General features: G+C 71.9%; 52 protein-coding genes (1 of these 52 only partly in view). 23 read left to right on the forward strand and 29 right to left on the reverse strand.

The genetic code is table 11. The features are described from left to right. From OO62_RS01495 to OO62_RS01520, 6 genes are all read right to left on the reverse strand, one after another. On the reverse strand, positions 1 to 1,606 hold a 1,606-nt coding region (locus OO62_RS01495), incomplete at its 3' end, for a condensation domain-containing protein (protein WP_248782271.1). Between the two features lie 55 nt (positions 1,607 to 1,661). After that, on the reverse strand, positions 1,662 to 1,862 hold the full coding sequence (locus OO62_RS01500; RefSeq protein WP_033265294.1) for an MbtH family protein: 201 nt from the start codon (positions 1,860 to 1,862) through the stop codon (positions 1,662 to 1,664). Between the two features lie 80 nt (positions 1,863 to 1,942). Then, on the reverse strand, positions 1,943 to 2,731 hold the full coding sequence (locus tag OO62_RS01505) for a thioesterase II family protein (RefSeq protein ID WP_051732506.1): 789 nt from the start codon (positions 2,729 to 2,731) through the stop codon (positions 1,943 to 1,945). A 111-nt stretch (positions 2,732 to 2,842) separates the two neighbouring features. After that, positions 2,843 to 4,678, reverse strand: a complete 1,836-nt coding sequence (locus tag OO62_RS01510) for a non-ribosomal peptide synthetase (protein WP_033265295.1) — start codon at positions 4,676 to 4,678, stop codon at positions 2,843 to 2,845. Next, positions 4,675 to 5,688 carry a TauD/TfdA family dioxygenase gene (locus tag OO62_RS01515; RefSeq protein WP_033265296.1) on the reverse strand — a complete coding sequence of 338 codons (1,014 nt, stop codon included), beginning with the start codon at positions 5,686 to 5,688 and terminating at the stop codon, positions 4,675 to 4,677. The genes OO62_RS01510 and OO62_RS01515 overlap by 4 nt, the downstream gene beginning before the upstream one ends. Positions 5,689 to 6,029: 341 nt before the next feature. Then, on the reverse strand, positions 6,030 to 7,370 hold the full coding sequence (locus tag OO62_RS01520; RefSeq protein ID WP_228332593.1) for an MFS transporter: 1,341 nt from the start codon (positions 7,368 to 7,370) through the stop codon (positions 6,030 to 6,032). A 132-nt stretch (positions 7,371 to 7,502) separates the two neighbouring features. On the opposite strand from OO62_RS01520, the gene OO62_RS01525 reads away from it, so the two are divergent. Beyond that, the gene (locus tag OO62_RS01525; RefSeq protein WP_033265297.1) at positions 7,503 to 8,540 is read left to right on the forward strand and encodes a helix-turn-helix domain-containing protein; all 1,038 of its coding nucleotides are present in this window, start codon (positions 7,503 to 7,505) and stop codon (positions 8,538 to 8,540) included. A 31-nt stretch (positions 8,541 to 8,571) separates the two neighbouring features. Here the strand turns inward: OO62_RS01525 and OO62_RS01530 are convergent, their stop codons facing one another. Together OO62_RS01530 and OO62_RS01535 are read right to left on the reverse strand one after the other, a co-directional pair. Then, complete coding sequence (locus OO62_RS01530) at positions 8,572 to 9,993, reverse strand: condensation domain-containing protein (RefSeq protein WP_346009363.1); 1,422 nt, start codon at positions 9,991 to 9,993, stop codon at positions 8,572 to 8,574. A gap of 83 nt (positions 9,994 to 10,076) precedes the next feature. Beyond that, positions 10,077 to 10,583 (reverse strand): DinB family protein, encoded by a 507-nt coding sequence (locus OO62_RS01535; RefSeq protein ID WP_033265299.1) that lies wholly within the window; start codon positions 10,581 to 10,583, stop codon positions 10,077 to 10,079. 556 nt (positions 10,584 to 11,139) lie between these two features. Here OO62_RS01535 and melC1 point away from each other — a divergent pair. From melC1 to OO62_RS41635, 3 genes are read left to right on the forward strand one after another with little or no spacing between them, the layout of a single operon-like run. Then, positions 11,140 to 11,616 carry an apotyrosinase chaperone MelC1 gene (gene melC1, locus OO62_RS01540; RefSeq protein ID WP_033265300.1) on the forward strand — a complete coding sequence of 159 codons (477 nt, stop codon included), beginning with the start codon at positions 11,140 to 11,142 and terminating at the stop codon, positions 11,614 to 11,616. Between the two features lie 40 nt (positions 11,617 to 11,656). Further along, complete coding sequence (gene melC2, locus OO62_RS01545) at positions 11,657 to 12,475, forward strand: tyrosinase MelC2 (RefSeq protein WP_033265301.1); 819 nt, start codon at positions 11,657 to 11,659, stop codon at positions 12,473 to 12,475. A gap of 48 nt (positions 12,476 to 12,523) precedes the next feature. Continuing rightward, positions 12,524 to 12,796, forward strand: a complete 273-nt coding sequence (locus OO62_RS41635; protein ID WP_033265302.1) for an MmyB family transcriptional regulator — start codon at positions 12,524 to 12,526, stop codon at positions 12,794 to 12,796. Here OO62_RS41635 and OO62_RS01555 read toward each other — a convergent pair. From OO62_RS01555 to OO62_RS01565, 3 genes are read right to left on the reverse strand one after another with little or no spacing between them, the layout of a single operon-like run. After that, the gene (locus tag OO62_RS01555; RefSeq protein ID WP_033265303.1) at positions 12,793 to 13,248 is read right to left on the reverse strand and encodes a hypothetical protein; all 456 of its coding nucleotides are present in this window, start codon (positions 13,246 to 13,248) and stop codon (positions 12,793 to 12,795) included. The two genes, OO62_RS41635 and OO62_RS01555, sit on opposite strands and share 4 nt — an antisense overlap. A 23-nt stretch (positions 13,249 to 13,271) precedes the next feature. Continuing rightward, positions 13,272 to 14,510: a cytochrome P450 gene (locus tag OO62_RS01560; protein WP_078616977.1), complete on the reverse strand. Its 1,239-nt coding sequence runs from the start codon at positions 14,508 to 14,510 to the stop codon at positions 13,272 to 13,274. After that, positions 14,507 to 15,253: a TetR/AcrR family transcriptional regulator gene (locus OO62_RS01565; RefSeq protein WP_051732508.1), complete on the reverse strand. Its 747-nt coding sequence runs from the start codon at positions 15,251 to 15,253 to the stop codon at positions 14,507 to 14,509. Before OO62_RS01565 ends, OO62_RS01560 begins: the two co-directional genes overlap by 4 nt. Positions 15,254 to 15,449: 196 nt before the next feature. Here OO62_RS01565 and OO62_RS01570 point away from each other — a divergent pair, with 196 nt between their 5' ends. Further along, a complete protein-coding gene (locus OO62_RS01570; RefSeq protein WP_033265517.1) occupies positions 15,450 to 15,908 on the forward strand; it encodes a MarR family winged helix-turn-helix transcriptional regulator in 459 nt (152 codons plus the stop codon). A gap of 28 nt (positions 15,909 to 15,936) precedes the next feature. On the opposite strand, the gene OO62_RS37370 is transcribed toward OO62_RS01570, so the two are convergent. Further along, the gene (locus OO62_RS37370) at positions 15,937 to 16,839 is read right to left on the reverse strand and encodes an IPT/TIG domain-containing protein (RefSeq protein ID WP_063738962.1); all 903 of its coding nucleotides are present in this window, start codon (positions 16,837 to 16,839) and stop codon (positions 15,937 to 15,939) included. A 644-nt stretch (positions 16,840 to 17,483) separates the two neighbouring features. Between OO62_RS37370 and OO62_RS41640 the strand changes: the two genes are divergently transcribed. Then, on the forward strand, positions 17,484 to 17,861 hold the full coding sequence (locus OO62_RS41640; protein WP_051732510.1) for a chaplin: 378 nt from the start codon (positions 17,484 to 17,486) through the stop codon (positions 17,859 to 17,861). A gap of 148 nt (positions 17,862 to 18,009) precedes the next feature. On the opposite strand, the gene OO62_RS01590 is transcribed toward OO62_RS41640, so the two are convergent. Together OO62_RS01590 and OO62_RS01595 are read right to left on the reverse strand one after the other, a co-directional pair. After that, positions 18,010 to 20,907 carry a M48 family metalloprotease gene (locus OO62_RS01590; RefSeq protein WP_033265304.1) on the reverse strand — a complete coding sequence of 966 codons (2,898 nt, stop codon included), beginning with the start codon at positions 20,905 to 20,907 and terminating at the stop codon, positions 18,010 to 18,012. Between the two features lie 139 nt (positions 20,908 to 21,046). Continuing rightward, entirely contained in the window at positions 21,047 to 21,922 is an 876-nt protein-coding gene (locus tag OO62_RS01595; protein WP_033265305.1) for a SigB/SigF/SigG family RNA polymerase sigma factor, read from the reverse strand. A gap of 235 nt (positions 21,923 to 22,157) precedes the next feature. Here OO62_RS01595 and OO62_RS01600 point away from each other — a divergent pair, with 235 nt between their 5' ends. Both OO62_RS01600 and OO62_RS01605 read left to right on the forward strand, forming a co-directional pair. Beyond that, positions 22,158 to 22,721, forward strand: a complete 564-nt coding sequence (locus tag OO62_RS01600; RefSeq protein WP_033265306.1) for a hypothetical protein — start codon at positions 22,158 to 22,160, stop codon at positions 22,719 to 22,721. A 37-nt stretch (positions 22,722 to 22,758) separates the two neighbouring features. Next, positions 22,759 to 23,280, forward strand: a complete 522-nt coding sequence (locus OO62_RS01605; protein ID WP_033265307.1) for a hypothetical protein — start codon at positions 22,759 to 22,761, stop codon at positions 23,278 to 23,280. A 143-nt stretch (positions 23,281 to 23,423) separates the two neighbouring features. On the opposite strand, the gene OO62_RS01610 is transcribed toward OO62_RS01605, so the two are convergent. Continuing rightward, positions 23,424 to 23,819 carry a cupin domain-containing protein gene (locus OO62_RS01610; RefSeq protein WP_033265308.1) on the reverse strand — a complete coding sequence of 132 codons (396 nt, stop codon included), beginning with the start codon at positions 23,817 to 23,819 and terminating at the stop codon, positions 23,424 to 23,426. Between the two features lie 52 nt (positions 23,820 to 23,871). Here OO62_RS01610 and OO62_RS01615 point away from each other — a divergent pair, with 52 nt between their 5' ends. Both OO62_RS01615 and OO62_RS01620 read left to right on the forward strand, forming a co-directional pair. Then, entirely contained in the window at positions 23,872 to 24,864 is a 993-nt protein-coding gene (locus OO62_RS01615; RefSeq protein ID WP_033265309.1) for a helix-turn-helix domain-containing protein, read from the forward strand. Positions 24,865 to 24,974: 110 nt separating this feature from the next. Then, positions 24,975 to 25,724: an SOS response-associated peptidase gene (locus OO62_RS01620; RefSeq protein WP_033265310.1), complete on the forward strand. Its 750-nt coding sequence runs from the start codon at positions 24,975 to 24,977 to the stop codon at positions 25,722 to 25,724. Positions 25,725 to 25,760: 36 nt separating this feature from the next. On the opposite strand, the gene OO62_RS01625 is transcribed toward OO62_RS01620, so the two are convergent. The 3 genes from OO62_RS01625 to rpmB all read right to left on the reverse strand — a co-directional run bounded on the left by OO62_RS01625 (position 25,761) and on the right by rpmB (position 27,166). Beyond that, the gene (locus OO62_RS01625; RefSeq protein ID WP_033265311.1) at positions 25,761 to 26,342 is read right to left on the reverse strand and encodes a hemerythrin domain-containing protein; all 582 of its coding nucleotides are present in this window, start codon (positions 26,340 to 26,342) and stop codon (positions 25,761 to 25,763) included. Positions 26,343 to 26,624: 282 nt separating this feature from the next. Beyond that, positions 26,625 to 26,930 carry a 30S ribosomal protein S14 gene (rpsN, locus tag OO62_RS01630; protein ID WP_033265312.1) on the reverse strand — a complete coding sequence of 102 codons (306 nt, stop codon included), beginning with the start codon at positions 26,928 to 26,930 and terminating at the stop codon, positions 26,625 to 26,627. Continuing rightward, positions 26,930 to 27,166: a 50S ribosomal protein L28 gene (rpmB, locus tag OO62_RS01635; RefSeq protein ID WP_033265313.1), complete on the reverse strand. Its 237-nt coding sequence runs from the start codon at positions 27,164 to 27,166 to the stop codon at positions 26,930 to 26,932. The genes rpsN and rpmB overlap by 1 nt, the downstream gene beginning before the upstream one ends. Positions 27,167 to 27,231: 65 nt before the next feature. Here rpmB and OO62_RS01640 point away from each other — a divergent pair, with 65 nt between their 5' ends. Together OO62_RS01640 and rpsR are read left to right on the forward strand one after the other, a co-directional pair. Continuing rightward, on the forward strand, positions 27,232 to 28,419 hold the full coding sequence (locus OO62_RS01640) for a CobW family GTP-binding protein (RefSeq protein WP_051732512.1): 1,188 nt from the start codon (positions 27,232 to 27,234) through the stop codon (positions 28,417 to 28,419). A gap of 53 nt (positions 28,420 to 28,472) precedes the next feature. Further along, the gene (gene rpsR, locus OO62_RS01645) at positions 28,473 to 28,709 is read left to right on the forward strand and encodes a 30S ribosomal protein S18 (protein WP_033265314.1); all 237 of its coding nucleotides are present in this window, start codon (positions 28,473 to 28,475) and stop codon (positions 28,707 to 28,709) included. Positions 28,710 to 28,804: 95 nt separating this feature from the next. On the opposite strand, the gene OO62_RS01650 is transcribed toward rpsR, so the two are convergent. Further along, positions 28,805 to 31,279 carry a SpoIIE family protein phosphatase gene (locus OO62_RS01650; protein WP_051732514.1) on the reverse strand — a complete coding sequence of 825 codons (2,475 nt, stop codon included), beginning with the start codon at positions 31,277 to 31,279 and terminating at the stop codon, positions 28,805 to 28,807. A gap of 74 nt (positions 31,280 to 31,353) precedes the next feature. Further along, positions 31,354 to 32,337, reverse strand: a complete 984-nt coding sequence (locus tag OO62_RS01655; protein WP_228332591.1) for an NADP-dependent oxidoreductase — start codon at positions 32,335 to 32,337, stop codon at positions 31,354 to 31,356. Positions 32,338 to 32,516: 179 nt separating this feature from the next. Between OO62_RS01655 and OO62_RS01660 the strand changes: the two genes are divergently transcribed. From OO62_RS01660 to OO62_RS01675, 4 genes are all read left to right on the forward strand, one after another. Next, positions 32,517 to 32,891, forward strand: coding sequence for a winged helix-turn-helix transcriptional regulator (locus OO62_RS01660; protein WP_033265315.1), 375 nt, complete (start codon positions 32,517 to 32,519; stop codon positions 32,889 to 32,891). 490 nt (positions 32,892 to 33,381) lie between these two features. After that, positions 33,382 to 34,860, forward strand: coding sequence for a Dyp-type peroxidase (locus OO62_RS01665; RefSeq protein ID WP_199838919.1), 1,479 nt, complete (start codon positions 33,382 to 33,384; stop codon positions 34,858 to 34,860). 5 nt (positions 34,861 to 34,865) lie between these two features. After that, positions 34,866 to 36,992 carry a flavin monoamine oxidase family protein gene (locus OO62_RS01670; protein ID WP_033265317.1) on the forward strand — a complete coding sequence of 709 codons (2,127 nt, stop codon included), beginning with the start codon at positions 34,866 to 34,868 and terminating at the stop codon, positions 36,990 to 36,992. Further along, complete coding sequence (locus OO62_RS01675; protein WP_033265318.1) at positions 36,989 to 38,869, forward strand: alpha-keto acid decarboxylase family protein; 1,881 nt, start codon at positions 36,989 to 36,991, stop codon at positions 38,867 to 38,869. The genes OO62_RS01670 and OO62_RS01675 overlap by 4 nt, the downstream gene beginning before the upstream one ends. Positions 38,870 to 38,951: 82 nt before the next feature. Here OO62_RS01675 and OO62_RS01680 read toward each other — a convergent pair whose 3' ends face one another. Both OO62_RS01680 and OO62_RS01685 read right to left on the reverse strand, forming a co-directional pair. Then, positions 38,952 to 40,673, reverse strand: coding sequence for an acyl-CoA dehydrogenase family protein (locus tag OO62_RS01680; protein WP_033265319.1), 1,722 nt, complete (start codon positions 40,671 to 40,673; stop codon positions 38,952 to 38,954). A 79-nt stretch (positions 40,674 to 40,752) separates the two neighbouring features. After that, a complete protein-coding gene (locus OO62_RS01685; RefSeq protein WP_033265320.1) occupies positions 40,753 to 41,310 on the reverse strand; it encodes a PadR family transcriptional regulator in 558 nt (185 codons plus the stop codon). Positions 41,311 to 41,639: 329 nt separating this feature from the next. Here OO62_RS01685 and OO62_RS01690 point away from each other — a divergent pair, with 329 nt between their 5' ends. Then, complete coding sequence (locus OO62_RS01690) at positions 41,640 to 42,068, forward strand: DUF779 domain-containing protein (RefSeq protein WP_051732516.1); 429 nt, start codon at positions 41,640 to 41,642, stop codon at positions 42,066 to 42,068. 169 nt (positions 42,069 to 42,237) lie between these two features. On the opposite strand, the gene OO62_RS01695 is transcribed toward OO62_RS01690, so the two are convergent. The 3 genes from OO62_RS01695 to OO62_RS01705 form a co-directional block, all read right to left on the reverse strand. Continuing rightward, the gene (locus OO62_RS01695) at positions 42,238 to 43,185 is read right to left on the reverse strand and encodes a hypothetical protein (RefSeq protein WP_033265321.1); all 948 of its coding nucleotides are present in this window, start codon (positions 43,183 to 43,185) and stop codon (positions 42,238 to 42,240) included. 180 nt (positions 43,186 to 43,365) lie between these two features. Beyond that, on the reverse strand, positions 43,366 to 43,884 hold the full coding sequence (locus OO62_RS01700) for a lytic polysaccharide monooxygenase auxiliary activity family 9 protein (protein ID WP_033265322.1): 519 nt from the start codon (positions 43,882 to 43,884) through the stop codon (positions 43,366 to 43,368). A 147-nt stretch (positions 43,885 to 44,031) separates the two neighbouring features. Continuing rightward, positions 44,032 to 45,057, reverse strand: a complete 1,026-nt coding sequence (locus OO62_RS01705; RefSeq protein ID WP_033265323.1) for a LacI family DNA-binding transcriptional regulator — start codon at positions 45,055 to 45,057, stop codon at positions 44,032 to 44,034. A 239-nt stretch (positions 45,058 to 45,296) separates the two neighbouring features. Between OO62_RS01705 and uriH the strand changes: the two genes are divergently transcribed. Then, the gene (gene uriH, locus OO62_RS01710; protein WP_033265324.1) at positions 45,297 to 46,244 is read left to right on the forward strand and encodes a uridine-preferring nucleoside hydrolase UriH; all 948 of its coding nucleotides are present in this window, start codon (positions 45,297 to 45,299) and stop codon (positions 46,242 to 46,244) included. Beyond that, positions 46,241 to 47,734: a uridine transporter UriT gene (gene uriT, locus OO62_RS01715; RefSeq protein ID WP_033265325.1), complete on the forward strand. Its 1,494-nt coding sequence runs from the start codon at positions 46,241 to 46,243 to the stop codon at positions 47,732 to 47,734. The genes uriH and uriT overlap by 4 nt, the downstream gene beginning before the upstream one ends. A gap of 97 nt (positions 47,735 to 47,831) precedes the next feature. Here uriT and OO62_RS41250 read toward each other — a convergent pair whose 3' ends face one another. Continuing rightward, positions 47,832 to 47,960, reverse strand: a complete 129-nt coding sequence (locus tag OO62_RS41250; protein WP_266105141.1) for an LPFR motif small protein — start codon at positions 47,958 to 47,960, stop codon at positions 47,832 to 47,834. 50 nt (positions 47,961 to 48,010) lie between these two features. Beyond that, a complete protein-coding gene (locus OO62_RS01720; RefSeq protein ID WP_033265326.1) occupies positions 48,011 to 49,150 on the reverse strand; it encodes a baeRF2 domain-containing protein in 1,140 nt (379 codons plus the stop codon). 260 nt (positions 49,151 to 49,410) lie between these two features. Here OO62_RS01720 and OO62_RS01725 point away from each other — a divergent pair, with 260 nt between their 5' ends. After that, positions 49,411 to 49,821, forward strand: coding sequence for a DUF2795 domain-containing protein (locus OO62_RS01725; protein ID WP_033265327.1), 411 nt, complete (start codon positions 49,411 to 49,413; stop codon positions 49,819 to 49,821). 120 nt (positions 49,822 to 49,941) lie between these two features. Then, complete coding sequence (locus tag OO62_RS01730; protein WP_033265328.1) at positions 49,942 to 50,421, forward strand: DUF5709 domain-containing protein; 480 nt, start codon at positions 49,942 to 49,944, stop codon at positions 50,419 to 50,421. Positions 50,422 to 50,487: 66 nt separating this feature from the next. On the opposite strand, the gene OO62_RS01735 is transcribed toward OO62_RS01730, so the two are convergent. Then, a complete protein-coding gene (locus OO62_RS01735) occupies positions 50,488 to 51,033 on the reverse strand; it encodes a cysteine hydrolase family protein (RefSeq protein ID WP_033265329.1) in 546 nt (181 codons plus the stop codon). Positions 51,034 to 51,198: 165 nt separating this feature from the next. After that, complete coding sequence (locus tag OO62_RS01740) at positions 51,199 to 51,825, reverse strand: DNA polymerase ligase N-terminal domain-containing protein (RefSeq protein ID WP_033265330.1); 627 nt, start codon at positions 51,823 to 51,825, stop codon at positions 51,199 to 51,201. A gap of 195 nt (positions 51,826 to 52,020) precedes the next feature. On the opposite strand from OO62_RS01740, the gene fdh reads away from it, so the two are divergent. Beyond that, a complete protein-coding gene (gene fdh / locus OO62_RS01745) occupies positions 52,021 to 55,290 on the forward strand; it encodes a formate dehydrogenase (protein ID WP_033265525.1) in 3,270 nt (1,089 codons plus the stop codon). After that, a protein-coding gene (locus OO62_RS01750) for a 4Fe-4S dicluster domain-containing protein (protein ID WP_033265331.1) crosses the window boundary here: on the forward strand, positions 55,287 to 55,896 show its 5' portion. It continues 302 nt past the right edge of the window; the window shows 610 of its 912 coding nt (coding positions 1-610); the start codon lies at positions 55,287 to 55,289; its stop codon lies beyond the right edge, outside the window. Before fdh ends, OO62_RS01750 begins: the two co-directional genes overlap by 4 nt.

Raw genomic sequence — 55,896 nt, forward strand, 5'->3', positions numbered from 1 at the left:
TCCGACTGATCAACCGCGTCGCCTTGAGCGAATGCCCACCCAGAGCGAAGAAGTTGTCGTCCACCCCGACACTGGGCACCTCCAGCACCTGGGCGAACAGGCCGCACAGCAACTCCTCCCGCACCGAACGTGGCCCACGACCCACACCGCCCTCGGCCCCGGAAGCGTCCACAGCGGAACGACGCTCCGCCCTGCGCCGCAGTTCGCTGCGCCGCTCTTCGCTACGCCGCAGCAACGCCCGCTCCTGCTCCGCAGACTCGAAGACCGCCACCCCCTCCACACCGGTATCCGGTTCCGCAGTCACCGCCGCCACCACCCGCACGAACAGCCGGTGCAACACCTCGGCCGTATCGGCATTGAAGAGATCGGTGGCGTACTGGAGCATCCCCGAGATCCCTGCCGGGTTCTCGTGGGCGTCCCGCCGCTCGGAGAAGCTCCAGCCCAGATCGAACTTGGAGGGCGCGGCGTCGAGCGGCTGCGCGGTGATGAGGGTGTCGGGGAGGTCCAGGCCGGCCAGAGCGTTGTTCTGGAGGACGAGCATGGTCTGGAACAGGGGGTGCCGGGCGGTGGTCCGGTCGGGGTTCAGTTCCTCCACGATCCGGTCGAACGGCAGGTCCTCGTGCGCAAAGGCCGCCAGGTCCGCCTCCCGCACCCGCTGAAGCAGTTCGGCGAACGTCGGGTTGCCCGAGGTATCGGTACGCAGCACCAACGTATTGACGAAGAAGCCCACCAAGTCATCGAGAGCCTGATCCGACCGGCCGGCCGTGGCAGTTCCCAGCGGCACATCGGTTCCGGCACCGAGCCGCGACAACAACACTCCCAACGCCGCCTGCAGCGCCATGAACGTCGTCACTCCCTGCCCGCGGACCAACGACTCCAGCCGGTGATGGAGATCGGCAGGAATGTCGAAGTGCAGGAGGCCGCCCTCGTGGGTGGGGTGGTCGGGGCGCGGCCGGTCGGTGGGCAGCGCCAGCTCCTGCGGCAGGTCGGAGAGGGTACGGGCCCAAAATGCCGTCTGCTCCTCCGCCACCTCCGCCAGCACCTCACGCTGCCAGAGGGTGTAGTCGGCGTACTGCACCGGCAAAGCCGCCCACCGGGGGACGCCTCCCGCCAGCCGTGCCCCGTAAGCGATCGAGAGATCCCGCAGCAGCGGGGCCTCGGACCATCCGTCGCTCGTGATGTGATGCAGCGTCAGCAACAGCACATGCTGATCGGCGGCGGTGGAGAACAGCGTCACCCTCAGCGGCAGCTCGGTCGACAACGCGAAGGGCCGGAAGGCTTCCTCGTGGAACCGCCGGGTGACCTCCTCGGCGGCGCACTGCACGACGGTGAGGTCCACCACGGCCTGAGCCGGGGGCAGGATCCGCTGGAAGGGCTCTCCCTCGACGGCGGGGTAGACCGTCCGCAGCGACTCATGGCGCGCCACCACATCATTGACCGCCAGCCGCAGCGCCGCCACATCCACCGCACCCCGCACACGGAACGCGAACGGCGCGTTGGCGGCCTTGAGCGAATGGCCGCCCAGGGCGAAGAAGTTGTCGTCCGGGCCCACGCTCGGTACCCCGAGCACCTGCGCGAACAGGCCGCACAGCAGCTCCTCCTGCACCGACCGCGGATTCTGCGACTGACTCATGACGCTCCCTTGAAGATCCGGACTGGATTCAGTGGCCGAGGGCCGGCTTCGGTGTCAGGTCGGTCCAGTGCGCGTCGACGTAGTCGAGGCACGCCTGGTAGCCGGTCGCACCGTGCGCCACGGTCCAGCCCATGGGGGGTGCCAGGCGCGCCGGCCACAGGGAGTGCTGGTGGGCGTCGTTGGTCAGGACCAGGTAGGTGCCGTCGGCGTCTTCGAAGGGGTTCGTCACCGCGTGGGTGTCCTTTCAGGCGGAGCGGGGTGTGGGAGGGAGGGGGCGGAGCCCGGTGGCTCGGGTGGGGCGGGGCGTGCTCAGGCGGAGGCGCCGGTCGGTGTGGTGGTGAGTGCGGGGATGTGGAGCGGCAGCCGGCGCCAGATCTCGGGGGTGTAGAAGTGCCCCCCGGGCAGGGTGTCGTGGCGGTAGGAGCCGAGCGCGACCCGGCGCCACTGGTTTCCGGCGTCCTGCTCGATGACGTCGTCGTCGGTCGCCGAGAGCATCTGCACCGGGACGCTCACGCTGGCTCCCGGCGTGTAGCGGAAGGTGTCGCGGACCTGGATGTCCGCCCGCATGAGTTCCACCGCCATCTCCTGGAGATCGGGGTCCTCCAGGACGTGCGCCGGCATCAGGCCGTTGGTACGCATCCAGTCCAGCAGCGAGGTGTCCGTGTCCTGGCGGGCGGGGAACATGTCGCGGGGCGTGAGGCCGCGGTCGGGCGCGTTGCACGAGGAGACGACCAGCGTCTCGGGCAGCGGTCCGCCGTCGCGCTCGATACGGGCCGCCACGTCGAACGCCATCCAGCCACCCATGCTGTGGCCGAAGAGGACGTACGGTCCCTGGACGGCGGAGAGCACGGCGGCGGTGGTGTCGGCCGCGAGTTCGTCCCAGTCCGTCGCGCAGGGCTCCAGGAACCGTCCCTCGCGGCCGGGGTAGCAGACGGCGGAGAGGGCCACGTCCGCCGGGAGGCAGTCGCCCCAGACGTGGTACGGCCCGGTACCGCCGCCGCAGAACCCCAGGCAGATGAGCGTGCGCGAGGTCTGCTCGGTCCGCTCCTTGATCTGGATGACAGTGGTGTCCTGTCTACCGTGGATGTGTCCGGCCATGATGGCTCGCTTCCTCTTCCTCTCGTGCGAATGGGGGGCCGGGGCGGTGCCGCCCCGGCGGCTGCGGCGGTGACCGGCCGGCCCGTGCCCCGCTGGGCTCGGGGGCGGCGGTCAGCCTGCGGCGCGCAGCGTCTCGACGTGCCGGGCGAGGTCCCGGAGCTGCGGGTGCCGGTAGACCTCGCGGGTCGACATGGCGATCCCGAACTGCTTCTTGAGCCGGGCAACGACGCGCAGCGCGATCAGCGAGTGGCCGCCCATGGCGAAGAAATCGTCGTCGGCGCGGACGCGCTCACGGCCGAGCACCTCGGACCACACGGCCGCGATCAGCGTCTCGACCTCGCCCTCGGGTGCGTGCTCGCGGTCCGCGGCCGCCTCCGCGTCCGCGGCCGGGTTCTCCTCGGGGGCGGGCAGGGCGGCGAGGTCCACCTTCCCGTTGACCGTCAGCGGCAGGGCTTCGAGGCGGGTGTACACCGTCGGAAGCATGAACTGCGGCAGCTGCGTGGCCAGTTGATCGCGCAGCGCCTCAGCGGTCGGGGGCCCGTCCACCGGGTCCGCCGACGCCACGAAGTAGGCGACGAGTTGTTCGCCGGAGACCGCGCTGTGATGCAGCGTGACCGCGGCGGCGGAGACGGCCGGGTGGCGGGTCAGCGCGGCCTCGATCTCGCCGAGTTCGACGCGGTAGCCCCGGATCTTTATCTGCCGGTCGATGCGCCCCAGGTACTCCATGGCCCCGTCCGCGCGGCGGCGCACCTTGTCGCCGGTGCGGTACATCCGGGTGCCGTCGGCGGCGAAGGGGTCGGCGACGAAGCGCGTCGCGGTCAGCGCGGGCCGGTTGACGTACCCCAGGGCCACCTGGGCGCCGGCGAGGTAGAGCTCTCCCTCCACGCCGTCGGCCACCGGGCGCAGGTCGACGTCCAGGACGTGGGCCTGGACACCCGGCAGCGCGGGGCCGAGGTGCGGGGTGTCGCCGTCGATCCAGGTGGCGGCGGTGTCCACGGTGCACTCGGTGGGGCCGTACAGGTTCAGCGCTTCGAGCCTGCCGGCGGTGCGTTCGGCCGCCAGCTCCCGCCAGGTGCCCTCGGGGACCGGTTCGCCGCCCATGAACAGGCGCAGGGCGCGTCCCTCGGTGGCGCGGGCGAGCAGTTCGTCGCGGAGCAGGGGCCAGTGCGAAGGGGTCAGGTCGAGGTCCTGCACGCCGTACGTGTCCAGGGCCGCGGTCAGCCGGGCCGGGTCGGTGCGCTCGTCCTCGTCGAGCACGACGAGGGTGTCGCCGCGGCACACCCGGGCCCACTGCTGGACCGATGCGTCGAAGGAGACGCTGGCGTTCCAGGCCACGACGCGCGGCTCCGGGGCGTACATACCCGCCTCCTCCAGCGCCGCCACGAGGGCGGCCACGCCGCCGCGGGTGGTCTCGACGCCCTTGGGGGTGCCGGTGGAACCCGAGGTGTAGATCACGTAGGCCGGTGCGTGGGCGGCGACCGGGAAGGGCGGGTCCGGGCGCCGGTCCACCGCTGCGCCGGGCCGGCCGACGGTGAGGAGGCGCACGCCCGACGGCCACTCCCCTGCGACGGCCGTGGTCACCAGCACCCGGGCCCCGGCGTCGCGCACCATCGCGTGCCGCCGCTCGCCGGGGTACGCGGGATCGATCGGCACGTACGCGGCACCCGCCCGCCAGACCGCCAGCAGCGCGACCACGAGGTCCGCGCCCCGGGGGAGGCTGACCGCTACCCGGTCGCCGGGCAGGACGCCGGAACCCGTCAGCATGTCCGCCAAGTCGGCTGTCGCCGCGTCGAGTTGCGCAAAGCTGAGGCTGTCGTCCCGGTCGCGGACGGCGATCCGGTCCGGGCCGGCCGCGACGGCCTGCAGGAGGCGGGACATGAGGTCGACGGGCCGGCCGGGGGCGGCGGTCGCGTCGAGGCCGTGCGGGCCTTCCAGTACGCCGGTCACGCGGCCTGCTCCTCTCGGGCGGCGGCGGCCACGGTGGGCCGGCATTCCTCCAGTGCGACCGGGTCGCCCATGGCGACGACGATGCGCCGGTCACCGCGGAAGGGGTCGCGGCCGTGGGTGGACAGGATGTTGTCGACGAGCAGGATGTCGCCCGGCTGCCAGTTCCGTCGCAGCGTCGCGGCCTCGTAGGCGGCGTTGATCGTCTCGATGTCCTCGCGGGTCAGGGGTTTGCCGTCGCCGAGGGCGGTCTCGAACGGCAGCCCGCCCACGCCGAATTCGTCCTGCAGCGTCTCCCGGACCTCCTCGTCCAGCGACCACGCGTTCCAGAAGGCCATGTGGTTGAACCAGACGCCCTCCCCCGTCTCGGGGTGGTGGATGATGCCGGGGCGCAGCTGCCGGGTGCGGAGCGCGCCGGAGTCGCTCCATTCACAGGAGAGGAGGTTGTCCTCGCAGTATTTTTCGACGTCCTCGCGGTGCTCGGTGGCGAACGCGGTGCGCCAGTCCAGAGAGATGTGCTCCGAGTAGTTGCGGGTCAGCAGCCAGCCCGCGGTGCGCATCCGCTCGACCAGGTCGGCGGGGAGCAGGCGCAGCACCTCACGGCAGTCGGCGACCGGCGTCGCGCCGCCCTCCTCGGGGGCGGTCAGGCAGCCGAACAGCAGCAGACCGGGGAAGGTCAGGGTGTAACTGTTCTCGTTGTGCATGCGGATCGCCTGGTTGGGCGGCAGGTCGGTGGAGGAGTACACCTCGTTGCCGTAGCTGCTGCGCGGGGTGGCCTTCTCGCGGTAGGGCGTGCGCTGCGGGACGAGGACGTCCCGTACCTTGGCGAAGTCGTCGACGTCACGGACGGGCAGGCCGCGGAGGTACAGCGCGCCGTGCCGGTGCAGCGCCACGCGGAGCTCGGAGTGGACCGAGGCGAGCCAGGCACACGCCTCGGTGGCGTCCGCGAACTGCGGGGTCTGCGTGGTGGCGGGCTTTCCGGTCTCGATGGTCCAGAAAAGGGAATCACTCATCGTGATGCGCGTCCTGTCGTGTCGATTCTTACTGATTTCCTGGTACGCCGATCGCTCCGGTGGGTCATCCCCATCCGGTGTCGTGCTCGTCGGTCAGTTCGCTGGGCACGGCCGGGGAGAAGGGGCGTAAATGCATGGGGGGTTTCTCCTACTTCCTCGGGAGGGACCTTTTCCGACCGCCTCACGGGGCGTCGGTCACCGGATTCGGTCGCAGGTCGACGCCCTTCACGCTGTCATCGGAGCAGGCCGTTCACCAGGGCGACCGAGGGCTGATATTCACGCCTGTCGCATAGACGAGAGGGAGCAAAAGGTGCATACGAGGCAGCGGTGCGGTGCCTGCCTCAGGCCGTCGCGCCCGCCCGCGTCGGCAGGTCACGGCGGTTCCTGATGGGCGAACAGAGCAGGATCAGCGCGCTCAGCGGGATGCCCGCGATCATCAGCCACAGCGTCGGGCGCACCCCGAGCCAGGTCCCCAGCGCCCCGGCGAGCAGCGCCCCCAGCGGCAGGGTGCCGCAGTTGAGGAACGACGAGCACGCGGAGACCCGGCCGAGCACGTCGGCCGGGCAATAGCCCTGCTGGAAGCCCGCCTTGATGACATTGCCGGCCACCACCCCGACCGAGACCGAGGCGTAGCCGACGACGAAGAGGGCCAGCCCGGCGGTGCCCCGGGTGGTGAGCGCCATCAGCGGGGCGAGTGCCGGCACACCGAGTTCGAACAGCAGCAGCGCCCGGGCCGTCCCGAACCGGGTCACACCGCGGCGCACCACGAGTGCGCCCACCACACCGCCCGCGCCGCCGATCGCCACCAGCACGCCCACCCCGCTGTCGGTCAGACCGACGTCGCGGACCAGGAACACCACGAGCAGCGACTGGTATCCGGCCAGGAACAGGTTGGAGGCGGCGCCGAAGAGCGTCAGGCTGCGCAGATACGGATCGCGTGCCACCAGCCGTACGCCCTCGCCGACCTCCCGGAACAGCGCGCCCCGCGCCCGTTCGACGGGGGGCGCCGACGGCTCCCGGTGCCGGATCCGGGCCACGCACGCGAAGGAGATGAGGAAGGTCGCCGCGTTCGTCAGCATGCCGTTGACCGAGCCGGCGACCTGGGCGATCAGACCGCCCGCGCCGGTCCCGGCGATCTGTGCGGCGGAGGCGCTGCCGTGCAGCTTGGCGTTGCCCTCGGCCTGGTCCCCGGGGCCGACGATGGCGGGGAGATAGGCGGTGTACGCGGTCTGGAAGAAGACCGCGGCGGTACCGGCGAGCAGGGCGACCAGCAGCAGCCGGCCCATATCGAGGGCGCCGAGCCAGTAGGCCAGCGGCACACAGACGAACAGCACACAGGAGACGGCGTCACTGACGAGCAGCACCGTTCGGCGCCGCCACCGGTCCACCCAGACGCCGGCCGGCAGGCCGATCACCAGCCAGGGCACCCAGGTCGCGGCATTGAGCAGGCTGACCTCGAAGGTGGTGGCGTGCAGGACGGAGACGGCGACCAGCGGCAGCACCACGCTGGTGACCGCCGCGCCGAATTTCCCCGCGCTCTCGCCGCACCACAACTTCCGGAAGTCCGCATTCCGGCGCAGCAATCCGCCGCCCGCGGGCCGCTCCGCTATTCGCCGCCCGGCGCCTTTCCGGTCGCGGTCGGCCACTTCCTCTTCCGGGTCGTCCCGCTCTCTCACCGCCATGCGGGCATTCCCGTCTGCTCATCGTTGACCGGTTGTTGACCGGGCATGTCTAGGCTGCCCTCCGATCGGGGGAAGTCTCTGGTACGGCAGGGGTGGGCCATGAATACCTCACGCTCAGTCAGTGAAATCAAGATGAGCCAGGAAGCCTTGGCCGTCTTCGAATTCGCGGCGGACCGCACCGTATTCGGCATCGAAGACCTCGTGGCCGTCGGGCTCGATGCCGATGAAGCGGAACGGGCCGTCAAGGAACTCGCCGGCCTGCGGCTGCTGTCCTGTCCCGAGGGGACCCCCGGGCGCCTCGCCGTCGTGCCGCCGAGGATCGCCGCCAACCGGCTGCTGCGCCCGATGGAGCGCGAGGTCCGGCACCAGCAGGACGAGATCGAGCGGTTCCGCTGGATGTTCGAAACGCTGCTTCCCGCCTATGAATCGGGCCGGGCGCGGGACACCGACGCGGCACACGTCGAGATGGTCGACGACCTGCGTCTGGTCGAGGAGCTCATCGAGGAACTGACCCTGAACTGCCGTACGGAGGTCCTCACCGCGCAGCCCGGCGGGGCGCGTTCGCCCGAGTCGCTGCGGGCGGCGCTGGAACGTGACCGCCGGATGCTCGCGCGCGGCGTCGCCATGCGCACCCTGTACCAGCATCCCGCCCGCTACCACCAGCCGACGATCGACCATGTGCAGCGGATGACGAGCCTGGGGGCGGAGGTGCGCACCCAGTCCGAGGGCCTCTGCCGCATGCTGGTGTTCGACCATCACGCGGCGCTGCTCGGCGTACCGGACGACCCGCAGGCGGCCCTGCTCGTCCGCGAGCCGCGGCTCATCCACAGCATGCGGGTCTTCTTCGACTGGGCCTGGCGCGGCGCCTCGCCGTTCCCGCTCAGTTTCGACGCGACATCGGCCGTCCGGATCTCCGGCGAGATCCAGGAGGCGATCGTCGCCATGCTCTCCGAAGGGCTGGAGGACAAGTCCATGGCGCGGCGGCTGGGCATGTCGGTCCGCAGCTGTCAGCGTCATGTCGCGGAGGTCATGAAAGTGCTCGGCGCCAAGAGCCGTTTCCAGGCCGGCTTCCTCATCGGCCAGTCCCGGGCCCGCCCCGCGGGCGGGGCACCGTCCGGCACCGAGCCCTTCGCGCTCCCGGGCCCCTCGCTGCCCGCCCGCCGGGAGTGACGGCCACGGCCCCGCGGGCCCGGCCGGTGCCTCATCCCGGTCGTCGGGCCGGGGCGGGCAGGGGCGCCCCGGGCTCGGCCGCGGCCAGTTCCACCACGAGGCGGCCGAGGCCCTCGGCGTGGCCGTCGGTCTCTTCCACCGAGTACGTGGCGGGGTTGGCCTCCACGCTCACGGTCGTCCCCTCGCTCGGCGACCGCACGTCGAAGAACAGACTGAGGTCCGGGACGGGGCCGGTGGTCAGCGTGCGGACCGAGCCCCGGGCCTCGCCCAGGCGCAGGTCGCGGTCAAAGTTCACGACGTTCACCAGCGGCCCCACGCCCGGCGGCTCCCCCGGGCCCGCGACGGTGGCCAGCGCCCGCCGGAACTCCTCGTAGCGGTACCGGTGGTGGCGCATCGCCTGCCGGATCCGGCCGTCCACCTGCGCGAAGGCGTCCCGTACCGACGCATCCGGCGGCACGGGCACCCGCAGCGGCAGGATGTTCGCCAGCGGCGCGACGACCCCGCGCAGCGCGCGGGTGGAACGCCCGCCCACGGAGCAGCCGAAGGTCACCTCGTCCGCTCCGGCGACCTGCCGCAGGTACAGGGCGGTGGCCGCGATCAGGAAGTGCGCCGGCGGTACCGCCAGCCGCTCGCTCTGCTCCTGGATCGCCGCGACCGCCGGCGCCGGCAGGTGGTGGCGGCCCTGACGGGCCGCGGAGGCGGGCGGCGCGTCCTCCCGGAGCCGTCCAGTGGCCGGCCAGGCCGCCGCCTCCTTCGCCCAGAACTCCTGGTCGGAACGGTACGTCCGCCCGGCGGTGTAGGTCCGGTCGTGCTCGACGGCGACGGTGACGGGTTCGAAGGGGGACGGCTCCGGGCAGGTCCCGCTGTGCAGCGCGTTGTAGAGGCCGGCCGTCCGGCGGGCGAGCGCGGCCAGGCCGTGGCCGTCCGCGACGATGTGGTGGACGCGGCGGTACCACAGGTGGCGGTCGGCCGACACCTTGATCAGGGCGGCGCCGATCAGCGGTCCGGTGGTGAGGTCGACGGGCCGGGCGAGGTCGGCGTGCATCCAGGCCACGGCCTGCGCGTACGGATCGGCGGCGGCGCTCAGGTCCAGCACGGCGAAGTCCCACTGCGCGGGCCCGAGTTCCTGCACCGGCGTCCCGTCGGCCTCCGTGACGAACCGTGCGCCCAGCGATCCGGCCTCGTCCACGGCGGTGCGCGTCGCCTGCTGCAGCAGGGCCGCGTCGAGCGCGCCGGTGATCTCGTAGTAGTCACCCACGTTGTAGGCCGTGCCCACCGGCTCCAGGATCTGGGAGATCCAGATCTCCAATTGACCTGCTGTCAAAGGGACTCGCACGTTTCCGCTCCAGACGCGTCGGGACCGTCGTCCACCGACCCTGCCATCCGTCGCGACCTGCGCACAGACCGGAGCGGGGGTGGTGTTTCCGCCTGTCGTGGACCCGAGGGGGCACACCGGCCGGCGGAGCCGGACGCCTCCGCGTCGGCGTCGGCGGCTCCGCCTCCGTGATCTCCGGCGGATCTAGGGGGTGTCTCCCCCTAGTCGCCGGTCGTGCCGTCGAGCATCTCGCGCAGGATGTCCAGGTGGCCGTTGTGGCGGGCCGTCTCCTCGGTGAGGTGGAGGAGGATCCAGCGCAGGTCGACGTGGAGGCCGTTGCGGACGGCGCGCTGGGCCTGCTGGTCCAGGCTGCTCCCGGCGACCAGTTCGCGGTGGTGGGCGCTCTGTTCGGCGTATTCGTCGAGCAACTGGGTGAGCGGGAAGTCGACGGCGATACGCATCTCGCGGTCGGGGTCCTCCTCGGTCCAAGGGCCCCGGTCCTCCTCGCCGAGGAAGACCACGCGGAACCAGTAGTACTCGACCCAGCGGAGGTGGTTGATCACTCCGCTCATGGTCATCAGCGGTGAGCCCGGCAGGAGCGCCTTGCGTGCGTTCTCCGCGGATACGCCGGCGCACTTGGCGCGGGCGGTGTCCCGTGCGTAGTCGAGAAACGTGGTGAGCTGGGTGCGTTCGTCCCACGAGGGCGGCGTGTCGTCGATTCTGGTCATCGCGCGAGCGTCCCCGATCACCGCGACCGATGTCGAGGTATTTATCGACGGACCCAATCTGCCCCGCGCGGCTCCTTCCCCAGCGGGTCGCTACGGCGATTCAGTGCCGGTCCCGGATCCGGCGCGCTGTGGCTGCGGCCCTGTGCGGTCGTCGGTCGCCTCCCTGAGGCGGCCGGCCGGCACGTAGCGGTGCGCGGTTCTCAAACCCCGTGCGCCCGAAGCCCGTGCATTCGCGCCGAGTTGCGGGTGGGCGGCCCCTCGCGGCTTCGGGGGCGAGAGGAAAGGATCTGCGGTGGAGGACGGCCGGCATCGCGGAATATCCGGTTCCGCAGCGACGTGCAGCCGGGCATGAGGACGATCAGCGCCGTTGAATTCTGCACCTCCGCCCGGGTGTTGTCTCGTTCGTTGCCTGCTGCACGGGTGCGACTTGATGATCCGTTCGTCCCTGACAGCATGTGGCGGCGCGGGCCGACCGTCGGCGCGCCGGCTTCCGCCCTCCGCCACGGCCCTCGCCCGGAGGAGGAGCCCGGAGCCGAGACGAACAGAGGAGTGGACCATGTCACGTCCCACCCGACGCCAGGTGCTGCACGGCAGCGCCGCGGCCCTCGCCGGGGCGGTGCTCGCCGCACCGGTCGCGTTCCCCGGAACCGCTGCCGCCCGCCCCGTGGACGGCCACCGCGACTCGGCAGGAGCCGGGCGCACCGCAGGTCACGAGATGCCGGATCCGTTCGACGAGATATACGAGGGCCGCCACATAGAGGGGTGGCCGGCTGACGACGAGGGCTCGCACGACGGAGGACGTCGAGGCCCCGGTGGCGGCGGGGAGCACCGCGCCGGACCGGCCGGACCGCACGAGGGAATGGACTTCGTCGTCCGCATCGACAACGACGACCTCCATGTGATGCGGAACGCGGACGGCACCTGGGTGAGCCTGGTGAACCACTACGAGACGTTCGGTACGCCCCGCGCGTTGGCGCGCGCCGCCGTTCGCGAACTCAAGGGCGCCGACCTGGTCCCCGTCGTCACCGGCTGAGCCCCGTACCGGCCCGTCCCCCCACCGAGGAGTCCTCGACATGGCAGTCCGGAAGAACCAGGCGGACCTCACCGCCACCGAGAAGCGGAACTTCGTCGACGCGGTGCTGGAGCTCAAGCGCAGCGGCCGCTACGACGAGTTCATCAGCACACACAACGCCTTCATCATCGGCGACACCGACGACGGGGAGCGGACCGGCCACCGGTCGCCGTCGTTCCTCCCCTGGCACCGCAGGTTCCTGCTGCAGTTCGAACGAGCCCTGCAGAGCATCACGCCGTCGGTCACGCTCCCGTACTGGGACTGGACCGTCGACCGCAGCCCCCGCAGTTCGCTGTGGGCCGACGACTTCCTCGGCGGTGACGGGCGGAGCGGTGACGGACGGGTGACCTCGGGTCCGTTCGCCTTCAGCGGCGGCAAGTGGCCGATGAACGTACGGGTCGACGGCAGGACGTTCCTGCGCCGCTCGCTCGGCACCGGGGTCCGCGAACTGCCGACCCGGGCCGAGGTCGACCGGGTGCTCGCCATGAGCGTCTACGACGCCGCCCCCTGGAACAGCTCCTCGGACAGCTTCCGCAACCACCTCGAGGGCTGGCGCGGGCCGAATCTGCACAACCGGGTGCACGTCTGGGTCGGCGGGCAGATGACCACCGGGGCGTCGCCCAACGATCCGGTCTTCTGGCTGCACCACTGCTTCATCGACAAGCTCTGGGCCGACTGGCAGGCGCTGCACCCGAGTTCGGGCTACCTGCCGACCGGCGACACACCCGACGTCATCGACCTGCACGACACGATGAAGCCATGGAACGACGTCACGCCGGCGGACCTGCTGGACCACAGCGCGTTCTACACGTACGCATGACGGGTCCCTGACAGATATGTCGCACCCGGCACCCTGATCACGGCGTCGGTGGGGGCGGACGGAGGCCCGGGTTCTCGTCCGCCCCACCCCGCCCACGGCGGGCCGTCGGCGTGCGTCCGGTACACCCCGCAGGACCGGCGCGCGCTCGACGCCACACACGTCGCAGAGCTGCGGGCGACGGCGAGCCGGTATCCGGCGGACCGGCGACTGCGGCGTCTGATCGCGGAACTGCGCGCGCACAGCGAGCGGTTCGCCGAACTGTGGGACTCCGGAGCCATGGCCGCCGTCGTCGGTCCCCAGACCTTCCCCGGCCCGTCCTAAGGGCGGTCATCCTCCGGGGCACGCACCAGCAGGAGGCGGTGGAGGAGCGGTCCGACGAGGCTGACGACGGTGGTCAGTCCTGCCGCGACGGCCAGGTCGGGGTGGTCCATCGCACCGTCCAGCAGCCAGCCGGCGCCGAGTGCCAGGGCGATCAGGGCGACCTTGGCGACGGCCAGCCGTACGAACGACAGCCGGTGCCGGTGTTCCGGGTGCCGGGCCGTCCGGCGCCGCCGGGCGAGGTGCAGCAGCGGGGCGGCGACGAACAGCAGGACCAGCAGCTTCACGGCGTGCTCCCACAGCGGCTCGCCCTGGTTCAGGGCCCAGATGCCGCCCATGACGAGCCCGGCGACCAGGTAGGGCTTGACGAGCTGTGCGCCGCCCGGACCTGGGGCTCGGCGGACCGGACCCGGGCGCACGGGGGCGGGCGGACGGTCGCGCGTAGGGGTGGGCATGGCTGCCTCCGGAAGCGCTGCGGTCAGCCGAGCGAGAGCGGAAGACGGCGCAGGCCCCGGAGGGTGATGTGGTCCTTCCACTCGGGCTCGCCGGCCAGCGAGAGCCGTGGCGCGCGTGCCAGCAGCATCCGCAGGGCGATCTGCGTTTCGAGGCGGGCGAGCGGAGCGCCCAGACAGAAGTGGATGCCCTGGCCGAACGCGAGGTGCCGCACGGGCGTGCGGCCGATGTCCAGCCGCTCGGGGTGCTGGTACGCCGCGGGGTCGCGGTTCGCGGCGCCGATCAGCAGCAACAGCGTGCTGCCCGCCGGGACCGGGACGCCGGCGACCTCCGCGTCCTCCAGGGCGAACCGGACGGTGAGCTGCACCGGCGAGTCATAGCGCAGCAGCTCCTCGACCGCGTTGTCGGTCAGGTCCGGGGCGCTGCGCAGCCGCGCCAGCTGGTCGGGGTGGCGCAGCAGGGCGAGGGTGCCGTTGCCGATCAGATTGACGGTGGTTTCGTGGCCGGCGATCAGCAGCAGGGTGCAGGTGGCCAGCAGTTCGTTCTCGGTGAGGGTGTCGCCGTCGTCGTGCACGCCGACCAGCGCCGAGAGCAGGTCGTCACCGGGCGCGCGACGACGCTCGACGACCAGTTCCCGGAGGTAGTCGGTGAATTCCTGGCGGGCCCGGGCCTCCTGCTCCGCAGCGCCGGGAGGCAGGAGGAAGTCGGGGACGAGGGCGCGTGCGACCGCGTGCGACCACGTCAGCATCCGGTGGCGGTCGGCGGTGGGCACACCGAGCAGTTCGCTGATCACCGCTACCGGCAGGGGCGTGGCCAGGCCCTCGATGAGGTCGACCGGCCCGGGTGCGCCCTCCATGGCGGTGAACAACTCGTCGGTGAGCTCTTCGATCCGCGGCGCGAGACGCTCCACCCGTCGCCGGGTGAATGCCTGGGAGACCAGGGCGCGCAGCCGCGTGTGACTGGGCGGATTGAGTCCGAGGAAGCCGCGCACGGGGCGGCCGTCGTCGTCGACCAGGACCTCGAGGGCAGGGCGGGCCCGGCCGGTGAACCGGGGGTCGTCGCTCTCCGCGTGCCCGAACCGGCCGTCGCGCAGTACCGCGGCGCAGTCCTCGTACCGGGTGAGCACCATCAGCTGCTCGTCGAGGCGCGCGAGCGGCGCCTGCGAGCGCCAGCGGGAGTAGAGCGGGTAGGGATCGGCCTGGTTCCGCGGGTCGAGCAGGTCCTGAAGCGAGGGCAGGGTGGCCGTCGCGTCGGCGGGGGTCATCGTTTCTCCTCGGGCGGTTCGACGGTGGTGGTGTCGTCCGGGACCTCGGTGCTCCGGCGGTGAGGCGCGGTGCCGTCCAGGACCTCGGTGCCCTGGGCGTCGGCCGCGGTGCCGTTGGCGGCGATGCCGGCGAACAGCCACCGCATCGCCTGGCCCAGCAGCTCGTCCGGCACGCTGGCCGGGTCGATCCGGCGCTGGCGCAGCAGCCCCTGGAAGAGCGCCATCGCGATGGTGGCTACCGCGTCGGCCGATACGGCCGGAGGCGCGCCGATGTGATCCAGCGCCTTGCCCATGAGGCTCGCCAGCTCGGCGCGGGGGGCGCGCAACTCCTCCGCCAGCGTCTCCATCAGCGGGGGGTTGCGCACCGCGTAGAGCCAGAACTCGGCCTGGAGCGGAGCGAAATCCGGATCCTTGTCGGCGGCGTTCGCCAGCAGCCGGCCGAGTGCGGGCACCGGGTCATCACCGGTCTGCGCATCGGCCACGATCTTCGTCGCCCGCGACACCTGCTCGCTCGCGCGTTCCTTCAGCAGCTCCACGAACAGTCGGTCCTTGCTGCCGAAGTTCGAGTAGACCGCGCCGATGGAGAACCCCGCCGCCTCGGCGATCTCCTCCACGGAGGCTCCGGCGAACCCCTTGCGTGCGTAGGTCCGCGCCGCGGCGTCCAGCAGCAGCCGCCGGGTACGGGCCTTGGCCTCCGCCCGGGTCGGCCGGCGATTCGGGGTGTGGTCGGCATCCGCGCTCATACCTTCCACGTTAGAGATAGTGCTCACTATGTCAATAGCAACCACTATCTGAAACGTCGCTCTTCACACAGCGGCCGGCAGCGGAACCCCCACCCCGGAGGCGTCCCCTTGATCGAATGACCTTGACCTCAAGTTAAGTTGACGTTCTACGGTCGATGTCGTCGAACGGGAGCAGGAAATGGCGGAGGGACCGGTCATGCAGTACTCGCACAGCGATGCCGAGTTGATACAGCAGCCCATCGGCTACTGGAGTTGGGCGGCCTACAAGGCCGTCGTCACCCGCACCCGGGCCGCCCTCGCCGGGATCGGCACCACGCAGCCGCAGTGGTGGGTCCTCGCGCAGGTCGCCCGCGCCGACACCGCCACGACCCGCGACGAGGTGTCGCGGGTCCTCAGGGGCTACCTCGACACCGGCCCGGAAGCCATGGACTCGGAGATCGACGAGACCCTCGCACAGGGCTGGCTCACCGAGGACGCCGAGGGGCGTCTCCGCCTCACGGCGGACGGCAGGACGTTCTACGACAGGGCCGCGGCTCTCCAGGGCGAGCTGTGGGCGGAACGGCACGCCGGCATATCCGACGAGGAGTACCTGACCACGGTCAAGGTGCTCCAGCGATTCATCCACAACACGGGCGGGCACGCCTGGCACCACTAGGCGGTGTCTTCCGGATCGTGCCGGGCCCTCAGACGGCTGGGGGGCCGACCCGGGTGTACCCGGCCGGCGCGCTGGTTCCGCCAGGGGTGACGACCGTGACGTCCACCGGCCCGACGGCTCCGGGTGGCGCTTCGGCGACGACATGGGTGTCGGAGACAACGGTGAACGTCGCGGGCGTCGTACCGAAGAGCACCCGGGTGGTCGGGCCAAGGCCGGTTCCGGTGAGGGTCACGCTGTTTCCGCCGGAGGCGGGGCCCTGGCCGGGGCTGAGCGCGGCGAGGGCGGGGGCCGGCACATAGGCGTAGGAGACGGCGTTGCGGGTGCCGCCGGCCGTGCTGACGGTGACCTCGACCGGCCCGGCGGGCCCTGCCGGGGCCACCGCGGTGATCCGGGTGTCGGAGACCACGGTGAAGGAGGTGGCCGCGGTGTTCGCGAAGCGCACGGCGGTGGCCTCGACGAGGTGGGTGCCGGTGAGCGTGACCGTATTGCCTCCCGAGAGAGGTCCGGAGACCGGGGCGAGGGCGGCGAGGACCGGGGCGTTGACGTAGAAGTTCGAGATCCCGCCTCCCGGATAGGGCGACACCGCGCTCCCCCCGCTCACGGTCACCCCCACCATGCTCAACTGGCCTTTGATGGCGGGGACGTTGGCGGCACCCTCGACCTCCATGACCCGGAAGGCCGGCGCGCTCGGGTCACGCGTGATGGTGGAACCCATGCCCAGCAAGGTGATCGGCGAGGTGATCGGCGGCAGCCCCACCGGCCCGGCCGGGCCCCTGCCGTGGGCACTGGTGAGCCGGTACGTACAGAACGGCAGCAGCAAGGTGTCCCCGCCGGCCGCGTTCGCCGTGGCGATGGCGTCCACCAGCGAGCTTTCGCTGCACAGCACCGGGGTCTGGGCCTGCGCCGTGGCCGGGAAGGCGGTGAGACCCACCGTCAGGACACCGGCACCGACAAGGGAACACAAGGTACGTACGCATCGCATGACGCCCCCGGGAGAGAGGTGGCGCGAGCCGCCGTACCAGCCTGCGCCGGCCTACGACGCAGGCTGGTGAACGTCCTCTCCCGGGGAAGGCGGCACCCGAGGTGCCAGGGCCCCACCGCAGGCCGCACCCCACTCACAGCGTCGGGCAGAACAGGGCAGGCCGGCTGACACTCCCCGGAGAGGAATGGGCGGCCCACCGGATTGGATTGCGACCCAGTACCCATTCGGGGGACCGTGAAGACAACGTGATTGACACTACGTCACCCGGTCAGCGGAGCGCGTTCCGCTCGACGTTCGCTACCCGCCGAGAGGGTGACGCCGACCGGAGTTGAACCGAGGGCGTTGACTCCGTGGCTGCTCACGCGGCGATTTCGCCACGGACGACGGCCGTCGCGGGAGAGGGTCCGTTCGCGTGAGCCGGCCGGTGCCGCTCGCTGAATTGGCGGAGGGCAGACCGCCGACGCAGCGACAATTCACCGCAATAGGGCCAAAAGGCTGAAAAATTCGCAAAGCCTTTACAGCGGCTGCATATACGCCGAAAACAGATAACAGGAGGCGGCAGCGAGCCGCTGGAATCGACCGGGAGATTTGTTATGTCACGCTTCACGCGAGTGACTGCTGTTGCCGCCCTTGCGGCCAGCGCGGCGCTGGGCGGCATGTCGCCAGCGTTTGCAGACAGTGACGCGGCGGCCGGCGCGGTCGGGTCACCGGGAGTGCTGTCGGGCAATGTGATCCAGATCCCGATCCACATTCCGCTGAACATCTGCGGCAACACCATCAACGTCGTGGGGCTGCTGAACCCGGCCTTCGGCAACACCTGCTTCAACGGCAACACGGAGCGCCGGCTGTTCATCCGCCACGAAGAGCACCGTCAGTTCCACCACCACCACAGGACCTTCAAGAAGAAGCACCACAGGAGGCACCACGAGCCGTCCGGTGGCGTGCACACCGGTGGCGGCGGCCTGGCGTAACGCGGCCACTGTCCCGGGAGGCGCCGTCGACCTCGACGCCGTCCGGGACGGCCGCTGAACACCCGCACCACCAGGCCCTGGGCCGGGCCGTCTGCACCAACAGCCCTTCCCTTCCCACCGGAGCAGACGGCCGGGCCCAGGCCCACCCCTATTTGGCCGCCCATGTGGCGGCCTTCGTGATGTCCTTGACGGTGCCGGTGAGGCCGCGCACGCCCACGACGATCCCGTTGAGGGAGGTGGCGAAGAGCTGCGCACGCTCCGCCTCCGACCGGTGCGGGGCGCCCTTGGGCGGGATCAGCGCCGCCTGGCAGACCCGGGTCCCGCTGCGCACCCGCGCCAGCGCGTCCGACCATGCGTCCTGGAGGCCCTGGTCGGGCACCGGAAGGTAGTTCTGGGCCTCTTCGACCCGCGTGCCCAGGGCACCGCAGAGACGGTGGAACGGCTTCTCGTCCACCGACACCTTCCCGTTCTTGTTCCGCGGCTGGGCCGCGACCTTCAGGATCTCGGAGTTCAACGCCAGCGAGGCGGTCGCGATCTGCCGGGCGTACCGGGCTCCGCCGTTGTTCAGCCACGACCAGACCTGCCACGTGTGGAGCTTGGACTTCCGCCCCGGCGGGGTGGGCTCCGGCTTCTTCTTGTTCGGTTCGGCCGGAGCCGGCGCGCGGTGCGGTGCGGCCGCATCCGTCTGCTGCGACAACTGGCCCGCGACGGGCGAGGCGGAGGGCAGGGTGTTGATCACGACGGCCAGCAGCAGAGCGGGCACGCCGAGGGCGAGGACCGTGGCCGTCTTCAGGAACCGCAAGCGGCGGCGTACGGGCGCCGTCGACGCCGGCAGCGCGGGGACGTCCGGCCTCGGGCGGCCGCGCAACCGCCGTACGGACCAGGCCACGCCGGCCCCCACCAGGGCCGCGCAGCCCGAGCCGAGGACGGCGTTGGGGAGGGTGAGGAGGGTGACCCCGCGGTCGACGACCAGGCCGTTGTGCGCGTGCCACTGGCAGCGGTCGAAGACGGTGTTCAGCGGTCCCAGACAGCCGTCGGCGGAGTAGAGCAGGAACACCCCGCCGTACGACGCCAGTTGGACCACCTGTGCGGCGATCAGCGCGCGCAGCAGCCAGTGCCGCCGGGAGAAGGCCGCGACGAGGGCGGCCGTCAGCAGGCAGGCCGCCATCAACCCGACGATCATCCACCACGCGTGGACGACGAGGAACGGGCCGGTCCGCGCCTTCGGAGTGGCCGGGCGCTGGACGTACAACGCGATCTGGGCCGTGGCCAGGCCCGCCCAGGACAGCAGACCACCCGCGAGACCGGCGCCGAGGGTCCGCCGCACCCGCAGCCCGGGGCCGGCGCGCTGCAGCAGCAGAAGGACCAGCGGGACGAGCCACAACAGGAGCGCCGCGGCAGCGACCAGCGCGTCGCCGTGCAGCGGTGTCAGCAGGGACATGCCGGCGGAGAGGGTCGACAGGTCGAAGCCGTAGTCCTGCCAGCGGCCCGGCACCATCTCGCGGTACTGCTTGGCCAGTCCCTCGCCCGGATCACCGGCGCCCAGGGCGATGCGCTCACCGCCCCACCGCCACCACAGCAGGCCCGCCCACAGCACCGTCATGGTGACCAGCGCGCAGAGCCCCGCCACCGCCCAGCGCACCCCCCGCTTCGGCAGACCGAGGACGAGGCGCAGGGACTGGGTCCACCACACCGCGGGTACGGCGCCGATGAACAGGAAGACGAGCAGCAGCTGGGGCTGCTGCGGCAGCCAGTCGAGCCGGTACTGGCCGCTGGCCACGAACTCCCCCACCAGCAGGCCGCAGCCGAGCCAGAGGCCCGCGGTCGCGCCGGAGTCCGTAGGCCCGTCCGCCCGCGCGGCCCGCACGACCGGGAGGCCCAGGGCGCAGCAGAGGACCGGGGTGATCAGCGCGAGCGTGGGCCAGAGGGCGTTCGGCCGGCCGCCTGACAGGAAGGGCAGCGTGCCCAGCGACGCGTACAGGAGCGAGGCCGAAGCGCCCGTCAGGAACATCTCCAGCGGGCTGACCCGGAGGAGCCGGCCGGCGTCGGCGAGGACCCGTCGGCGCTCCGCCCAGTCGGGGTGGGTGCGCAGCAGCGTGGTGAGCCGGCGCAGCAGGGGCGGCACCACGCCGGGCGGCTCGGACCGGTCCCAGGTGGCGGGGTGGGCGCCCCACGCCACCGCCTGGAGGTCGGCATGGAACTCCCGCCGGCGCAGCAGGTCGGCGCGGGCCAGGTGCACCAGTCCGGCCAGGAGGAGGCAGGCGAAGACGGTGGACAGCATCTCGGGCAGGGCCCCGGGCCACCACGGGGAATCGGTGCCGGACAGGGCCAGGGCGATGATCCAGCCGACCAGGACGAATTCCGGCAGCAGGGCGAGGAGGACGAAGACCCGCCACAGCGCCGTACTGGCGTAGGCGTAGTCCACGTCGCGGTGGTGCACGTGGGCGAGTTCGTGCAGGACGACGGCGCGGAACCCCTCGGGGTCGGTGCCGCGCCGGGCCAGCAGGCCCGCGTGCAGGCACACGGTGTAGTCACCGGTGCGGCCGTAGACGCTGGCGCCGGAGGTCAGCCGGCGCGGATCGACGCGGAACCGCAGATCGGAGCGGACCCCGGTGCGCTCGCGCAGTGCGGCCAGCTCGGCGCCCAGCGTGCCGTCGGCGTCCACGTCCTCGACCGGCAGCGTCGTGCGCCGCCGGTCACGTACCTTCGGCAGCCACCAGTACACGAGTCCCGCGACGGCGAGCAGTACGAGGGTCGCGAGCGTGCCCCGGTACGACTCCGGCTGCTCGCCGAGGCACTTGACCAGGGCCTCGGGGCGGCGCAGGGTCGCCACCAGATTGTTCAGGTCGGTGGTGGAGGGGTCGTAGCCGGCGGCGTACAGGCAGCCCACCGCGCCGTCGAAGCCGCGCCGGGGATTGTCGGTCTCCGCCACGACGCCGAAGAGCCCGTCGAACAGGGGGATGCTCGACACCGTCACAAGGGCCATCAGCAGCACGAAGCGGGGCCCGGTCCCGGTGGCGCTCCTGAGCGCGGTGAAGAGCCTCACGAGGCGGTGCCGCGTTCCGCCGGCACTTCGCGCAGGTCCTCACGTACAGACACCGTCAGCCACCCCAACCCCCGTATGCGGCAAGCCTGTTGAGCTTACTGCAGGGCCACGGGCGGAGGTATCCCCAGCGGAATTCCCGCTACGCCTCGGCGAGAAGTTGTTCGCGCAGGCTGCCGCACAGGCGGGCCAGCAGGCGGGAGACATGCATTTGGGAAAGGCCCAGCTCTTTGCCGATTTCGGACTGGGTCATCTCCGCTCCGTAGCGCAGCCGGAGCAAGGTGCGTTCGCGGTCGTTCAGTTTGGCCAGGTGCGGTTTGAGGGCCTGCACGTTCTCGGCGAGCGCGAGGGCCGGGTCGTCGGAGCCGAGGAGTTCGGTGATGAATCCGGTGCGCTCGGAAGGGCCGCCCGCCTGGAGGGGGCGGTCGAGGGAATCGCTGTCGTAGCCGTTGCACGCCACCAAGCCCTCCGTCACCTCGCCCTCGTCGGCTCCGATACGGCCGGCCAACTGCGCGGCTGACGGCTCCTGTACGCCGTCGGCCTCCAGTTGCTCGCGGGCGCGGGCGATCTCGATGCGCATCTCCTGCAGGCGGCGCGGCACCCGCACCGCCCAGGTGGTGTCGCGGAAGAAGCGTTTGATCTCGCCCTGGATGTAGGGAACGGCCAGGGTGGTGAACTCCACGTTGCGGCTGGGCCGCCAGCGGTCGATGGCCTTGATCAGCCCGATCGTGCCGACCTGAAGGATGTCGTCGACCGGCTGACCGCGCCGGGTGAACCGGCGGGCGGCGTAGCGCACCAGGCTCAGGTTCATCTCGATGAGGGTGTTGCGCACGTACTGGTATTCATCGGTGCCCTCGTCCAGCGCCCGCAGCCGCAGCAGAAAGGTCTTGGACAGCTGACGGGCGTCGGCCGGCGCCATCCGCTCGGGCCGCGCGGCCGCCGTCGGGGCCGGGACGGCACACACCCTCGCTGACGTCGGGAAGGCCGCGGTGGCCGCCGTCGTGGCGCTCTCGCTCATCCTCTGGCTCCCGCCGGTTGCGGATCCCCCGTCCTTCTCTCGCGGTTACCCGGCCGCCGCGCCGACATGTGGGGAACCGGGGAAGCGCGTGCGGCACGGCCGTTCGGCATCGACGGTGAGAGGCCCGGGAGAGCATCGCTTCCCGGCGGCTGGGGCCGCGGCATGTGGTTGACCGGTCAACCACATGCCGCGGCCCTAGACTGAGAACAATGCGTAGTTTAAGGAGGTTTGCCCGATGTCAACAGGGACCCTTCTGGCGATCATCATCCCCGTCGTGGTGGTGGTTGCTCTGCTGGCCGTCGCGATCACGCTCTTCGTCAACCGGCGTCGCCATCTCCAGGAACGCTTCGGCCCGGAGTACGAACGCACCGTCGAGGGAGCCGACAGCCAGCTGGCCGGTGAGCGCGAGCTGAGATCTCGCGAGAAGCGTCATGACGCGCTGGACATCAAGCCGCTGCCCAGCAGCAGCCGTGAGCGGTACAGCCGGGACTGGGCCGGCGTGCAGGACGAGTTCGTCGACCGTCCGGAAGAGGCCGTGCACGACGCCGACCGCCTGGTGACGTCGCTGATGCACGAGCGGGGCTATCCGACCGAGAACTTCGAGCAGCAGCTCAGGGACCTGTCCGTCGAGCACAGCCGCACGATGGAGCACTACCGCGCCGCCCACGAGGTCGACGCTCTCGGCACCGCGCACCGGGCGACCACCGAGCAGCTGCGGGGCGCCATGGTGCACTACCGCGCCCTGTTCGACGAACTGCTCGCCGACGGCGGCGGAGGGGCGCGGCACGCCCGGGCCTGAACTCCCACCGCCCTCCACGGAACCGAAGGATGAACCTATGGAACGCCACGCCGCACCCGAGCCCGGCTCCGGTCAGAGGGGTCTGACCACCGAAGACCTGGCCCAGCCCACCGGTCCCCCGGACGAAGGCCCGCAGCCGCCACTCGACGCGCCCACGCTCCCCGGAGAGGCCACCGCCACGCGGACCGGATCCGCGCAGCCGGAGCCGGAGCCGGACATGGGCGCGGAGGCCGAGGGCGGGCGTACTGCGGCCCAGGGCGCCGCCGGCCGGGGCACCTCCGACGAGGAGGCCCCGCAGCTCCTCTCCGACAAGGACGCCGACGGGTTCCGCGACCGCTGGCAGGAGATCCAGAACAGGTTCGTGGACGATCCGCGCGAAGCCGTGCACGGTGCCGACGCGCTGGTCGCCGAGGTGATGCAGACGCTCGCCACGACGTTCGCCGACCACAAGCAGTCCCTGGAGGGGCAGTGGAACCGCGGCGAGCAGGTGGACACCGAGGGCCTGCGGCTGGCCCTGCGCCACTACCGGTCCTTCTTCCACCGTCTGCTCGCGGAGTAGGCGCGACGGCCCCGACGGGCCGACGACCGCGCCGTCGCCGAACACCGACAGGGGAGGTCCTGCCGGTGTTCGGCGGCGGTGCGGCTCCGTGGGCGAAGGGGGCGGTGGAGCGTGCGCGGGGGGGGCAGCTACCTGACGGCTGATCAGTTCGTCAGCGTGTGCCCGGTGGTCGCGTCCACATGGGCCGGGACCTCGTCGTGGCGGTCGCCCACCGTCAGGGTCCCGGTGGGTTCGAACATCAGGATCGCGGTGCGGGACGGCGCGGACGGCTTGTGCTCGGTGCCCCGGGGGACGGTGAAGACGGCGCCCCGTGGGAGGCGGACCGTGCGCTCGCCCGCCGGCTCCCGCAACGAGAGGTGCAGTTCGCCGTCGAGCACGAGGAAGAACTCGTCGGTGTCCTCGTGGACGTGCCAGACGTGTTCGCCCTCGACCTTGGCGATGCGGACGTCGTAGTCGTTGACGCGGGCGGCGATGCGGGGGCTCCACAGGGCGTCGAAGGAGGCCAGCGCCTCGCCGAGGAGAAGCGGTTCGTTGCTCATGGGCTCATCCTCCGCCGTCCCCCCGTGCCGGCGGGAGTGCTAGAAATCGCATATGGCGAAAGAATCCTCGCACGCGGGCCGCCGGGCCGGCCCGCACCGCGTCGTGGTGATCGTGGACGAGAACTCCAACCCCTTCGAACTCAGCTGCGCCATTGAGATCTTCGGCCTTCGACGACCCGAACTCGGCCGCGAGCTCTACGACTTCACGTTGTGCTCCGCGGAGCCCCGCACGCTGATGCGGGACGGCTTCTTCACGCTTTCCGGCGTCGGGGACCTGGCGGCGGCCGAGACGGCGGACACCCTGATCGTCCCCAACCGTCCCGACGTCGAGGTGCCGCGGCGCCCGGCCGTGCTCGATGCCGTGCGGCGGGCGCACGCCCGCGGGGCGCGTCTGATCGGCTACTGCAGCGGCGCCTTCACGCTGGCCGAGGCCGGGGTCCTCGACGGCCGCCGGGCCACCGCGCACTGGCAGTGGGCGGATTCCTTCCGGGCCCGCTTCCCGGCCGTCCGGCTCGAACCGGACGTGCTGTTCGTGGATGACGGCGACATCCTCACCGCGGCGGGCAGCGCCGCCGCACTCGACCTCGGGCTGCACGTGGTCCGTCGTGATCACGGCGCGGAGGTCGCCAACGCCGTCAGCCGGCGCCTGGTCTTCGCGGCCCACCGGGACGGCGGACAGCGGCAGTTCGTCGAGCGGCCGATGCCCGACCTGCCGGACGAGTCCCTGGCCCCGCTTCTCGCCTGGGCCCAGGAACGGCTGGACGCCCCGCTCACGGTGGCAGACCTCGCCGCCCGGGCGGCGGTCAGTGCGGCGACCCTGCATCGCCGGTTCCGGGCCCAACTGGACACCACTCCGTTGGGCTGGCTCACCGCGGAACGGCTCGCGCTGGCCTGCCGCTTGATCGAGCGCGGCGAATCCCGGTTCGAGGTGGTCGCCCGGAGCAGCGGGCTGGGCACCGCCGCCAATCTGCGTGCGCTGATGCACCGCGAGATCGGCATCAGCCCGTTGGCGTACCGGCGCCGGTTCGGGCCCGCGGCCGGCTGACCGGGCTCCGGGCGGGCCGCCACACCCTGCCTGACCTGCGGTGCGGCCGGCGAGAGCCGGGCTCGCGGCTTTCCCGCCCGCCGCGGTGTGCGGCGTGGCAGGGTGGGGGTATGTGCGGTCGATACGTTGCCACCCGGAGTCCGCAGGACCTGGCCGGGCTCTTCCACGTCAGCCGGTGGAACCCGGAGACGCTGCTGGCGCCGAGCTGGAACGTCGCGCCCACGGACGAGGTGTGGGCGGTGCTGGAGCGCGCCGACCGCGGGACCGGAGAGGTGGAGCGGCAGCTGCGGCCGCTGCGCTGGGGGCTCGTACCGTCCTGGGCGAAGAGCCTCACGGTCGGGTCGAAAATGATCAACGCGCGGGTGGAGACGGTGCACGAGAAGCCCGCCTACCGCCGCGCCTTCGCCAAACGGCGCTGCCTGCTGCCGGCGGACGGTTTCTACGAGTGGCAGCAGCTGCCCGCCGAGGGCGGCGCGAAGCCCCGCAAGCAGCCGTACTTCATCAGCCCCGAGGACGGCGAGCTGATGGCGATGGCGGGTCTGTACGAGTTCTGGCGGGACCCGGAGGTGGCGGCGGACGACGATCCGGCGGCGTGGTGGGCGACCTGCACGATCATCACCACCGAGGCCACGGACGCGGCCGGCCGGATCCACCCGCGGATGCCGCTGACCGTCGCCCCGTCCCACCACGAGGCATGGCTCGACCCCGCGCACCAGGACTCCGACGAGCTGCGCGCGCTGCTCGACACGCCCGCCGACGGCCGCCTGGACGCCCGCGCGGTCACCACCGCCGTGAACAACGTCCGCAACAACGGCCCCCACCTCTTGGACGAGGCACCGCCCGCAGGCGCGGCCGGCTGACCGGTCCCGGCCGGCGGGACCCCGGCCCCGGACCGGTCAGCGCGTCCCGGGAGGTTCCGGGCGCCGGCCGCGGCCGGTGACGTAGTCGCGCACGCGGTCGACGAGTCCGAGGCCGGGGGCCAGCAATTTGTTGGCCGGCGGGGTGCTGGGCGCTTGCGGGTGCGGCCGCGTGGGGGCCTGCTCCTTCGCCTCCCGGACCTTTCGCCCGAGGCTCTCCAGAACGAACGGGTGCACCCCGTCGCGCAGCTGCGGGAAGAGGTTGTCCTCCTCGTCCCGGACGTGGGCGGTGACCTCGGTGCGCAGCTCGCGCACCAGCCGGTCGAAGTCGGCGTCCTCGGCGTCGCGCCCCTCCAGTTCCTTGAGCAGCCGCTCGACGCGCTGGTGGTCGGCGATCTCGCTGTCCGCCAGCAGGTCGCCGTTCTCCAGGTGTTCGCGTACGGCGGGGTAGAGGTGCATCTCCTCGGCGACGGAGTGGCGGATCAGCTCGATGGTCAGGGCGTCCAGGAACAGCTTGCGCTCGATGCACCCGGGGGCCCGGCTCTCGAACTGCTCGAAGAGTTCGTCCACCTCTCGGTGATCGCCGGTCAGCTCCTCGATGACGTCCGCAACGTGCTCCATGATCCGCCTTGCCCTCCGGTCATTGCTGGGGCGCAGGGGTCACGGGTGCGCCAGAGCAACGGATTCCCGACTCGTCCGGCCGCTCATGCCCCGGCAGCCGAAATTGCGCCGGATGCGGGGCAACCGGCGGCGGGCCGCTCCCCCTCGCTGCCCGGGGAGGACGCCGCGGCCCGGTGCGTGGGGGCCGCGGCGTCACCCCGGCCCCCACGGCTCGCTTCGCCGGCCGCGCGCGCCTGCCCGGACGGCGCCGGGCGCACCGCGGAGGGCCTCAGCGGCAGGTCGTCACCAGGACGACTTGGTGACGCCGGGGAGGAACCCGGCGTGCGCCTGTTCGCGCGTCCGCAGGCGGGAGAGGCCGAAGGTGCGCAGATAGCCGCGGGGCCGGCCGTCCACACTGTCCCGGTTGCGCACCCGGGTCGCGCTGGCGTCGCGCGGCTGGCGTCGCAACTCGGCCTGGGCGGCGGTCCGTTCGGCCTCGGTCGAGGAGGGCCGCCGGATGATCTCCTTCAGCTCCGCACGCCGGGCCGCGTACCGCTCGACGATCTCCTTGCGCCGCTCGTTCTTCGCGATCTTGCTCTGCTTCGCCATCAGACCTTCTCCCCTCGCGCGCGGATGCGCGCCACCGCGGCCTCGACGCCGATCGCGTCGACCGTCTTGATCGCCCGGGCACTGAGCGTGAGCCGCACATGGCGCCCCTCGCTCGCCAGCCAGTAGCGCTTGCGCTGGATGTTCGGGTCGAACCGGCGGGAGGTCCGCCGGTGCGAGTGGGAGACGGTGTTGCCGAATCCCGGCCGGGCGCCGGTCAGTTGGCAGTGGGCGGACATGGCGCTGCCTCCCTTTCGTCGTTCACGTTATCGGAAATGGAAACCATTCCCATATAGTAGCGCCCATGGCACGCAACCTCTCACGCCCGGCCCATCCCTTCCCCGTCGTCCTCATCGGCGGGCTGCACTCCGACGCCCGCGCGGAGGTGGTGCGGCGGCTGCTGCACACCGTGCGCGGCAGTGTGGCGCTGCACCACGACCTCTCCACGGCGGCGGCGGGCACCGTACGGCGCACCGTGCGCGACGCCTCGGGCGAGCTGTCCTCGGGCGAGGCGCCGCTGGTCAACGACTGTGCCTGCTGCGCGCTGCGCGCGGACGTGGTCCCCGAACTCCAGCGGCTGGCCGCCGGCGGCCGGCACCGGCTGGCGGTGGTCGAACTGTGGGATTCCGTCGAGCCGCGGGCGATGGCCGAGGTCATCGCGGCGCACGGCGGCGAGACGCTGACGCTCTCCACGGTGATGACCGCCGTCGATCCCGCGCTCGTCCTGCCGTACCTCTCCAACGGAGACGATCTGGCGGAGGCGGGTCTCGCGGCGGCGGCCACCGATCGACGGACCGTCGGGGACACCTGGGCGCGCCAGCTGGAGTACGCCGCGGTGCTCGCGCTCGTCGACACCGGGGCCGCGGACGACGAGGACCGTGCGCTGCTCGCCCAGCTGCACCCGACCGCACGGCAGGTGCCCGTCGCGTCCCGGCAGCTCGCCGAGGTGGCGTTCGCCGGGACTGCCGGGTCCGCCGGGTTCGATGTGGAGGCGGCCGCGGCCGCCCAGCACCCGGCCTGCGCGCTGCTGCCGCAGGACGCCGAGGAGTCGGGAGTCGGCACTTTCGTGTGGCGGCGCCGGCGGCCGTTCCATCCGGAGCGGCTCTACCAGGCGCTGGAAGACCTGGCATGTGCGGCGGCCCGCAGCCGGGGCCGCTTCTGGCTCGCCGACCGGCCCGACACCCTGCTGTCCTGGGACGCCGCGGGTGGCGCGCTGTGCGTGGAGAACACCGGCCCGTGGCTGGCGTCGCTCCCGGACGCCGCCTGGGACATGGTGCCGCCCGCGCGCCGGGCGGCGGCCGCCCTCGACTGGCATCCCGAACTCGGCGACTGCGGCCAGCACTTGGTCTTCACCGCACCCGGCCTCGACCGCACCGGCCTGGCGCGGCTGCTGGACTCCTGCCTGCTGACCGACGCCGAGTTCGCCGGCGGGCGGGAGGCGTGGCGGCGCCTCCCGGCCTCGTTCGACGCGCTGCTCGATCCCGTCTCCTGAACACCCACGAGACACCGTTCACCCCTCCCGCACCACCGAGAGAAGGAATTCCCATGCCCCGTCGCTCCGACCCCCGCAAGCCCCTCAAGGCCCGCCCGAACCCGCTGGACCAGGCCGGCATCACCTCCATCGACTACAAGGACACCGATCTGCTGCGGAAGTTCCTCTCCGACCGCGGCAAGATCCGCAGCCGCCGGGTCACCCGGGTCACCGCGCAGCAGCAGCGCCGGCTCGCCCGCGCCGTCAAGAACGCACGCGAGATGGCACTGCTGCCGTACGCCCCCAGGTAGGCGCGCCGTCCCCTCCCGCGGGTTCGCCGGGGAGGCCGGGCCCGGTCCGGCCTCCCCGGCGCTGCGGCGTCGCCTCGCGCGCCGGGTCCCCGGCGTCAGTGTGGCGGTGTGACCGGGCGGTACTCGGTCAGGAGGAGGGCGATGTCGTCGGCCCGGTAGGAGGAGTGGCGGGCGTGCTGGAGGAGGCGGTCGGCGAGTTCGTCCAGGGAACCGGCGGGGGCGTGGGCCAGGGCCGCCCGCAGCCGGTCGATGCCCACGTCGATGTCGGTGCCGCGCTCCTCGGACAGGCCGTCGGTGTAGAGGGCCAGGATGGAGCCGGGCGCCAGGTCGATGGGGGTCTGCGGATAGTCGCTGGCGGGGTCGACGCCGAGCAGCGGGCCGGTCTCCGGGTTCAGGACCTCAGCGGTCCCGTCGGGATGCCGTAGCAGGGGCGGCGGATGGCCCGCGCGGACGGCGTGGACGCGGTGGCTGCCGGGGTCGAGGGCGAGGTAACAGCAGCTGGCGAGCAGACCGGAGTCGAGGTCGAGGAGGGTGCGGTTGACGCCGGCCAGCACCTCGCCGGGCGCGTGCCCGACCGCGGCGAAGGCCCGTACGGCACTGCGCAGTTGGGCCATGGTCGCGGCGGCGGCGATGCTGTGGCCCTCGACGTCCCCGATGACCAGGGCCACGCCCCCGGCGGTGGGGATGACGTCGTACCAGTCGCCGCCGATGTCCATCCCGCTGGTGCAGGGCAGGTAGCGGGCGGCCGTGCGGACGTAGGGGAGTTCGGGCAGCCGGTGCGGCAGCAGGCCCCGCTGGAGGCCACGGGCGAGGGCGAACTCGGCATCGTAGAGCCGTGCGCGTTCCAGGGCCTGGGCGATCAGCCCGGCGAGCGCGGTCAGCACGCCGCGGTCCTTGGTCGTGAAGTGATGGACCTCGTCGAACCCGAGCACACAGGTGCCGACGGGACGACCGGAGGCGATCAGCGGCAGATACGCCCAGGAGTTCACCTCGCCGGTGGGGATGTCGGGGTAGCCCTCGGCGAGCACCCGCCGCGTCTCGATGAAGAGCGGGATGCCGGACGTCAGCGTCTCGGTGCCGGGCAGCCGGGCGTGCAGCGGCATGCCCTCCAGCCAGTCGAGGAAGCTTTCGTGGTGGCCGGTGTGGAAGCTCAGGTGCATGGTGCCGTCCCGGACCACGTACAGGGCGAGCTGCTGGCCGCCGAACGCCGGGAGGAGCTGGTCCGCGACGACCTGGCAGACCTCGCGGACGGTGACCGCCTCGGTCAGCGCGCTGCCCAGCTGCAGCACGTGGTACATCACGCCCAGGCGTGCGGGAGCCGCGGCCGGGGGCGGCGGCTCCGCGGGCGCCTCCTCGGCCGAGGGCGGCCGGCCGACGGCGACCACCCGGCCGGTCACGCCGTCCGCGTCCGGGTGCAGGGAGAAGGCGAGCCAGCAGTCGGGCGGGCGGCAGGCGACGAACGAGGACGGCGCCTGCGAGATCATCACCGACCGGTGCCGGAACTCGAAGGCGGGGTCGGACAGCCACGGCAGGGCGTCCCACAGGCACTGCCCGAGCAGCACCTCGCCGCGCACGTCCAGCAGTTCCGCGAGGCTGCGGTTGGCGTAGCTCACCCGCCCGTCCGGGGTGAGCGAGAACAGTCCGTCCCGCAGCCGCTCGACGGCCGCGGTGGCCGCGCGGCCGGCTCGCGGGTCGATGACCACGCCCACCAGGTGGCTGCGCGCCCGCTCGTCGCGCACCTCCGGCACCCGGCCCCAGATGTCGACGGTGCGGTACCGCTCGCCGCCCGCCCCCTCCCCCTCGTCCTCGCGGACGCGCAGGGACCGCGAGACGAGCCTGCCCTCGGCGACCGCTGCCCGGGCCGCGGCGCGGAAGGCGGCACGGTCGCCGGGGTGGACCCGCGCGGCGAGGGTGTCCGCCCGCCCGTCGAAGGCGCGGGGGTCGAGGCCGAAGAGGGCGCAGAGTTCGTCGTCCGCGAGGAGGGCGCCGGTGCGCAGGTCCCAGTCGAACAGGCCGGCCCGCACGGCGGGTGCACCGGGGGCGGGCATCTCGACGGGCAGCGCCTGCGGATCGCACTCGACGGGATCGCCGGTACGGGCGCGCAGGGCCGCCAGGGAGGAGCCCAGCCGGCCGGCGAGCGCCCGCAGATGACGGCGCCGGCTCTTGGAGAGCCCCGCGCTGCCCGGTGGCGCCGCCCAGACGACCGCCAGCGCCCCGAAGGTCTCCCCGCCCGCGCCGACCGGCACCGAGCAGGAGCCGAAGGCGTACGGCAACGCCACCGCGAGCTGGGGGTACCGGCGCACCGTCTCGTCGGCGTCGGCCAGGTGGACCGTGCGCCCGGTGCTGAAGGCCACGGCGACCGGAATCGGGCTGCTCACCGGAATGAGCCGCCAGCCGCCCAGCAGGGACGGCGGCATCCCACAGGTCGCGGCGAGCACGAGCGCGCGGCGGTCGCGGGAGCGCAGAAAGACGCTTCCGGAGTACGCGCCCGCGCCCTGGACCGCCTTGCCGAGGGCGACTGTCAGCAGGTCCTCGCGCTCCGCCGTCTCGCCAACGGTCACCGCGCCCATGTCTCCAGTGTGCGCACTGCCCGGCCCGCCGGCCCAGCCGGTGACCGCCGGCGGCCCGGGCGGCGCGGCGGGCCTCAGCCCGCGACGTTCAGCACGATCTTGCCGCGGGTGCGTCCGGTCTCCCCGAGGCGGTGCGCCTCGGCGGCCTGCTCCAGGGGGAAGACGTCGGCGAGCTCCACGGTGAGGGCGCCCTCCGAGAGCAGCTGGGCGATCCGGGCGAGCGCCGCACCGTCCGGCTCGACCAGGAACGGGCTGGTCCGCAGGCCCCGGTCCGCAGCCCGTGCGGCCAGCTCGGGCGCCACCCCGGACGGTACGGCGACCAGCAGTCCGCCGGGGGCCAGGACGTCGAGGGAGCGGGTGCTCGTGGCGTCCGCCTCGTCACCGACGAGGTCCACCACCACGTCGACGTCCTTGACCGCCTCCTCGAAGCGGACGGCGGTGTAGTCGATCAGCTCGTCGGCGCCCAGCTCGCGGAGCCACTCGTGCCGGCCCGCGCGGGCGGTCCCGATCACCTGGGCCCCCAGGTGCCGGGCGATCTGCACGGCGAAGTGGCCGACCCCGCCGGCGGCGGCGTGCACCAGCACCCGCTGCCCCGGCCGTACCTCCGCCGCGTCGACCAGGATCTGCCAGGCGGTGAGCGCGGCCAGCGGGACCGCCGCCGCCTGCTCGTGGCTCAGCGCGGCGGGCTTGCGGACGAACTGCCGGGCCGGCGCGGTCACGTACTCGGCGTACGCCGACGCGGCGCGGGGGAACCAGGGCATGCCGAAGACCTCGTCCCCCACCTCAAGGGTGTGGACCCCGAAGCCGACCTCCTCGACGACTCCGGAGACGTCCCAGCCCAGGGTGAACGGCGGGTCGCCGAGCACACCGGCCATCCCTCCCCCGGTCCGGGTCTTCCAGTCGACCGGGTTGACCCCGGCGGAACGGACCCGCACCAGCACCTCGGTCGGCAGCGGCACCGGTCGGGCGACCTGCGCGGTGCGCAGCACCTCGGGCCCGCCGAAGGTGTCCTGGACGAGGGCGCGCATGGTCGGCGCGGCAGGGTTCGGGCTGGTCATGGGGGTCTCACTCCTGGGAAAGCGGATGTCGGACGCGCCGGGTGACTCAGGTGTGCACCCGTGACGCGGTGGTGCGGCGCAGGTCGCTGCGTCCGCATCCGGAAGCTACCCCCCGGGGAGCAGTAACCCGCAAGGGTGCCTACTATCTCTTGGGAAGTATCGAGGTGAGGAGAGTTGCGGTGACCACGACCTGCCGCACGGGAAGCCATGACCAGCACGATGTCTACGCCGCCCAGTGCCCCGGGCGCGAGGTGTTCGACCTGCTGGCCAACAAGTGGACCGCGCTCGCGATCGGCGCCATGGAAGAGGGGCCGCAGCGTTTCGGGGCCCTGCAGCGCCGGCTCCAGGGCGTCAGCCCGAAGGTGCTGACGCAGACCCTGCGGCGCCTGGAGACCGGCGGCTTCGTCGACCGGACGGTCATCCCCGCCGTGCCGCTGCACGTCGAGTACGCCCTGACCGACCTCGGCCGCAGCGTCGCACAACCGCTCGCGGCCGTGCGGCACTGGGTCGAGGCGCATCTCGACGAGATCGGCAGTCCCGCCGCGGCCGGCTGACCGCCCGGCGGGGCACCGTCGCGCGGCGACCGGGTGGTCGCGGCGCCCGCCCCCGTTGCCGCCGCCGGCGGCGCTTCTCCCGCCAACTGCGGTACGGAAAAGGCCACTTGAACCCCGCGGAGGCGGTACCCGGGGACTCACCCCTTGAGCGCCGCAGGGGCGTATCCGGGGACTGACGCCCTTCCGCGAGCGGCAGCGTCAGTACCCCGTTCCTCCTTCGCATGCCTGTCTCCCCCGAGGTCACCGATACGAGTGACCCAGTGCTCCGCTTGGCGCCGGTGCTTCTGCGGGGCGGGGAGTTCGATGTTGGGCTGGCGGCACAAGCCCGTGCACCGGCTGTCCTCGGTGTGCCCTTGCGCCTTGTCCACGTCGATTCCCACTTCAGCCTCCCCGGAGACGCTCGCGCCTGTGTGCGCCGGCGTCCGCGTGCGCGAGCGCCCGTCGCTCCGGAGCTGCCGAAGTGCGGGCGAAGTCCCAGCGAAGGAGAGAAGTGACCACCATCTCAGCGCGCCCCATGGCCGCACCGGACATAGAGCAACTTCCGGAACCACCGTTGCGCAGATCGAGGGAGATCCAGGGAAACATCCTGGCCGCGTTCAACAAGGACTACATGGCGTTCCGCTACCTGCGCTTCCCCGACGATCAGGGCGTGGGCGGCCGCGGCTGGCTCTCGGTCATGCTGAACACGGTGGCGGTGACCGCGACGGTCGAGGACTTCAACGAGGAGTTCTCACTGTCCCGCCGGGCCTACGGCGAGGATCCGTCCCTGACCGCCACCTGGGTCGGGGTGTCCCTGACGTACGAGGGCCTGCTGCGGGTCGCGCGGGAGCCCGACCGGGTCAAGCAGGACCTGGCCGCCTTCACCTCGTTCACCCAGGGGGCCGCCGCGCGGGCCGCGGACCTCGGTGACCACGGGCCGGACGCGCCGGAGAACTGGCTGTTCGGCTCGGACGGCACCGGTGCGCACGCCGTGCTGATCGTCGCCTCGGACACCGAGGAGGCGCTGAACGAAAAGCTCCGGAACCTCTCGGCCGCGGACTCGGCGCACGGTGTGACGGTGGTCCACCAGGACGACGGACGCACCCTGACCGGAGAGCTGCGCGGGCACGAGCACTTCGGCTACAAGGACGGGATCTCCCAGCCGGGGGTGAAGGATTTCCACCGCGCGGACCGCGACGATCCCGGGTCCCGGGAGCACCGCCCGGGGTCCGTACTCGTCGAGCCGGGCGAATTCGTCTTCGGCCACAAGAGCGAGAGCGGCAGCGCGCCCGAGGCCCCGGCATGGATGGACAACGGCTCGCTCCAGGTGGTGCGCCGGCTGCGGCAGGACGTCGCCGGCTGGAACAAGGCCGTGGTGCGCGAGGCGGCCACCTTCCGGCCGGAGGGCATTTCCCCCGATCTGCTGGGCGCGTGCCTGGTGGGCCGCAAGAAGGACGGCACGCCCCTCGCACAGGGCGAGAACCCGCTGACCGGGGTGGGGCCCGACGGCAACGACTTCACCTACGAGAACGACGGGGCGGGGAAGCAGACCCCGTGCGCCGCGCACATCCGCAGGTCGCATCCGCGCCACTTCACCCCCACCCAGAAGCACCGCCTCATGCGCCGGGGCATTCCGTACGGTCCCGCGTACACGGCGGGTGACGACCAGACGGACCGCGGCCTGATGTTCGTCTGCTACGGCACCTCGCTGGAGCGGCAGTTCGAGTTCGTCCAGCGCGCCTGGTGCAACAACCCCGATTTCGTGCCCGGCGACGCCGGCGCGCCCAACGGCATCGACAAGGTGATCGGCACCCTCCGGGAGGGCGGCTCCGGCAGCCCGGACGCCCACATCGTGCTGGCCGACGGCCACGAGAGCACCGTGACGATGGACCGGTTCGTGCGGACGACCGGTGCGGTGTACGCGTTCACCCCATCCACCACCACCCTGCGGCGGCTCGCCGCGAACGAGTCCCTGCACGAGGAGGGCTGACCGACATGAACGACAACGGGAACGGCATCCGCGGTGAGCACACCGGCGTCCAGCGCGCCGATGACAAGACGTATCAGCAGCTCGCCCGCGAACTCCTGCTGGTCGGCCCCGAGCCGGCCAACGAGGACCTCAAACTGCGGTACCTCGACGTGCTGATCGACAACGGGCTGGAGCCCCCGGTCGACCGCAAGCGCATCCTGATCGTCGGAGCGGGCATCGCCGGCCTGGTCGCCGGTCATCTGCTGACCCGCGCCGGGCACGACGTGACGATCCTGGAGGCCAACGCCAACCGCGTCGGCGGCCGGATCAAGACCTTCCACGCCAAGAAGGGCGAGCCGGCACCGTTCACCGACCCCGCGCAGTACGCGGAGGCCGGGGCGATGCGGCTGCCCAGCTTCCACCCGCTGACGCTGGCGCTGATCGACAAACTCGGCCTGAAGCGGCGGCTGTTCTTCAACGTCGACATCGATCCGAAGACCGGCAACCAGGGCGCCGCTTTACCGCCGGTGGTCTACAAGTCGTTCAAGGACGGCAAGACCTGGACGTACGGCAAGCCCAGCCCCGAGTTCCGGGAGCCGGACAAGCGCAACCACACCTGGATCCGCACCAACCGGACGCAGGTGCGGCGCGCGCAGTACGTCAAGGACCCGTCGGCGATCAACGAGGGCTTCCACCTCACCGGCTGCGAATCGCGGCTGACCGTCTCCGACATGGTCAACCAGGCGCTGGAGCCGGTCCGCGACTACTACTCCGTCCTGCAGAGCGACGGCAGGCGCGTCAACAAGCCCTTCAAGGAGTGGCTGGACGGCTGGGCCGGAGTCATCCGGGACTTCGACGGCTTCTCGATGGGCCGCTTCCTGCGCGAGTACGCCGGGTTCAGCGACGAGGCCATCGAGGCGATCGGGACGATCGAGAACATGACGTCGCGGCTGCACCTGGCGTTCTTCCACAGCTTCCTGGGCCGCAGCGACATCGACCCGTCGGCCACGTACTGGGAGATCGAGGGCGGCAGCCGGCAGCTTCCGGAGGCCCTCGCCAAGGACCTGCGGGACCAGATCGTGATGGGCCAGCGGATGGTGCGGCTGGAGTACTACGACCCGGGCCGCGACGGCCACCAGGGCGGACTCGCCGGACCGAGCGGCCCGGCCGTCGCCATCGAGACCGTGCCCGAGAACGAGCCGTCCGCCGAGCCCCAGACCTGGACCGCTGACCTGGCGATCGTCACCGTCCCGTTCTCCAGCCTGCGCTTCGTGGCGGTGACGCCGCCGTTCTCGTACAAGAAGCGCCGCGCGGTCATCGAGACGCACTACGACCAGGCCACCAAGGTGCTGCTGGAGTTTTCGCGCCGCTGGTGGGAGTTCACCGAGGAGGACTGGAAGCGGGAGCTGGACGCCATCGCGCCCGGTCTGTACGAGTACTACCAGCGCTGGGGCGAGGACGACGCCGAGGCGGCGCTGGCCGTGCCCGAGAGCGTGCGGAACCTGCCCACCGGGCTGCTCGGCGCGCATCCGAGCGTGGACGAGCAGCTCATCGACGACGAGCAGGTGGAGTACCTCCGCAACTCCACGCTGCGCGGCGGCGTGCGGCCGGCCACCCAGGTCCACGGCGGCGGTTCCACCACCGACAACCCCAACCGGTTCATGTACTACCCCTCCCATGCGGTGCCCGGCAGCAAGGGCGGCGTGGTGCTGGCCGCCTACTCGTGGTCGGACGACGCGGCGCGCTGGGACTCGTTCGACGATGCCGAGCGCTACGGCTACGCCCTGGAGAACCTCCAGTCGGTGCACGGCCGGCGCATCGAGGTCTTCTACACCGGTGCCGGCCAGACGCAGAGCTGGCTGCGCGACCCGTACGCCTGCGGTGAGGCGGCCGTCTACACCCCGCACCAGATGACCAGCTTCCACCTCGATGTGGTGCGGCCCGAGGGGCCGGTGTACTTCGCCGGTGAGCACGTCTCGCTCAAGCACGCGTGGATCGAGGGCGCGGTGGAGACGGCCGTCCGCGCCGCCATCGCGGTCAACGAGGCTCCCGTGCCGTACGACACCGCGGCCGCGCGGGCCGAGGCGCCCCGCGAGCGGCGCGCCGGTGCCGCGTCGGCGACCCGTACGCGCGAGAAGGCGGTGACGTCATGACCGGCTCCGAGACCTGCACCGTGGCCGAGTACCTGGCCCTGAGGCTGGAACAGCTCGGCATCACCCATCTGTTCGGCGTGCCCGGCGACCACCTGGGCCCGTTCCTGTCGACCCTGCACGAGAAGACCGGCGTCCGCTGGGTGGGCACGCCCACCGAGGGCGGCGCGGGCCAGGCCGCGGACGGGTACGCGCGGGTGAAGGTCGCCGACGCGCAGGTGCCCCTCGGCGAGCAGGGCGTCGGCGCGGTCGCGGTGACGTACAGCGTGGGCGCGTTCAATCTGCTCAACGCGATCGGCGGCGGTTTCGCCGAGTACGTGCCGCTGATCGCGATCAACGCCGCCCCCACCTATGAGCAGTGGCTCAACCAGCAGGCGATCGGCCTGCTCACCTCGCACATGTCCCAGCGTCCGACCAGCAACCTGGACGTCTACCGCCAGGTGACCGTGGACGCGCAGGCCATCTCCCACCCGGGTCTGGCCCCCACCCAGATCGACAGCGCGATCACCGCGTGCCTCACCCACCGCCGGCCGGTCTACCTGGAGGTCATGGAGGACGTCTGGGGGGCGCGGTGTCCCGCCCCGAGCGGCCGGCTGACGCGGCGGGAGCGGCCGGTCACCGCGCAGAACCGGAAGATGCTCGACCGGGCGGTCACCGCCTGCTCGGAACTCATCCGGCACTACCGCAACCCGATCCTGTGGGCCGGTGAGGAGATCGACCGGTTCCGGCTGTCCGACGAATTCGAGCGGCTGGTGCGCGACACCGGCATCCCGTTCTGCACCACGGTCGGGGCCAAGTCCGTGGTCTCCGAGTACACCCCCGGGTTCTCCGGCGTCTACAACGGCAAGGCCAGCCACGAGGACGTGGCCAAGGTCTTCAACAACGCGGGCTGCCGGATCGGGCTGGGCTCATGGGCGACGTCGAAGAACCTCGGCGGCGTGCAGTCGATCGGGGACGACTGGGCGGTCGCCGCCCACGAAGGGGTGCACGTCGGCGCCTCGTACTTCCCCGACGTCCAGCTCGCCGAATTCATCCCGGCGCTGCGCGAGCGGCTGATCGCGGACTTCGGCACCGGCACCTTCGAGGCGGACTACTTCGCCCTCGCGCACGAGGAGGGCCTCGACGTCCCGGAGAGCACCGACGCCTTCCTGGCCGCCCGGTCCGGTGGGCCGTACCCGGAGAACGTGACGTACGACAGCTTCTTCCGGCACGTCAACGACTTCCTGGTGTCCGGGGACGGCGGGGGCGCGCGCACCAGCCCGTACACGGTGGTGTGCGACGCCGCGTTCGCGCTGATCGCGTCGATGAACCTGCGGATGGCGGAACGCGCCTCGTACGTGGCGCAGAACAGCTGGCTGTCCATCGGCTACTCGGTCGGCGCGGCCACCGGGGTGGCGCTCGGGCGGCAGGCTGCGGGAAAGCGCCCGATGGTGTTCGTCGGCGACGGCTCCTTCCAGGAGACGTGCCAGGAGATGTCGACCCATGTGCGGCAGGGTCTGCGCCCGATCGTGTTCGTCCTGGACAACGAGGGCTTCTACGGCATCGAGCAGATGCTGGTGAATCCCTGCTACTACCGCGACGGGGCGCCGGCGTCGGACGGCGCCGACTTCTACAACGAGCTGCACCCGTGGCGGTACGAGAAGCTCGCGGAGGTCTTCGGCACGGACAAGCAGCCGATGAACGGCGTCGCCGTCCGCACCCACGACGAGCTCGCCGCCCTGCTGGGGCGGATCGCCGAGCCGACTGACGCGATCAACGACGGACCCGTCGTGGTGCGGGTGCGGTTCGACCGGCACGACTATCCCGAGGCCCTCAAGTACAAGATCGCCGAGAAGTGTCCGCCGCCCGGCGGCGCCCCGTCGGAAGGAGTCCGCCGCTAGCGCGAGGGGCCGGCCCGGCCGATGTCGTCGGCCGGGCCGGCCCCGTTCCGTACCGCTGGCTCCGGGTGCTTCCGGAGCGGCGTTACGGCGCCATCTCGTACGCCCCGGCGAGCGCCTCGACGCGCTGCCAGACGCGGGCCGAACGGTCCGTGTCGATGACCGGGCGGCGGACCGCGGACAGCGCCCAGCGCTGCTGGTCCGCGGTGGCGGAGTCCTTGCCGTGCAGTTCGACGGCGTGCGCGGAGTAGTCGCGGACGAGGACGGCGAAGAGCTCGTCGAGCACGTCCTCGTCGAGGGAGGTCAGGCCGGCCTGCTCCAGGATCAGCTGGCCGTGGACGACCAGCGCGAACAGCTGGCCGACGGCGAGCAGCAGATCGAGGTCGCGGCTCTGCTCCTCGTCGGGCGCGGCGGTGGTGACGAACTCGCAGAGCGCGTCGGCCTGTTCGCGGAGGCGGGCCACGTTGGGGAGGTGGCCGAAGGCGTCGTAGGCGGCGCGCCAGTCGTGGAAGCGGATGGCGCCCAGGCCGCGGGCCGGTCCCTGCCGGAAGAGGAACGCGTCGTCGGCCGCGTCGCGGCGGGTCGGCACCGGCGCGTACTCGGCCGGGTTCAGCAGGTGGTTGCCCATGAACTTGAGGATCAGCGCGAGGTTGACGTGGACGGTGCCCTCCAGCTTGGGCAGCCCCCGGATCTCGGTGGCGGCCTGCGCGAAGTAGGTGTCCTTCTCGAAGCCCTTGGCGGCGATGACGTCCCACATCAGGTCGATGACCTTCTCGCCCTCGGTGGTCACCTTCATCTTCGTCATCGGGTTGAAGAGCAGGTAGCGACGGTCGTCGGGGCCGGCCGAGCGGAAGTAGTCGACGGCGCGGTCGCTGAACAGCTTCATGCCGACCAGGCGGACGTAGGCGTCGGTCAGTTCGCGGCGCACGTGCGGGAAGGCGGTGACGGGGCGGCCGTAGAGGATGCGGTTCTGCGCGTGGGTGACGGCCTCGTACATCGCGTGCTCGCAGATGCCGATCGAGGCGGTGCAGAGGTTGAACTTGCCGACGTTGACGGTGTTCAGGGCGGCGTCGAAGGCGGCCCGGCCGGTGTGCAGGACGTCCTCGGCCGCGACGGGGTAGTCCTCCAGGCGGAACTCGCTGACGTACTTGGAGGAGTCGACGACGTTCTTCACCAGGTGGTAGGCCGGGTGGCGGCTGTCGGCGGCGAAGAAGACGTAGCCGTCGGGGCCCTCGACGTCGGTGCGGCGGCCGAAGACGGACACGAGCCCGGCCGCGTTGCCGTTGCCGATGTAGTACTTCGACCCGGTGGCGCGGAAGCCGCCGTCGCCGTCGGGTTCGAGCAGCATGTCGGTGGAGTAGATGTCGGCGCCGTGTGCCTTCTCGGACAGGCCGAAGGCGAACACCTCGCCCTGGGAGAGGAGTTCGGCCGCGCGGGCGCGAGCGGTTTCGTTGTCGCTCTGCCAGACCGGGCCGAGGCCGAGGACGGTGACCTGCCAGGCGTACCAGTAGTCGAGGCCGTAGAAGCCGAAGATCTCGTTGAGGGCGGCGATCCGGGCGGTGTCCCAGCGCTTGTCCTGGTGACCGTCGGCGGCGGAGGCGGGGGTGAGGAAGGTGGCGAACAGCCCTTCCTTGGCGGCGAAGGCGAGGAAGTCCGCCAGCCAGGCGCGGGAGCGGTAGTCCTCGATCAGCCTGCGCTTGCCGCGGTCCTCGAACCAGTCGACGGTGGCCCGCAGCAGCCTGCGGGTCTCCGGGTCGAAGTGCGCCGGGTCGTAGGTGCGCGGGTTGAACAGAAGCTGGTCGGCCATGGGTGAAGTCGCCTTTCCGGCTCGGTGGTTGAGGGTGGGTGGTGCACTGGCGCCCGACGGGGAGGTCGCCGGCGCCGGTTCAGCGCGCGGGGCCGAGCCGGCGGAGGGTGGCGAGGACGTCGTCGAGCCAGTCCAGGGTCATCCGCTCGTACGCGATGCCGCCGCGCAGCACCACGTGCTGGAGCTGCTGTCCGGCATCGGGCGCCGCGGGGGCGCCGGGGCCGGTGAAGTCGCGCCGCTCCCCCGCGAGGTAGTGCGCGAGCCGGTCGGTGTGCGCCTGGCGGTGCCGCTCGACCTCGCGGATCAGCGCGGCGGGGTCGTCGAAGGCCGCGCCGCGGATCTTCACGGCGAGGTCGTGCCGGACGCTCTCGGGTTCGATCGGCTCGTGGAGCCACCGGGAGAGCGCGGCCCGGCCGGGCGCGGCGACGGAGTACTCCTTCTTGTCCGGCCTGGCCTGCTGCGACACCTCGCGGACCTGGATCCAGCCGTCGCTCTCCATGCGTTTGAGGACGCGGTAGATCTGCTGGTGGGTGGCGGTCCAGAAGTAGCCGATGGACCGCTCGAACCGCCGGGACAGCTCATAGCCGGAGCCCGGCTGCTCCAGCAGGGAGACGAGGATCGCATGGTCGAGCGCCATGCCCCGATCCTTCTATGCAACTCGTTGCATAAACAAGGGGCACCGGCCCGGTGAGACACGGCTCACCCGCCCGGAAGGTACGCCGACGGCGGGGCCGCGCACGCTCCGTCCCCGCGTGCAACCATCGTGCAACCCTGTGGCGGGTTGGATCGGACCCTGCCGCCGTGCCGGCCCGCCGGAGCGCGCCCGGACCAGCTCCGGGCCGCCGCGCCGATGTTCCGAGCGCCCGGCATCCGTCGTCGCCGCTCAGGAAGGGGTCAGCGCATGCACCACGTGGAGACCGGGACTCGGCCGCCCAGCCGCTCCGGGACGCGGCGGAGCCGTCGCTGATGGCCGCCGGCGACGGGTGGGAGGCGCCCTGTGCGGGCGCCGCCGTGCCGGAGGGGACCGCGCGCATCGCGCTCACCGCGGCGGCGACCGAACTGCTGCGCCTGCTGCGCGATCAGCACGGCCCGCTGATGTTCCACCAGTCCGGCGGCTGCTGTGACGGCAGCACTCCCATGTGCTACCCGGCCGGGGAGTTCCGTACGGGGTCGTCGGACGTGCTGCTGGGCCGGCTGAGCGTGGTGGGCGTGCCGGAACCGGTGGGGTTCTGGATGGCGGCGGACCAGTTCGCGCGCTGGCGGCACACCCATCTGACGGTGGACGTCGTGCCGGGCCGGGGCAGCGGCTTCTCGCTGGAGGCACCCGAGGGCGTGCGCTTCCTGATCCGCTCCCGGCTGCTGACCGAGGAGGAACGGGACCGGCTCGGGGACTGAGCACCCGGCGCGGCTCATCCGGGCAGCAGTGAGGCCCCACGCACGGGGGAGAGCGCGGGGCCTCACTCAGGAAAACGGGTGGGAAGGGGCGTCGGTTCCCATTCCGTGCGGATTCCGCGAAAAATCTTGCGCGAGGTGCCGGACCGCGTCGGAACACCCCGCACACGGCTCATTTCTCGTCCTGCACCAGCCGTTCCAGCAGCCGCTGGAACTCCCCGTCGACCACCACCCGCAGCCCGTCACCGTCCCGCTCGCTCAGCGGGGTCATCACGCCGCCGCGCCACCAGAACACCCTGGGGCTGATGGCGCCCGCCGCCTCTTCGTGGCCGGCCGCCGCGAACTGCACCATGGCCTGCAACGCCGGGATGACCTGGGCGTCGTGGATGCGGTGGAAGGCCAGCTGGTGGCGGAAGGGCAGGGCGACCAGCGCCCCGTCCGGGGTGAGCCCGGTGCCCATGATGCGCCGCACCAGCTCGTCGAGCACCAGCACCCGGCTCGCGGTGAAGAACGAGTCCCCGAGCAGCACCTCGAAGGCCGAGCCGTCGCCGCGCCGCACCGTCTCGTGCCCCTCGACGGGCAGGGCGCGCAGATTGTTCATGGCCCGGATCCGCAGCTCGGCCACGTCACCGAGGTCGGTCAGCGAGTCCGCGCTCAGCATCTGCACCGCCTCGGGCAGGTCCAGCGCGAGCACCTCCCGCAGGCCGGGCGCCGGCTCCCGCCCGTAGCGGAAGGAGTCCGAGGCGGGCAGCGTCTCCTGGGCGACGACGCGGGGATAGAGGCAGGCGCGGATCTCGTCCTCGGTGAGGATCTCCAGAGGCTGCGGACCGTCCATCGTGCGGAGCACCTTGCCGACGTGGTCCCGGATGAGCACGGGCCAGCTGCGCTCGCCGCGCCGGTCGCGGTGGCACACCGCGGCGAGGTTGCCGAGGCCGAACTGCCGGCCCGCGGAGTCGGTGACCACCCCCGCGTACGCGGTGACCTCCAGGCCCTGCTCCGCGAAAGCCTGCCGGACCTGCGATCTGAAGACGCCGCCCTCACGCTCGGAGAAGAAGGTGAACTCCCCGTCGCGTGCCACTTCGCGGGAATCCCGCTTCGGTCCTCGGCGGAACAGGCCCATCTCTTTCCTCCCGGCAGCGGCCACGCGCATCGGCCTCGAATGGGCCGATCGTAACGGGTGTACCCACCGCACCCGCCGCCCTGCTGACGCCGGCTCACCACGGTGACCGGCCGAGGGGGGGGCGGGGCGGCGGGGACGGGAGGGGGGTGCGGGTCCGGAGAGGTGGGCGGCCCGGGGGTGTCAGCCGCCGATGTTGACGTCGATGCAGGCGTAGAAGGCGTTCGCGGTGTCGGCGATGTTCCAGACCGCCAGGATCTTCTGCTTGCCGGTGATACTGCCGAAGTTGACGGTGTGCGTCACCGTCTCCGGGGGCTGTGCGCCGTTGTCGTTGAACTCGGCGACCTTCTTGCCGCCGATGAAGTACTGCCAGGTGCTGGTGCGGTGACGGGCGGTCAGCCGCCAGTTGAACGCCTGCGAGTGGCCGATCGGGGTGACCTTCCAGCCCTTGGCGTCATTGTCGAGTTCGGCGAACCGGCTGTTGCCGCCGCTGCAACTGGTCAGCCCCTTGGGGCCTTCGACGCTCTGCGGCTCCCACTTGATCTCACCGCACGGGACGGTGCCGGCCGCACACTGGGCCTGCCGACTGGGCGGGGAGGACACATAACCGTGCGCACTGGCCGGGCCGGCCGGCATGGTGACGACGAGGAGCGGGGCGATGCCCGCACCGAGGGCAACGGCCAGCCTTCTCTTCCTGTTCATGTCAACCCTTTCGCGAGGGGGGTGAATGGCGCGAGGGTGAGGGGAATTGGTCTAGACTTTACTCGCTGACCGCGTACGGTCAAGAGGTCGGGAGCCGATTGCCCGCGGGAGCCGGCCCCTTGCACGGCACGCAGAACTGACGTTGCGTCAGGAGGCTTCGCCCGCACGGGCACCGGGGCCCGCACTGGAGGCCCGTACGACGAGTTCCGGGGCGAGGCGGACCGCGCGACGGGCGGCCGGCGGGCCGGCGGCCGGGCTCCGGGCGAGCAACCGGGCGGCCTCGGCGGCCAGTTCGGCGAGCGGCTGGCGGACCGTGGTCAGCGCCGGGTCGGCCAGACCCGCGAGCGGGATGTCGTCGAAGCCGGTGACGGCGACCTCACCGGGGACGTCCGCACCCAGTTGCCGCAGCCGTTGCAGGGCGCCGGCCGCGATCAGGTCGTTGGCGCAGACCACCGCGTCGGGGCGGGACGGCCAGAGGCGGTCGACGGCGGCCCGGCCCCACTCCACCGAGAAGTCCCCCAGAGCGACGCGGCCGGGGGCGCCGGGGTCGAGGGCGGCGGCTCCCGCCTCGTACGCGGCGCGCCGCTCGGCCGCCGCCGACGCTGTGCCGGCCGCCCCGATGAAGCACGGGCGGCGGCGGCCGGTGGCGGCCAGATGGTCCAGGACCAGGGCCATTCCGGCCACGTTGTCGACGGCGACGGAGTCGGCGACGCCCGGCCCGCAGCCGCGGTCGAGCAGGACCAGCGGCACCCGGGCGGCCGCGGTCGCCACCGCCTCCCGGCTGCGCCGCTCGTCGACCGGTATCAGCAGCAGCGCGTCGACCCGCCGGGCCAGCAGCGCGTTGATCCGGGCCGCCTCGGTCACCGGGTCGTCGTCGCAGTCGGCGAGGAGCACGGCCCGGTCCGCGGCGTGCAGGGCGTGCTCCAGCTCGCGGACGAGGGACGGGAAGAAGGGGTTGGTGATCTGCGGCAGCACCAGGCCGACGGTGCCGGTGCTGCGGCTGCGCAGGGCGCGGGCCACGTGGTTGGGCCGGTAGCCGAGCGCCTCGGCCGCCGCACGGACGGTCCGCGCGGTCTCGGCTCCGACCGGGCGGGTGCCGGCCAGCACGCGGGAGACCGTGGCGATGGAGCAGCCGGACGCCAGCGCGACGTCCTTCAAGGTGACTTCGGCCACGGTGGTGGGCCCCTTTTGTCAAGCCGAGCCGGATGAGGGCGGCAAACGTTATCACCGCTCACGCACCGTATCCGTGACGAGGATCAACCGGTCGTATGGCTCACATTCCGTTGACATCGGTCGGCGTCGTGAGCCAAATTCTCGGAGAACGTTTTCCAGCGGCAGCAGCCTCCTGCGGCGCTCAGAGACTTCACCGCACCCCCCGCACCACCGTTCCGCAGAGCAAAGGGGCTCTTCCGTTGGCCAGAAAGATCATCCTCGACTGCGACCCGGGGCACGACGACGCGATCGCCATGCTCCTCGCGCACGGCAATCCCGAGGTCGAACTGGTCGCCGTGACGACCGTCGTGGGGAACGCGTCGGTCGAGAAGGTGACCCGCAACGCCCTGTCCGTGGCCCGAATCGCCGGCATCACCGGCGTCCCCTTCGCCGCCGGCTGCCCGCGTCCGCTCGTACGGGACATCGAGACGGCGCCGGAGATCCACGGCGACACCGGGCTGGACGGTCCGGAGCTGCCCGAGCCGGCCTTCGAGCTGGACCGCCGGCACGCGGTGGACCTGATCATCGACACCGTGATGGCGCACGAGCCGGGTGAGATCACCATCGTGCCGACCGCGGGTCTGACGAACATCGCGCTTGCCGCGCGCAAGGAGCCGCGGATCGTCGAGCGGGTCCGCGAGGTCGTGCTGATGGGCGGCGGCTACCACGAGGGCAACTGGAGCGCGGTCGCCGAGTTCAACATCATCATCGACCCCGAGGCCGCGCACATCGTCTTCAACGAGAAGTGGCCGGTCACGATGGTCGGCCTGGACCTCACGCACCAGGCGCTGGCCACCCCCGCGGTCGAGGAGAAGATCGCCGCGGTCGGGACCCGTCCCGCCACCTTCGTCCTGGAGCTGCTGGACTTCTTCCGCGAGGCGTACCGGGAGAACCAGGGCTTCGAATTCCCGCCGGTGCACGACCCGTGCGCGGTCGCGTACGTGATCGACCCGGACGTCATGACGGTGCGCAAGGCGCCGGTAGACATCGAGCTGCGCGGTGCGCTGACGGTCGGCATGACCGTCACGGACTTCCGCGCGCCCGCCCCCGACGACTGCACCACCCAGGTCGCGGTCAAGCTCGACCACGAGCGGTTCTGGAACCTCGTCGTGGACGCGCTCGAACGGATCGGTGACGTCGCCGCATGAACGTCTCCACCGGTACGAACTCCCCCACCGCCCAGCGGCCCGTAGCGGCGACGGGCGGCAACGGTTCCGGCGTCCGCATAGGCGTGCTGGTCACCGCGCTGCTCGCGGCGTGCTTCGCGTTCCAGCTCAACGCCAGCATGCTCAGCCCCGCGCTGAAGAACATCGAGGACACCCTCGGCGCCAGCTCCGCCGAGATCGGCCTCACCCAGACCGCGTTCTTCACCTCGGCGGCGCTGTTCTCCCTGTTCCTGCCGCGGCTGGGCGACGTCATCGGGCGGCGGCGGGTGCTGGCGGGCATGCTCGGCCTGATGGTCGTCGGCTGCGTCATCGCGGCGCTGGCGACCAGCGTGCCGATGCTCTTCGCCGGCCGCGTCGTCCAGGGCGTCAGCGGGCCGGTCGTCCCGCTGTGTCTGATCATGCTGCGGGTGGAGGTGCGGGAACCGAAGCGGTACGGCACCCTGCTCGGCGTGATCACCGCGGTCAACGGCGGCATCGCCGGCGTCGACTCGCTCGCCGGCGGCTACCTCGCCGACAACCACGGCTTCGGCTCGGTCTTCTGGGCGATGGCGGTCGTCGCGGCCCTCGCCTGCGTGCTGGTCGCCACCCTGACTCCCGAGTCCCGGGCCCCGGTCGCGGACGCGGACGCCGGGGCCGGGACGCCGGGCGCCGCCCGGATGGACTGGCCGGGCGTCGCGCTGCTGGTGGTCTCGGTCGGCTCGCTGCTGACCGCGCTCAACGAGGCGGGCAAGCTCGCCGCCGCCGACTGGCCGCTGATCGCCGTCCTGGTCGTGGTGTCCGCGGTCGCCTTCGCGCTGTTCTGGCGCACCGAGGACCGCAGCGGCCACCCGCTGGTCGCGACCCGGCACCTCAAGCAGCGCGCCACGTGGGCGACCCTGCTGACCACCGTGCTCACCATGACCGGCGTGTTCGCCGTCATGAACGGCCTGATCCCGGCGTTCGCCCAGGACGCCCAGGCGGGCCTCGGGATGAGCGCCGAGCAGTCGGCCTGGTGGACGCTGTCCCCGTACGCGCTCGCCGGGCTGGCCATGGGGCCGCTGGCCGGCCGGCTGGCCGCCACCTTCGGCTACGGCCGCGTGCTGCGGCTGGGCCTGGTCGGCTCGGTCGCCACGGTCGTGCTGATGCTGCTGACGATGCACAGCCACTCGCACGTCCTGCTGCTGGTGACCTCCCTTCTCGTCGGCGTCGCCTACGCGGGGGTGGCGAACATCGTGCTCAACGGGCTGGGCATCGTGCTCTCCCCGCGCGACAACCCGGGCTTCCTGCCGGGCCTGAACGCGGGCGCGTTCAACCTCGGCGCCGGGCTGAGCTTCGCGGTGCTCTACGCCGTCAAGACCGCGGTCCAGCCGGCCGACCCGTCGTCGGCCGGCGGCTACACCGCCGGCATGATCGCGGGCGTGGTCATCCTGGCCGCGGCCATCGCCACGTCGTTCCTGATCCCGAAGCCGGTGGCGGCCGAGGCGCAGGACTGACGCGGGCACCGCACGCGACAGGGGCCGCCCGCCGACCGGATGTTTCCGGGCGGCGGGCGGCCCCGTTGCGAGGTCGTGGCCGGGGGGTGGTCCGTCGTCAGTGATGTCCGCGTGCGCTGGCCGACGCGCCGCCGAAGAGCCGGGCCACGGCCCGGAACGGCAGGGTGACGACGGTGGCGATGGCACCGCCGATCTGGCTCAGCACATCTGCGATCGCCTTCAGCATGTTGGTCCTCCCTGGTGCTCGGTGCTTGCGGTCCGGCGGCGGGCCGGCCGTCACTCCGGCGGCGTCTCCTGCTCCCAGCGCAGGATGGCGCCCAGCCCGCCGGCCGGTGCCTGCTCGGGGTCGCGGACGACCACGACCCGGGCGCCGCTCGCGGCGACGGACCGCACCAGGGCGTCGTCGGCGCGGGCCGCGGCCGGATGCTCCTCCCCGAGGTACTTCAACTCCGTGCCACGCACGGCCAGTTGATCGACGTCTTCGCCCACCCAGACCTGCCGTGCGAGGTCCGAGCCGTGCGCGCCGACCAGCAGCGTGTCGATGCGGTGTTCCCGCGCCGCCTCGATCAGGGCGGGGATGCCGGCCGCGGCGTGCGGGGCGCTCTTGCCGCCGGGGCCCTCGCCGGTACGGAACCGGTCCGTCACCGCCGCGACGTGCTCGCGTTCCTGCACGGCCCTGATCTGCGCGATGTCCCGTTCGACCAGGGCGGTCTCGGAGCCCGGCGCGCGTCCGCCGTGCTCGCTCTCGTAGGTGACGGCGCGGAGCTGTTCGGGGAGCTTGTCGTGCACGAGGTGCCGCTCGCGGGCGTCGCCGATCAGCACGACGGCCTCGGCGCCGCAGCTGTCGTACGCGTCGCGCACCGCGTCGGCGATCTCGGCGGCGTTGTGCTCCCAGGTGTTCTCCACCTTGGCCTGGAAGTGCCGTTCGGACCAGTCGCCCGAGGCGGTGCGGTGCAGCGGCCGGTCGGCGCCGCTGACCTGGCCGGCGCCCTCGGAGCCCCGTTCGCCGACGACGGACAGGTCGGCCCCCCTGCGGTCCAGGCGGACCACGAGACACACCGGATCGTCCCCGAGCGCGGCCAGCAGCGGGGTGACCCGCGGAACGGGCCCCCAGGCCGCGAAAGGCGTGGCGGGACGCCCCGGGAGGGGCGTATCGAGCACCACGACGCCGTGGGCGGCGAACAGCACGTGCCCGGCGTCGCCGGTCGGTTCGCCCTCGCGCCGCGCGACCAGGGCCTCGTGCACCGCCCCGCAGGTGGCTTCGTCCGCCCCCTGCGCGAACAGCTGCGCGCTGATGGCGCTCGCGGTCAACTCCTGTTGTTCCTCCGCGTCCTCGGTGGCGGGTGACAGACCGGCATAGACGGTCGCCCAGGGCCCTGGTCGATCGATGACCGGTCGAAGGAGCGAGAGTCGCATGGCGCTGCCTCCTTGGATTCCTCGGATTCCGCGGATTCTCCCCGGTAAGCGGTTGGCTCTCCTACGAATTCCCGTTCCGCAAAGGCGTATGCATGACGGGCATATGCATCTACTGAGACACGTCGATCACGTTCCGTACACGTCCGGACGATTTGCGTGCGCGGACTTGAAACGACGCTGTCGGGTTGTTAGGGCAGAGGGACCAGGGAAACTGGGAGAAACGCGTCGGGTCTGTGCGACTCGTAGAGCCGGAGGCACCCATGGAACACGGAACGGACAAGACCGGCCCCGCCCGCGACGACATGATGAAGCGGCAGCTGCGCGGACAGTTGACCGCGGAGCGCTCGCTGCGCACCAGCGAGGAGTACGAGCTCCAGCCGGCCGGCGAGGACCAGCCGGTGGCCGCCTGGTCGCCCGAGAGCACCTTCCGGGGCGGCACCCCGAGCGGGATGACCGAGCAGGATGTGGGGCTGCGTTCCGAGCTCGCCCAGCACCTCGGCCGGAGCCTCTACCCGGCCGACAAGAACACGATCATCGAGACCCTGCGGCGCAACAACGCCCCGGACCGGCTGGTCGGCATGGCCGAGCGCCTGCCCGCTCACGAGCGTTTCGCCAATGTGCAGAGCATCGCCGAGGCCGTGGGGATCCACACCGAGCACCACCGCGCGTGAGGTCGGCGCAGGTGGGACCGCCTGGCGCTGCCGGGCGGCGGCAGGAGGCGGACAATTGGAGCTACCGGCACCCGCCGCAGCCCGCGGTGGGGCGGACGGAGGGGAAGAAGGTGGGTGGAGATGTCCGATGACGCGATGGGCGACGAGGTCTATCAGCCGCCCAGCTCCGATCCCCAGGACAACCCCAACGACCTGGACATGGAGGACGCCCTCGACGAGCCCGGTCTCGACGAGACGCTCGATACCGGCTACTCGCCTCCGGAGCGGCCGTTCGTGGTGAACCACGACGGGACCACGGCACGGGAGCTGCACGACCGCGAGCGGCTCGACCACCGGCTGTCGGTGGAGCTGCCCGACGTCAGTCCGCCCGACGGCGACGGCATCGGCGACCTGCCGGGCGGAGTGGGTGAACCGGTGGACCTCCAGTGCGGCGACGAGCGGGCCGGCCGGCTGGTGGGCTCCGACGAGGGGTTCTGGCGCGGCGGCAGCAACGACGTCTCCGCCCGGGACGTGGGCATCGACGGCGGTGCCGCGTCGGCGGAGGAGGCGGCGGTGCACATCGTCCACGACAATGCGGGGGACGGCGAGTTGGAAACCTGATCCGGCCGGTTGGAAAGCTGATCCGGCCGGCCGGGCAGGGAACGCGACACGGCCGCGGAATTCCCGTCAGCGGGTGAAGACTTCCTCGTCACCGGCCCGCAGGATATGCGCCTGCATATTGCGCTCCATCATGCGCAGCGCGGCCTCGGCGAGATCCTGGTGAATTGGGGCGCAGGCGTCCTCGACGACGGTGACGGAGAAGTGCCGGATATGGGCGTCGAGCGCGGAATAGAGCACGCACTGCTCGGTGACCTGACCGCAGAGCACGACGGTCTCGATACCGCGCTGGCGCAGCAGGTATTCCAGCGGGGTCTGATAGAAGATCGAGTGCCGCACCTTCACCACGAACAGGGACTTCTCGTCCGGCCGGACCGGCTCCACCAGGTCGGCGTGCGGGCTGCTGAGCACCGCGTCGAGGAGTTCGTCGTGGTGCGAACGCCACAGCCCGAAGTTGTCGTTGACGTAGATGACCTCGACGCCGCTGTCCCTGGCCCGGTCCAGGAGTGCGGTGATCCGCGGCAGCGCCTCGCGGACCGACGGCAGGAGCAGCTCCGCGTCCTCGTGTTCGTAGGAGTTGAGCATGTCGATGACGATCAGGGCGGTCCGTGACATCGGGTGTGCCTCCGTCCAGCCGGGTGCGGTCGTGGTCGCGCACGCCCGGCGTCCGGCTCCCGTCGAGCTCGGGTTGGCACACCCGGTCGTCGGGGAACTCCCGCCGGCGCGTCGGCCGGCGGCTCACGCCGGGCGGGCGGCAGCGTGTCGAGGAGCGAGCGGGTCTCACCCATCGGCCGCTCCCCCGGCCTCGTCGGCGGTCACCCGCTTGAGGGTGCGGCCGCTGCGCACGGACCGGGCGCGCCGGGCGTCGGGGGTGCCGCCCCGCCCGGCCCGGTCGTCGTTCTCCTTCACCAGCAGCCAGGACTCCCGTTTGCCGGGGCCTTCGCCGGAGCGGAACCGGGTGAGCGCGTAGCCCCCGTGCAGCTTGCTGCCGTCGAGCCAGAAGGAGGCGTGGCCCGCCTCCAGGGACTCGCTGAACGAGCCGGCGCGGCCCTTCTTGTGGCTGGTCAGCGGGTGGTAGCTGCCCTCGTCCCAGACGATCACGGTGCCCGCGCCGTACTCCCCCGCCGGGATGACGCCCTCGAATTCCCGGTACTCCAGCGGATGGTCCTCGGTGGGCATCGCCAGCCGCTTGTCGTGCGGGTCGGTGGACGGGCCCTTGGGCACCGACCAGGACTTCAGCACCCCGTCGACCTCCAGCCGGAAGTCGAAGTGCAGGGTGCTGGCGTCGTGGATCTGCACGACGAAGCACGGCTCGTCCCCGGAGGGCGTCTGCTCGCCCTTCGGCTCGCGGGTCCGGTCGAAGTGCCGCTTGCCCCGGTAGGCCGTCAGTCCGTTCCTGCTACTCACGTCGGTCGCCTGCCTCCTCGACGAGGGCCGCACCTCTCACTGTGGCGCGCGGCGGCCCGCCCCGCATGTGCGCAGCGGACGGTGCCACGGCCTCGCGACTGCCCGGTTGGGTGAGTAACACGCCCACCAACGGGCACGCGCAGCCCGCAGAGGCGAGCTTGGAAACAGCACACCGGAATCGACGTGGGAGGCACCGTGGGCGTGCGGAGGCTGCTGCGCAGCTGGCCCGTGTACCGGCAGCTCACCGGCGGTGACCTGCTGGGCCGCGGGCGCGCCGCGATGTCCGGGCCCACCGAGGCGCTGCGGCCGCGGACCGGCACCGCGGACCGGGTGGTGCAGTCGGTCTGCCCGTACTGCGCGGTCGGCTGCGGGCAGCAGGTGTACGTCAAGGACGACAAGGTGGTGCAGATCGAGGGCGACCCCGACTCGCCGATCAGCCGGGGGCGGCTGTGCCCCAAGGGGTCGGCGACGCTTCAGCTGACGACCGGGGAGTCACGGCGCCACCAGGTGCTCTACCGGCGGCCCTACGGCACGCAGTGGGAGCAGCTGGACCTCGACACCGCCATGGACATGATTGCCGAGCGGGTGATCGAGCTGCGCCGCGACACCTGGCAGTGGGAGGAGGACGGCCGGCGGGTCGCCCGGACCCTCGGCATCGCCAGCCTGGGCGGCGCGACCCTCGACAACGAGGAGAACTACCTGATCAAGAAGCTGATGACCGGGCTCGGCGTGATCCAGGTGGAGAACCAGGCCCGGGTCTGCCACAGCTCCACGGTCGCCGGCCTGGGCACCTCGTTCGGCCGGGGCGGCGCGACCACCTTCATGCAGGACCTCCAGCACGCCGACTGCATCGTCATCGAGGGCTCCAACTTCGCCGAGGCGCACCCGGTGGGCTTCCAGTGGGTGATGGAGGCCAAGGCCAGGGGCGCGCGGATCATCCACGTCGACCCGCGCTTCACCCGCACCAGCGCGCTGGCCGATCTGCACGTGCCGATCCGGGCCGGCACCGACATCGCCTTCCTGGGCGGGATCATCAACCACGTCCTCACCGAGGAGAAGGACTTCCGCGAGTACGTCCTCGCCTACACCAACGCCGCCTCCCTCGTCAGCGAGGACTTCCGCGACACCGAGGACCTCGGCGGCGTCTTCTCCGGCCTGGACGAGGAGGGCCGCCACTACGACCCGGCGAGCTGGCAGTACGAGGGCACCGACGTGCAGGCCCCGGCCGGCGACGTCGAGCAGCTGCACGACCGGAAGCTGCGCGACGTCCGGGACGCGCCCCACGCGGTACCGGGGTCCGCCGAGGCGCACGGCTCGGGCGGCGCACAGGCGCACCCCCGGGCCCCGCGCGACCCGTCCCTGCAACACCCCCGCTGCGTCTACCAGATCCTCAAGCGGCACTTCGCCCGCTACACCCCCGAGGCGGTCGAGCGGATCTGCGGAGTGCCGCGCGAGACCTTCCGGCAGGTGTGCGACGCGCTGACCGAGAACTCCGGGCGCGAGCGCACCAGCGCGTTCGCCTACGCGGTGGGCTGGACCCAGCACTCGGTCGGCTCGCAGTACATCCGGGCGGCGAGCATCCTCCAGCTGCTGCTCGGCAACATCGGCCGCCCCGGGGGCGGCATCCAGGCGCTGCGCGGCCACGCCTCCATCCAGGGCTCCAGTGACATCCCCACGCTCTTCAACCTGCTGCCGGGCTACCTCCCGATGCCGCATGCGCACGCCCACGAGGACCTCGAATCGTTCGTCGCGGCGAGCCGTACCGAAAAGGGCTTCTGGGGCGACATGCGGGCGTACTTCGTCAGCCTGCTCAAGGCGTACTACGGCGATGCCGCGACCCCGGAGAACGACTTCTGCTTCGACCACCTGCCGCGGCTGACGGGGTCGCACAGCACCTACGACACCGTCATGGCACAGCTGGACGGCGCCTGCCGGGGCTACTTCCTCATGGGCGAGAACCCCGCCGTCGGGTCCGCCAACACCCGTCTCCAGCGCCTGGGAATGGCGAAGCTGGACTGGCTGGTGGTGCGCGACTTCTCGCTCATCGAGTCGGCGACGTGGTGGAAGGACGGCCCCGAGATCGAGACCGGTGAGCTGCGTACCGAGGACATCGGGACGGAGGTCTTCTTCCTGCCCGCCGCCTCGCACACCGAGAAGTCCGGCTCCTTCACCAACACCAACCGCTGGCTCCAGTGGCACCACGCCGCCGTCGAGCCGCAGGGTGACGCCCGCAGCGACCTGTGGTTCACGTACCACCTGGGCCGGCGCATCAAGGAGAAGCTGGCCGCCTCGCGCGACCCGATGGACACCATGATCCAGGACCTGACCTGGGACTATCCGGAAGAGGGGCCGCTGCGGGAGCCGGTCGCCGCGGCCGTGCTGGCCGAGATCAACGGGCACGGCCCGGACGGTGCGCCGCTGAGTGCCTACACCCAGCTCAAGGACGACGGTTCGACCCGCTGCGGCTGCTGGATCTACTGCGGGGTCTTCGCGGACGGCGTCAACCATGCCGCCCGCCGCAAGCCCCACACCGAGCAGGACTGGGTCGCCGCCGAATGGGCGTGGGCCTGGCCGGCGAACCGCCGCATCCTCTACAACCGCGCCTCGGCCGCCCCCGACGGCACGCCCTGGAGCCCGCGGAAGGCGTATCTGTGGTGGGACGCCGACGCCGGCCGCTGGACCGGCCACGACGTTCCGGACTTCGTCCCCGACCGCGCCCCGGACCATGTGCCGCCGCCCGAGGCCACCGGGGCGGACGCGCTGCGCGGCGACGACCCGTTCATCATGCAGGCGGACGGCAAGGGCTGGCTCTACGCACCGTCCGGGCTGCTCGACGGGCCGCTGCCCACCCACTACGAGCCGCAGGACTCCCCGTTCCCCAACGCCCTCCACCCCGACCACCCGCGCTCCCCCACCAAGCAGCTCTACTTCCGCGAGGGCAACCGCTACCACCCCAGCGGCGACGAACCGGGCGCCGAGGTCTACCCGTACGTGCTCACCACCCACCGCCTCACCGAGCACTTCACGGCCGGCGGGATGAGCCGCTGGTCGTCCCATCTGTCCGAGCTCCAGCCCGAGCTCTTCTGCGAGGTGTCACCGAAGCTCGCCGCCGAGCGCGGACTGGAGCACAACGGGTGGGCCACCCTCATCACCGCGCGCAACGCCATCGAGGCGCGGGTGGCGGTCACCGACCGGATCAGAACGCTGACCGTGCACGGCCGCGAGGTGCACCAGATCGGCCTGCCCTTCCACTGGGGCCCCAACGGGGTCGTCACCGGCGACGCGGCCAACGAGCTGGTCGCCATCTCGCTGGACCCCAACTCCCACATCCAGGAGGACAAGGCGCTCACCGCCGACATCCGCCCGGGCCGCCGGCCGCGCGGCCCCGCCCTCTCCCGCCTGGTGGCCGACTACCGCCGGCGGGCGGGCATCACCGCGCACACCGGGAAGGACCCACGGCCATGACCCACAGCCAGCTCAGCGGCCCGGAGCCGGACCCGGCCGGCGACGCCGGGCATGCCGATCCCCCACCCCGCGTGGGGTTCTTCACCGACACCTCCGTCTGCATCGGCTGCAAGGCGTGCGAGGTGGCGTGCAAGGAGTGGAACGCCCTCCCGGAGGACGGGTTCACGCTCACCGGCATGTCGTACGACAACACCGCCGGCCTCGGCGCCTCGACCTGGCGGCACGTGGCGTTCATCGAGCAGTCGGCGCCGCCGGTGCCAGCCCCCGAGGGCCGCCGGGAACTCCCGCTGGCCCAGGACGCCGCGCAGTCGGCCGACGGCGAGTTCCGCTGGCTGATGTCCTCCGACGTCTGCAAGCACTGCACCCACGCGGCCTGCCTCGACGTCTGCCCGACCGGCTCGCTGTTCCGCACCGAGTTCGGCACCGTCGTCGTGCAGGAGGACATCTGCAACGGCTGCGGCTACTGCGTGCCCGCCTGCCCCTACGGCGTCATCGAGCAACGCCCCTCCGACGGGCGGGCGTTCAAGTGCACGCTGTGCTACGACCGGCTCGGCGCCGGACAGGAGCCGGCCTGCGCCAAGGCGTGCCCGACCGAGTCGATCCAGT

The organism is Streptomyces lydicus (assembly GCF_000717345.1).
Lineage (GTDB): Bacteria > Actinomycetota > Actinomycetes > Streptomycetales > Streptomycetaceae > Streptomyces > Streptomyces lydicus.

Excerpts from the sequence above, each read along its gene's own strand:
- OO62_RS01505 (WP_051732506.1), bottom strand. The coding sequence starts at position 2,731 with ATGGCCGGACACATCCACGGTAGACAGGACACCACTGTCATCCAGATC.
- OO62_RS01515 (WP_033265296.1), bottom strand. The coding sequence starts at position 5,688 with ATGAGTGATTCCCTTTTCTGGACCATCGAGACCGGAAAGCCCGCCACC.
- OO62_RS01520 (WP_228332593.1), bottom strand. The coding sequence starts at position 7,370 with ATGGCGGTGAGAGAGCGGGACGACCCGGAAGAGGAAGTGGCCGACCGC.
- OO62_RS01525 (WP_033265297.1), top strand. The coding sequence starts at position 7,503 with ATGAGCCAGGAAGCCTTGGCCGTCTTCGAATTCGCGGCGGACCGCACC.
- OO62_RS01535 (WP_033265299.1), bottom strand. The coding sequence starts at position 10,583 with ATGACCAGAATCGACGACACGCCGCCCTCGTGGGACGAACGCACCCAG.
- melC1 (WP_033265300.1), top strand. The coding sequence starts at position 11,140 with ATGTCACGTCCCACCCGACGCCAGGTGCTGCACGGCAGCGCCGCGGCC.
- melC2 (WP_033265301.1), top strand. The coding sequence starts at position 11,657 with ATGGCAGTCCGGAAGAACCAGGCGGACCTCACCGCCACCGAGAAGCGG.
- OO62_RS01555 (WP_033265303.1), bottom strand. The coding sequence starts at position 13,248 with ATGCCCACCCCTACGCGCGACCGTCCGCCCGCCCCCGTGCGCCCGGGT.
- OO62_RS01560 (WP_078616977.1), bottom strand. The coding sequence starts at position 14,510 with ATGACCCCCGCCGACGCGACGGCCACCCTGCCCTCGCTTCAGGACCTG.
- OO62_RS01565 (WP_051732508.1), bottom strand. The coding sequence starts at position 15,253 with ATGAGCGCGGATGCCGACCACACCCCGAATCGCCGGCCGACCCGGGCG.
- OO62_RS01570 (WP_033265517.1), top strand. The coding sequence starts at position 15,450 with ATGCAGTACTCGCACAGCGATGCCGAGTTGATACAGCAGCCCATCGGC.
- OO62_RS41640 (WP_051732510.1), top strand. The coding sequence starts at position 17,484 with ATGTCACGCTTCACGCGAGTGACTGCTGTTGCCGCCCTTGCGGCCAGC.
- OO62_RS01595 (WP_033265305.1), bottom strand. The coding sequence starts at position 21,922 with ATGAGCGAGAGCGCCACGACGGCGGCCACCGCGGCCTTCCCGACGTCA.
- OO62_RS01600 (WP_033265306.1), top strand. The coding sequence starts at position 22,158 with ATGTCAACAGGGACCCTTCTGGCGATCATCATCCCCGTCGTGGTGGTG.
- OO62_RS01605 (WP_033265307.1), top strand. The coding sequence starts at position 22,759 with ATGGAACGCCACGCCGCACCCGAGCCCGGCTCCGGTCAGAGGGGTCTG.
- OO62_RS01610 (WP_033265308.1), bottom strand. The coding sequence starts at position 23,819 with ATGAGCAACGAACCGCTTCTCCTCGGCGAGGCGCTGGCCTCCTTCGAC.
- OO62_RS01615 (WP_033265309.1), top strand. The coding sequence starts at position 23,872 with ATGGCGAAAGAATCCTCGCACGCGGGCCGCCGGGCCGGCCCGCACCGC.
- OO62_RS01620 (WP_033265310.1), top strand. The coding sequence starts at position 24,975 with ATGTGCGGTCGATACGTTGCCACCCGGAGTCCGCAGGACCTGGCCGGG.
- OO62_RS01625 (WP_033265311.1), bottom strand. The coding sequence starts at position 26,342 with ATGGAGCACGTTGCGGACGTCATCGAGGAGCTGACCGGCGATCACCGA.
- rpsN (WP_033265312.1), bottom strand. The coding sequence starts at position 26,930 with ATGGCGAAGCAGAGCAAGATCGCGAAGAACGAGCGGCGCAAGGAGATC.
- rpmB (WP_033265313.1), bottom strand. The coding sequence starts at position 27,166 with ATGTCCGCCCACTGCCAACTGACCGGCGCCCGGCCGGGATTCGGCAAC.
- OO62_RS01640 (WP_051732512.1), top strand. The coding sequence starts at position 27,232 with ATGGCACGCAACCTCTCACGCCCGGCCCATCCCTTCCCCGTCGTCCTC.
- rpsR (WP_033265314.1), top strand. The coding sequence starts at position 28,473 with ATGCCCCGTCGCTCCGACCCCCGCAAGCCCCTCAAGGCCCGCCCGAAC.
- OO62_RS01650 (WP_051732514.1), bottom strand. The coding sequence starts at position 31,279 with ATGGGCGCGGTGACCGTTGGCGAGACGGCGGAGCGCGAGGACCTGCTG.
- OO62_RS01655 (WP_228332591.1), bottom strand. The coding sequence starts at position 32,337 with ATGACCAGCCCGAACCCTGCCGCGCCGACCATGCGCGCCCTCGTCCAG.
- OO62_RS01670 (WP_033265317.1), top strand. The coding sequence starts at position 34,866 with ATGAACGACAACGGGAACGGCATCCGCGGTGAGCACACCGGCGTCCAG.
- OO62_RS01675 (WP_033265318.1), top strand. The coding sequence starts at position 36,989 with ATGACCGGCTCCGAGACCTGCACCGTGGCCGAGTACCTGGCCCTGAGG.
- OO62_RS01680 (WP_033265319.1), bottom strand. The coding sequence starts at position 40,673 with ATGGCCGACCAGCTTCTGTTCAACCCGCGCACCTACGACCCGGCGCAC.
- OO62_RS01685 (WP_033265320.1), bottom strand. The coding sequence starts at position 41,310 with ATGGCGCTCGACCATGCGATCCTCGTCTCCCTGCTGGAGCAGCCGGGC.
- OO62_RS01690 (WP_051732516.1), top strand. The coding sequence starts at position 41,640 with ATGGCCGCCGGCGACGGGTGGGAGGCGCCCTGTGCGGGCGCCGCCGTG.
- OO62_RS01695 (WP_033265321.1), bottom strand. The coding sequence starts at position 43,185 with ATGGGCCTGTTCCGCCGAGGACCGAAGCGGGATTCCCGCGAAGTGGCA.
- OO62_RS01700 (WP_033265322.1), bottom strand. The coding sequence starts at position 43,884 with ATGAACAGGAAGAGAAGGCTGGCCGTTGCCCTCGGTGCGGGCATCGCC.
- uriT (WP_033265325.1), top strand. The coding sequence starts at position 46,241 with ATGAACGTCTCCACCGGTACGAACTCCCCCACCGCCCAGCGGCCCGTA.
- OO62_RS41250 (WP_266105141.1), bottom strand. The coding sequence starts at position 47,960 with ATGCTGAAGGCGATCGCAGATGTGCTGAGCCAGATCGGCGGTGCCATC.
- OO62_RS01720 (WP_033265326.1), bottom strand. The coding sequence starts at position 49,150 with ATGCGACTCTCGCTCCTTCGACCGGTCATCGATCGACCAGGGCCCTGG.
- OO62_RS01725 (WP_033265327.1), top strand. The coding sequence starts at position 49,411 with ATGGAACACGGAACGGACAAGACCGGCCCCGCCCGCGACGACATGATG.
- OO62_RS01730 (WP_033265328.1), top strand. The coding sequence starts at position 49,942 with ATGTCCGATGACGCGATGGGCGACGAGGTCTATCAGCCGCCCAGCTCC.
- OO62_RS01735 (WP_033265329.1), bottom strand. The coding sequence starts at position 51,033 with ATGTCACGGACCGCCCTGATCGTCATCGACATGCTCAACTCCTACGAA.